The sequence below is a fragment of the Bradyrhizobium australiense genome (assembly GCF_013114825.1).
GTDB lineage: Bacteria > Pseudomonadota > Alphaproteobacteria > Rhizobiales > Xanthobacteraceae > Bradyrhizobium > Bradyrhizobium australiense.
Genome location: NZ_JAAVLX010000005.1, coordinates 1 through 57671 on the forward strand (window position 1 = coordinate 1; position 57671 = coordinate 57671).

45 protein-coding genes and 1 pseudogene (1 of these 46 running past the window's edge) are annotated in these 57671 nt (G+C 63.0%); 26 read left to right on the forward strand and 20 right to left on the reverse strand.

What is annotated here, in order from left to right:
- Positions 1 to 160: pseudogene (locus HCN58_RS35830) on the forward strand (IS701 family transposase); the annotation flags it as partial.
- A 153-nt stretch (positions 161 to 313) separates the two neighbouring features.
- Here HCN58_RS35830 and otnC read toward each other — a convergent pair.
- Positions 314 to 973: a 3-oxo-tetronate 4-phosphate decarboxylase gene (gene otnC, locus HCN58_RS16265; protein ID WP_171580413.1), complete on the reverse strand. Its 660-nt coding sequence runs from the start codon at positions 971 to 973 to the stop codon at positions 314 to 316.
- A 118-nt stretch (positions 974 to 1091) separates the two neighbouring features.
- On the opposite strand from otnC, the gene ltnD reads away from it, so the two are divergent.
- The 8 genes from ltnD (at position 1092) to HCN58_RS16305 (ending at position 13572) form a co-directional block, all read left to right on the forward strand.
- A complete protein-coding gene (gene ltnD, locus HCN58_RS16270) occupies positions 1092 to 2006 on the forward strand; it encodes an L-threonate dehydrogenase (RefSeq protein ID WP_171580414.1) in 915 nt (304 codons plus the stop codon).
- A gap of 26 nt (positions 2007 to 2032) precedes the next feature.
- Positions 2033 to 2815 carry a 2-oxo-tetronate isomerase gene (otnI, locus tag HCN58_RS16275; RefSeq protein WP_171580415.1) on the forward strand — a complete coding sequence of 261 codons (783 nt, stop codon included), beginning with the start codon at positions 2033 to 2035 and terminating at the stop codon, positions 2813 to 2815.
- Positions 2812 to 4089 carry a 3-oxo-tetronate kinase gene (gene otnK / locus HCN58_RS16280; RefSeq protein ID WP_171580416.1) on the forward strand — a complete coding sequence of 426 codons (1278 nt, stop codon included), beginning with the start codon at positions 2812 to 2814 and terminating at the stop codon, positions 4087 to 4089. The genes otnI and otnK overlap by 4 nt, the downstream gene beginning before the upstream one ends.
- A gap of 180 nt (positions 4090 to 4269) precedes the next feature.
- Positions 4270 to 5961, forward strand: coding sequence for a methyl-accepting chemotaxis protein (locus tag HCN58_RS16285; RefSeq protein WP_171580417.1), 1692 nt, complete (start codon positions 4270 to 4272; stop codon positions 5959 to 5961).
- A gap of 247 nt (positions 5962 to 6208) precedes the next feature.
- A complete protein-coding gene (locus HCN58_RS16290) occupies positions 6209 to 8239 on the forward strand; it encodes a methyl-accepting chemotaxis protein (RefSeq protein WP_210266036.1) in 2031 nt (676 codons plus the stop codon).
- Positions 8240 to 8445: 206 nt separating this feature from the next.
- Positions 8446 to 10146 (forward strand): methyl-accepting chemotaxis protein, encoded by a 1701-nt coding sequence (locus tag HCN58_RS16295; RefSeq protein WP_171580418.1) that lies wholly within the window; start codon positions 8446 to 8448, stop codon positions 10144 to 10146.
- Between the two features lie 457 nt (positions 10147 to 10603).
- Positions 10604 to 11572: a helix-turn-helix domain-containing protein gene (locus tag HCN58_RS16300; RefSeq protein WP_171580419.1), complete on the forward strand. Its 969-nt coding sequence runs from the start codon at positions 10604 to 10606 to the stop codon at positions 11570 to 11572.
- A 257-nt stretch (positions 11573 to 11829) separates the two neighbouring features.
- Complete coding sequence (locus HCN58_RS16305) at positions 11830 to 13572, forward strand: methyl-accepting chemotaxis protein (protein WP_171580420.1); 1743 nt, start codon at positions 11830 to 11832, stop codon at positions 13570 to 13572.
- 179 nt (positions 13573 to 13751) lie between these two features.
- Here HCN58_RS16305 and HCN58_RS16310 read toward each other — a convergent pair whose 3' ends face one another.
- Complete coding sequence (locus tag HCN58_RS16310) at positions 13752 to 15266, reverse strand: acetyl-CoA acetyltransferase (protein WP_171580421.1); 1515 nt, start codon at positions 15264 to 15266, stop codon at positions 13752 to 13754.
- A 135-nt stretch (positions 15267 to 15401) separates the two neighbouring features.
- Positions 15402 to 16535, reverse strand: coding sequence for a nitronate monooxygenase (locus tag HCN58_RS16315; protein WP_171580422.1), 1134 nt, complete (start codon positions 16533 to 16535; stop codon positions 15402 to 15404).
- 338 nt (positions 16536 to 16873) lie between these two features.
- Here HCN58_RS16315 and HCN58_RS16320 point away from each other — a divergent pair, with 338 nt between their 5' ends.
- From HCN58_RS16320 to HCN58_RS16330, 3 genes are all read left to right on the forward strand, one after another.
- The gene (locus HCN58_RS16320; protein ID WP_171580423.1) at positions 16874 to 18532 is read left to right on the forward strand and encodes a flavin-containing monooxygenase; all 1659 of its coding nucleotides are present in this window, start codon (positions 16874 to 16876) and stop codon (positions 18530 to 18532) included.
- Between the two features lie 209 nt (positions 18533 to 18741).
- Complete coding sequence (gene yghU / locus HCN58_RS16325) at positions 18742 to 19635, forward strand: glutathione-dependent disulfide-bond oxidoreductase (protein ID WP_171580424.1); 894 nt, start codon at positions 18742 to 18744, stop codon at positions 19633 to 19635.
- A 292-nt stretch (positions 19636 to 19927) separates the two neighbouring features.
- Positions 19928 to 20683, forward strand: coding sequence for an alpha/beta fold hydrolase (locus tag HCN58_RS16330; protein ID WP_171580425.1), 756 nt, complete (start codon positions 19928 to 19930; stop codon positions 20681 to 20683).
- A gap of 80 nt (positions 20684 to 20763) precedes the next feature.
- On the opposite strand, the gene HCN58_RS16335 is transcribed toward HCN58_RS16330, so the two are convergent.
- From HCN58_RS16335 to HCN58_RS16350, 4 genes are all read right to left on the reverse strand, one after another.
- Positions 20764 to 21375 carry a flavin reductase family protein gene (locus HCN58_RS16335; protein WP_171580426.1) on the reverse strand — a complete coding sequence of 204 codons (612 nt, stop codon included), beginning with the start codon at positions 21373 to 21375 and terminating at the stop codon, positions 20764 to 20766.
- A 171-nt stretch (positions 21376 to 21546) separates the two neighbouring features.
- Positions 21547 to 22821 carry an acyl-CoA dehydrogenase family protein gene (locus tag HCN58_RS16340; RefSeq protein WP_171580427.1) on the reverse strand — a complete coding sequence of 425 codons (1275 nt, stop codon included), beginning with the start codon at positions 22819 to 22821 and terminating at the stop codon, positions 21547 to 21549.
- Between the two features lie 259 nt (positions 22822 to 23080).
- Positions 23081 to 23461 carry a VOC family protein gene (locus HCN58_RS16345; protein ID WP_171580428.1) on the reverse strand — a complete coding sequence of 127 codons (381 nt, stop codon included), beginning with the start codon at positions 23459 to 23461 and terminating at the stop codon, positions 23081 to 23083.
- A 158-nt stretch (positions 23462 to 23619) separates the two neighbouring features.
- Positions 23620 to 25374, reverse strand: a complete 1755-nt coding sequence (locus HCN58_RS16350; RefSeq protein WP_171580429.1) for a winged helix-turn-helix domain-containing tetratricopeptide repeat protein — start codon at positions 25372 to 25374, stop codon at positions 23620 to 23622.
- A 156-nt stretch (positions 25375 to 25530) separates the two neighbouring features.
- Between HCN58_RS16350 and HCN58_RS16355 the strand changes: the two genes are divergently transcribed.
- Together HCN58_RS16355 and htpX are read left to right on the forward strand one after the other, a co-directional pair.
- Positions 25531 to 27111, forward strand: a complete 1581-nt coding sequence (locus tag HCN58_RS16355) for an amidase (protein ID WP_235983670.1) — start codon at positions 25531 to 25533, stop codon at positions 27109 to 27111.
- Positions 27112 to 27340: 229 nt separating this feature from the next.
- Positions 27341 to 28282, forward strand: a complete 942-nt coding sequence (gene htpX / locus HCN58_RS16360) for a zinc metalloprotease HtpX (protein WP_171580430.1) — start codon at positions 27341 to 27343, stop codon at positions 28280 to 28282.
- 827 nt (positions 28283 to 29109) lie between these two features.
- On the opposite strand, the gene HCN58_RS16365 is transcribed toward htpX, so the two are convergent.
- Positions 29110 to 29889, reverse strand: coding sequence for an SDR family NAD(P)-dependent oxidoreductase (locus HCN58_RS16365; protein ID WP_171580431.1), 780 nt, complete (start codon positions 29887 to 29889; stop codon positions 29110 to 29112).
- A gap of 161 nt (positions 29890 to 30050) precedes the next feature.
- On the opposite strand from HCN58_RS16365, the gene HCN58_RS16370 reads away from it, so the two are divergent.
- Genes HCN58_RS16370 through HCN58_RS16380 form a run of 3 tightly spaced genes read left to right on the forward strand, consistent with a single transcriptional unit; the run spans position 30051 to position 32201 of the window.
- Positions 30051 to 30842: an enoyl-CoA hydratase/isomerase gene (locus HCN58_RS16370; RefSeq protein WP_171580432.1), complete on the forward strand. Its 792-nt coding sequence runs from the start codon at positions 30051 to 30053 to the stop codon at positions 30840 to 30842.
- Positions 30839 to 31825, forward strand: a complete 987-nt coding sequence (locus HCN58_RS16375; protein WP_171580433.1) for a phosphotransferase family protein — start codon at positions 30839 to 30841, stop codon at positions 31823 to 31825. Before HCN58_RS16370 ends, HCN58_RS16375 begins: the two co-directional genes overlap by 4 nt.
- Position 31826: 1 nt before the next feature.
- Positions 31827 to 32201 (forward strand): DUF6285 domain-containing protein, encoded by a 375-nt coding sequence (locus tag HCN58_RS16380; RefSeq protein ID WP_171580434.1) that lies wholly within the window; start codon positions 31827 to 31829, stop codon positions 32199 to 32201.
- A 138-nt stretch (positions 32202 to 32339) separates the two neighbouring features.
- Here the strand turns inward: HCN58_RS16380 and HCN58_RS16385 are convergent, their stop codons facing one another.
- The gene (locus HCN58_RS16385; protein ID WP_171580435.1) at positions 32340 to 33119 is read right to left on the reverse strand and encodes an enoyl-CoA hydratase-related protein; all 780 of its coding nucleotides are present in this window, start codon (positions 33117 to 33119) and stop codon (positions 32340 to 32342) included.
- Positions 33120 to 33341: 222 nt separating this feature from the next.
- On the opposite strand from HCN58_RS16385, the gene HCN58_RS16390 reads away from it, so the two are divergent.
- Entirely contained in the window at positions 33342 to 34670 is a 1329-nt protein-coding gene (locus tag HCN58_RS16390; RefSeq protein WP_171580436.1) for an acyl-CoA dehydrogenase family protein, read from the forward strand.
- A 121-nt stretch (positions 34671 to 34791) separates the two neighbouring features.
- Here the strand turns inward: HCN58_RS16390 and HCN58_RS16395 are convergent, their stop codons facing one another.
- Both HCN58_RS16395 and HCN58_RS16400 read right to left on the reverse strand, forming a co-directional pair.
- A complete protein-coding gene (locus HCN58_RS16395; protein WP_171580437.1) occupies positions 34792 to 36372 on the reverse strand; it encodes a fatty acid--CoA ligase in 1581 nt (526 codons plus the stop codon).
- Positions 36373 to 36561: 189 nt separating this feature from the next.
- Complete coding sequence (locus tag HCN58_RS16400; RefSeq protein WP_171580438.1) at positions 36562 to 37434, reverse strand: SDR family oxidoreductase; 873 nt, start codon at positions 37432 to 37434, stop codon at positions 36562 to 36564.
- 101 nt (positions 37435 to 37535) lie between these two features.
- Between HCN58_RS16400 and HCN58_RS16405 the strand changes: the two genes are divergently transcribed.
- The 3 genes from HCN58_RS16405 to ppc all read left to right on the forward strand — a co-directional run bounded on the left by HCN58_RS16405 (position 37536) and on the right by ppc (position 43037).
- Positions 37536 to 38348: a crotonase/enoyl-CoA hydratase family protein gene (locus tag HCN58_RS16405; protein WP_171580439.1), complete on the forward strand. Its 813-nt coding sequence runs from the start codon at positions 37536 to 37538 to the stop codon at positions 38346 to 38348.
- A 148-nt stretch (positions 38349 to 38496) separates the two neighbouring features.
- Positions 38497 to 40041, forward strand: a complete 1545-nt coding sequence (locus tag HCN58_RS16410; RefSeq protein WP_171580440.1) for an acyl-CoA synthetase — start codon at positions 38497 to 38499, stop codon at positions 40039 to 40041.
- A gap of 203 nt (positions 40042 to 40244) precedes the next feature.
- Positions 40245 to 43037 carry a phosphoenolpyruvate carboxylase gene (ppc, locus tag HCN58_RS16415; RefSeq protein WP_171580441.1) on the forward strand — a complete coding sequence of 931 codons (2793 nt, stop codon included), beginning with the start codon at positions 40245 to 40247 and terminating at the stop codon, positions 43035 to 43037.
- 118 nt (positions 43038 to 43155) lie between these two features.
- Here the strand turns inward: ppc and HCN58_RS16420 are convergent, their stop codons facing one another.
- The 4 genes from HCN58_RS16420 to HCN58_RS16435 all read right to left on the reverse strand — a co-directional run bounded on the left by HCN58_RS16420 (position 43156) and on the right by HCN58_RS16435 (position 47085).
- Positions 43156 to 44319 carry an SMP-30/gluconolactonase/LRE family protein gene (locus HCN58_RS16420; RefSeq protein ID WP_235983672.1) on the reverse strand — a complete coding sequence of 388 codons (1164 nt, stop codon included), beginning with the start codon at positions 44317 to 44319 and terminating at the stop codon, positions 43156 to 43158.
- 185 nt (positions 44320 to 44504) lie between these two features.
- On the reverse strand, positions 44505 to 45419 hold the full coding sequence (locus HCN58_RS16425; protein WP_171580442.1) for an SDR family oxidoreductase: 915 nt from the start codon (positions 45417 to 45419) through the stop codon (positions 44505 to 44507).
- Positions 45420 to 45526: 107 nt separating this feature from the next.
- Positions 45527 to 46666, reverse strand: a complete 1140-nt coding sequence (locus HCN58_RS16430; protein WP_171580443.1) for a thiolase C-terminal domain-containing protein — start codon at positions 46664 to 46666, stop codon at positions 45527 to 45529.
- 5 nt (positions 46667 to 46671) lie between these two features.
- Entirely contained in the window at positions 46672 to 47085 is a 414-nt protein-coding gene (locus HCN58_RS16435) for a Zn-ribbon domain-containing OB-fold protein (protein WP_171580444.1), read from the reverse strand.
- Between the two features lie 242 nt (positions 47086 to 47327).
- On the opposite strand from HCN58_RS16435, the gene HCN58_RS16440 reads away from it, so the two are divergent.
- The 5 genes from HCN58_RS16440 to HCN58_RS16460 all read left to right on the forward strand — a co-directional run bounded on the left by HCN58_RS16440 (position 47328) and on the right by HCN58_RS16460 (position 52314).
- Positions 47328 to 48680: an amidase gene (locus HCN58_RS16440; RefSeq protein ID WP_171580445.1), complete on the forward strand. Its 1353-nt coding sequence runs from the start codon at positions 47328 to 47330 to the stop codon at positions 48678 to 48680.
- Positions 48673 to 49359, forward strand: coding sequence for a DUF2848 domain-containing protein (locus HCN58_RS16445; RefSeq protein WP_171580446.1), 687 nt, complete (start codon positions 48673 to 48675; stop codon positions 49357 to 49359). Before HCN58_RS16440 ends, HCN58_RS16445 begins: the two co-directional genes overlap by 8 nt.
- A 90-nt stretch (positions 49360 to 49449) precedes the next feature.
- Positions 49450 to 50196: a 2OG-Fe(II) oxygenase gene (locus tag HCN58_RS16450; RefSeq protein ID WP_171580447.1), complete on the forward strand. Its 747-nt coding sequence runs from the start codon at positions 49450 to 49452 to the stop codon at positions 50194 to 50196.
- A 12-nt stretch (positions 50197 to 50208) separates the two neighbouring features.
- Entirely contained in the window at positions 50209 to 50862 is a 654-nt protein-coding gene (alkB, locus tag HCN58_RS16455; RefSeq protein ID WP_171580448.1) for a DNA oxidative demethylase AlkB, read from the forward strand.
- Positions 50863 to 51081: 219 nt separating this feature from the next.
- Positions 51082 to 52314, forward strand: a complete 1233-nt coding sequence (locus tag HCN58_RS16460) for an MFS transporter (protein ID WP_171580449.1) — start codon at positions 51082 to 51084, stop codon at positions 52312 to 52314.
- Here the strand turns inward: HCN58_RS16460 and HCN58_RS16465 are convergent.
- From HCN58_RS16465 to HCN58_RS16485, 5 genes are all read right to left on the reverse strand, one after another.
- Complete coding sequence (locus HCN58_RS16465) at positions 52311 to 53942, reverse strand: thiamine pyrophosphate-dependent enzyme (RefSeq protein ID WP_171580450.1); 1632 nt, start codon at positions 53940 to 53942, stop codon at positions 52311 to 52313. The two genes, HCN58_RS16460 and HCN58_RS16465, sit on opposite strands and share 4 nt — an antisense overlap.
- A gap of 28 nt (positions 53943 to 53970) precedes the next feature.
- Positions 53971 to 54840, reverse strand: coding sequence for a fumarylacetoacetate hydrolase family protein (locus tag HCN58_RS16470; protein WP_171580451.1), 870 nt, complete (start codon positions 54838 to 54840; stop codon positions 53971 to 53973).
- Between the two features lie 4 nt (positions 54841 to 54844).
- Entirely contained in the window at positions 54845 to 55828 is a 984-nt protein-coding gene (hpaD, locus tag HCN58_RS16475) for a 3,4-dihydroxyphenylacetate 2,3-dioxygenase (protein WP_171580452.1), read from the reverse strand.
- Between the two features lie 108 nt (positions 55829 to 55936).
- Positions 55937 to 57472, reverse strand: a complete 1536-nt coding sequence (gene hpaE / locus HCN58_RS16480; RefSeq protein WP_171580453.1) for a 5-carboxymethyl-2-hydroxymuconate semialdehyde dehydrogenase — start codon at positions 57470 to 57472, stop codon at positions 55937 to 55939.
- Positions 57465 to 57671 carry the 3' portion of a 5-carboxymethyl-2-hydroxymuconate Delta-isomerase gene (locus tag HCN58_RS16485; protein ID WP_171580454.1) on the reverse strand. Its footprint extends 192 nt past the window's final position, so the window shows 207 of its 399 coding nt (coding positions 193-399); the start codon falls outside the window, past its right edge; it ends in the stop codon at positions 57465 to 57467. The genes hpaE and HCN58_RS16485 overlap by 8 nt, the downstream gene beginning before the upstream one ends.

A 57671-nucleotide genomic window follows, 5' to 3' on the forward strand; every position in this document is an offset into this window, starting at 1 on the left:
CGGCTTCCATCACCACGCAACCCTGTGCATCGCGGCTTACGGATTCCTCATCGCCGAGCAGGCGACGATTCCCCCCTCAGGACCACGTTCCACCGCGCCGGTCCAGATCCCTCCCTTACCCGACAATTATCGACCCAGAGGATCTGCCCTTGCGGCCTGAACGCCACGTCCCGAACTCGATCGCAACCATGCGTGTGCGGCTGAGCCGGGCCCTCAGCAAAATGATCATACGATGCCCGTGTTGCGGCGCCGTCGCAGCATCACGCACGCGCAGAAAAATCATGACGCAGTAAGACTAGTCCGCGCTACGAATTCAATGCTTGTCGTGCCCCGGCAGCGTCAAGCCGAACACATCAGTTAAATCCTTCACCTGTTCCGGCGCAAGATACCGCGGGTTTAACCCGCGCAGCAGCAGATACAGTTTCGCCGTCTCCTCCAGCTCCTCCATCGCGAACACCGCCGCTTCCAGCGTGTCGCCCGACACCACGGGACCGTGGTTGGCGAGCAGCACGGAAGAATACTTCCCCGCCAGTCCTTTGATGGCGTCGGCTACATCAGGATCTCCGGGTCGATAGTAGGGCACCAGCGCAGTCTGTCCGCATTTCATCAAATAATACGGCGTCATCGGCGGCAGCGCGGCGCGAGGATCGATCTCCGGCAGCATCGACAGCGCCACCGAGTGTGTCGAATGCAGATGCACGACCGCGCGCGCCGCGCTGCGGGTCTGGTACAGCGCGGTATGCAGCGGCACTTCTTTGGTGGGGGCATCGCCCGAAACCAGCCGTCCGCTGGAGTCGAGCCGCGACATCCGGGCCGGGTCGAGGAAGCCAAGCGAGGCGTTGGTCGGCGTCACCAGCCAGCCGCCGTCATCGAGCTTTACGCTGATATTGCCCGAGGAGCCCGGCGTCAGCCCGCGCTCGAACAGCGAGCGGCCGAAGCGGCAGACTTCCTCGCGAATCCTGGTTTCGCTCATGAACTGACCTCTTTTCCGCCTTGTCCCACGCTTTGGCAGCGCGGCCAAGCCGTGATACGCAGGGGTCAAGCCGCTGGCCGAATGGCCGCTGAACAGAAACCATCGAGGAACCGCCGCAATGCCAGAATCCGCCAAACCGCGTGTCGCCGTCGTCGGGCTGGGCTCGATGGGCTACGGCATGGCGACCTCGCTGCGTCGCGCAGGCCTCGAAGTAATCGGCTGCGACGTCTCGGCGGATTCCGTGAAGAGGTTTGTCGCCGACGGCGGCAAGGGGGCCGGCACGCCAGCGGAGGCCGCGAAATCGGCCGATATCGTCGTCAGCGTGGTCGTCAACGCGGCCCAAACCGAGACCATTCTGTTCGGCGCTGGCGGCGTCGCTGAAACGCTGGCACAAGGCGCGGTATTCATTTCCTCCGCGACCATGGATCCCGAGATCGCGCGGCGGCTCGCCAAACAGTTGGAAGCAACCGGCCGTCACTACCTCGACGCGCCGATTTCGGGCGGCGCGCAGCGCGCGGCGCAGGGCGAACTCACCATTCTGGCGTCCGGCAGCCCGGCCGCCTTTGCCAAGGCGCGCCCGGCGCTCGATGCGATGGCGGCAAAGCTCTATGAACTCGGCGATGAAGCCGGGCAGGGAGCCGCGTTCAAGATGATCAACCAATTGCTCGCCGGCGTGCACATCGCCGCGGCTTCCGAAGCGATCGCGTTCGCAGCCAAGCAGGGCCTCGACATCAGAAAAGTCTACGAGGTGATCACGGCGTCTGCCGGTAATTCCTGGATGTTCGAGAACCGCATGCCGCATGTGCTCGACGGCGATTACGCGCCGCGCAGCGCGGTCGATATCTTCGTCAAGGACCTCGGCATCATCCAGGACATGGCGCGCTCGCAGAAGTTTCCAGTACCGGTTTCCGCTGCTGCATTGCAGATGTTCCTAATGACGTCAGCCGCCGGCATGGGCCGCGACGACGATGCGTCGGTGGCGCGGATGTATGCAAAAGTCACCGGCACGCATCTGCCGGGCGAGCCGAACTAAGAGCAAGATCAACAAGGGGACCGTCGATGCCGCGTTTCGCCGCCAATCTTTCCATGATGTTTACCGAGGTGCCGTTCCTCGACCGCTTCGATGCGGCGGCAAGAGCGGGCTTCACCGCGGTCGAATTTCTGTTTCCCTACGACCATCCGGCAGACGCCGTGGGCGACCGGCTTGAAAAGAACGGCCTGACCCAGGCACTATTCAACTTGCCGCCCGGCAATTGGGAGGCCGGCGAAAAAGGCTTTGCCGCACTGCCGGAGCGTTTTGATGATCTGAAGCGAAGCCTTGAGACGGCGCTGCCCTATGCGAAGGCGACCGGGGTCAAGCGGCTGCATCTGATGGCTGGCATCGCCGATCGCAGCAGCACGAAAGCCGTCGAACAGTTCTACAAATCGGTAGCATGGGCCGCCGAGTTCTACGCGCCTCACAGCCTCGACGTCGTGATCGAGCCGATCAACCCGCGCAACGTGCCCGGCTACTTCCTCAACGACTTTGGCTTCGCGCGCGACCTGATCACCGAACTGAAGATTCCCAACCTGAAACTGCAGTTTGACATCTACCACTGCCAGATCATTCACGGCGACGTCACCATGCGGCTGCGCGAGATGATGCCGATAACAGGCCATGTCCAGATCGCCAGCATTCCCTCGCGCAACGAGCCTGACGGCGAAGAGCTGAACTATCCGTTCCTGTTCACTGAACTAGACCGGCTCGGCTATGGCGGCTTCGTCGGCTGCGAATACAATCCGCGCGGCAAAACCAGCGACGGCCTCGGCTGGTTCAAGCCCTATGCCGGAGCAAGATCGTGAAATTGTCTTTGGGCTGCATTGCCGACGATTACACCGGCGCCTCCGATCTCGCCAACACGCTGACGCGTCAGGGGCTGCGCACGGTGCAGACCATCGGCGTGCCATCAGACGATCTTGCGCTGCCTGAAGTCGATGCGGTTGTCGTGTCGCTCAAGAGCCGCTCGATCGAGGCCGGTGTTGCGGTGGACCGTTCGCGCGCCGCGGAAAAATGGCTGCGCGGCCGCGGCGCGGGTCATGTGCTGTTCAAGATCTGCTCGACCTTCGATTCGACCAATGCCGGCAATATCGGCCCAGTCTTGGATGCGTTGCGCGCCGATTCCGGCGACGCAATCGTGCTGGTGACGCCGGCCTTTCCGGAAACCGGCCGCACCGTCTATCAGGGCAATCTGTTCGTGGGTTCCGTGCCGCTGAACGAAAGCCCGTTGAAGGATCATCCGCTTAACCCGATGCATGATTCCAATCTGGTGCGGGTGCTGGCCCGCCAGAGCCGGACCCAGGTCGGGCTGGTCGATCTCGCTACGCTCACGCGCGGCGCGGAGGCGGTTCGCGGACGTCTCGCCGATCTGGCGGGAAAGGGTATCGGCGCGGCCATCATCGACGCGGTCTTTGATCGCGATCTGGAAACCATTGGCGTCGTCGCGCTGGATCACCGCCTGTCGGTCGGCGCATCCGGTATCGGCCTTGGCCTTGCGCGCGCGCTGGTTGCCTCCGGCAAGGTCAAAGCGGCTTCCGCGGGCGCGATATCCGGCGCGGCGGTCGGCGGACCGGCGGCATGCCTCGCCGGGAGTTGTTCGCAGGCGACGTTGACGCAGATCGCCAATGCCGAAAAGACAATGGCCGTGCTGCATCTCGATCCCGAGCAGATCATCGCGGGACCGGCAGAGGCGCGCCGTGCGCTGGCCTGGGTGAGCGACCGAATCAGCAGCGGCCCAATCTTGATCGCCAGCAGCTCGACGCCGGACCAAGTTACAGCCCTGCAATCTCGGCATGGCCGCGATGCAGCCGGACATGCCATCGAGCAGGCGATGGCCGATATCGCCGAAGGCCTGGTGCGCATAGGCGTGCGGCGACTGGTGGTTGCCGGTGGTGAAACTTCAGGCGCCGTCATCGATCGCCTGCGCATTCCCGGCTTTCTCGTGGGCGAAGAAATCGCTGCAGGCGTGCCGGTTCTGCGCGCGGTCGGTGTCAAGGACGGGGAGATGCTGCTTGCACTGAAATCAGGCAATTTCGGCGGCACGGAATTTTTCTCGGATGCACTGAGGCTGATGCGCTGATCGCACCGGCCCCACATTCATTTCCTGGTTAGAACTGTCGCGTAGGTATTTGTACGGACGCGAATTAACTGAACCTGAGGACGCGTCAGGTTGATATCCGCAAGGCATCCTCCTTTTTCAACTCTCTCGCCTTTTCCCATCCGGCGTGTCCCGCGCGCCCAAAACCAAGAGATTCCGCCCATGCTCGCCCGCTATTCGATCCGCACCAAGATCATCACGGTGGTTGCCTTCCTGCTCGTCGCGATGGCGGGCATGGGTCTGCTCGCGGTGAAAAACATGCGCGCCATCAACGCCAATACGGTCGATATCGTGACCAACTGGATGCCGAGCGTCCGCGTGCTGGGCGATCTGCGCGCCGGCGTCATCACCTATCGCAACGTGATCCGCGAGCACATGCTGGCCGAGACGCTGGAAGAGAAGCTTGCGATGGAAAAGACGCTGGCCACCGTCATCGAGAGCAACACCAAGATCCGTGCCGCCTATGAGCCGCTGATCACCTCAGCGGAAGAGCGCGCGATTTATGCCGAATGGTCGGGCCTCTGGGACAAGTACCGGAAATGCACCCAGGAGGTCATGGAACTGTCGCGGAAGTCGGCCGGCAAGACCCCGACCGAAGCGCACGACCTGAACACCACGACCGTCAACAAGATCGGGCTCGATGCCGACGCAGTCCTGAAGAAGAGCATCGATCTGAACAATGCCGGGGCCGACAAGGCGGCGCAGGAGGCTGCCGGCAGCTACACCTCGGCTCTCATGATGCTTGCCCTGATCCTCGGTGCCGCCGTCACGATCGGCCTCGGCATCAGCGCCTATCTGGTTCGCGACGTATCTAGCGGAATTGCCTCCATCGTCACGCCGATGCAGGCGCTGGGTAAAGGCGATCTGAGCGCGGAGGTGCCGCATCGGGGCGAGAAGACCGAAATCGGCGCGATGGCCGATACCTTGCAGGTATTCAAGCAAGCGCTGATTGCCAAGAAGGCGGCCGACGAGGCCGCAGCGCTCGATGCCGAAGCCAAGATCGAGCGCGGCCGCCGGGTCGACGGCATTACGCGCAATTTCGAAAACGTGATCGGCGAGATTGTGCAGACGGTATCATCGGCCTCGACGCAGCTCGAAGCTTCCGCCGGCGTGCTGTCGGCGACCGCCGAACGTTCGCAGACGCTGACCTCAGCGGTGGCCTCGGCTTCCGGCGAAGCCTCCGCCAACGTGCAGTCGGTTGCATCGGCGACCGAAGAGCTTTCCTCCTCGGTCACCGAGATCGGTCGCCAGGTGCAGGCATCGGCGCGAATGGCGACCGATGCGGTCGGTCAGGCCCGGGTCACCAACGACCGAGTCAGCCAATTGTCCAAGGCGGCGGGCCGGATCGGCGACGTCGTCGAACTCATCAACACCATCGCCGGCCAGACCAACCTGCTTGCGCTCAACGCCACCATCGAGGCTGCGCGCGCCGGTGAGGCGGGGCGCGGCTTTGCGGTCGTGGCGTCGGAGGTCAAGGCGCTGGCCGAACAGACGGCGAAAGCCACTGGCGAGATCAGCCAGCAGATATCCGGCATCCAGGGCGCGACCCAGGAGTCTGTGAACGCAATCAAGGAAATCAGCGGCACCATTGAAAGGTTGGCGGAGATCTCCTCGGCAATTGCGGCCGCCGTGGAAGAGCAGGGCGCTGCCACTCAGGAAATCTCCCGCAACGTACAGCAGGCGGCGAGGGGTACCCATCAGGTCTCCGGCAACATCACCGACGTGCAGCGCGGCGCCGGCGAGACCGGTGCGGCCTCCGCGCAGGTGCTCTCGGCGGCGCAGTCGCTGTCGGGCGACAGTCAGCGCCTCAGGCTCGAGGTCGGCAAGTTTCTGGAGTCGGTCCGGGCAGCCTGACAACCGGCCGGCCGCAGACGACGGGCCCGGCTCGCGGAAGCGCGCCGGGCCTTTTTCGCGTCCGGCGCGAAGTCGGGGGCGCCACAACCCGGCTGGACGATCCGTGGTTTCACGCAAGCGGAAATTAACCGGTCCCCGCTAGGCTGCCCCCGCATCTCCGGGATTCGCGCGCGTAGGTTGCCGTATCCTTTGCGTCGCGAATTCCGCCTCCGGAAAAACTGCTTCAGAAGAATTTGGGGTCGTCGACATGATCAAGCTCAACCGTATCGGAAACAAACTGGGCTTGGCCGGAGCGGTCGGCGTCCTGCTGGCGATCGGCATGGTGGCCAACCAGATGGTCACCGAATCGAGAATCGAAGAGTCCAGCGAGCGCGCCGCCCGGTCGCAACAGGTGGCCGACAACTCGCTCTCCGCCCATATCGACCTGCGCAAGATTCAGCTTGCCGCCGGCAATGTCAGGTTGGCGAGAACCTCCGCCGAGGTCGAAAAGGCCGTTGTCGATTTGCAGCGCCACAAGGCGAGCGAGGCGAAGGAACTCGAGGCTGCGCTCGCAACCGCCCAGCGATCGGACGCCAGGGAGCGGCTGCAGAAGATCAAGACCTTGATGGATGGCTTTACCGCCGCCGTGGAAGATCTCGCGAAGGCGCAGGCCACGCTGCTGGCGCAGATCGAGAAGCGCTCGGTCATCTCGGAGGAATGGACTAAGGCCGTCGATGCCCAGTTGACGTCGCCGACCATGGCGAAGCTGGACAACCGCCTCGAGATCGAGCGTTTGCTGTTTCAGGCCGACGCAAAGGTAAACGCGCTGCGGGCAGCCGCCTGGAAACTCGGCGCAACCGGCGACGCCAACCTGGTCACGGCGATGGGCAAGACCGAGGCTTCGCTGAAGGACGTATTCAACAAGCTGCGCGGCGAGGCCGACGACCGGGAATTGCTGGTCGTGGTCAGCAACCTGTCTTCGATCGTCAAGCGCTTTCTGGCCGCCAACGAGGAAGCGGTAAGGACGGAGCAGGTAAAGAACGACATCATCGCCAACCGCACCGTCAAGGCCGCCGCTGACGTTGCCGATCTGATGGAAATAACCGTCGAAGGCGCGCAAAAGGATGCCAGGATCTCCAAGGACGAGGTCATGGACGATACCGAGCGCGCCAACCGCATCAACCTGATCATGGCAATCGTCGTCGTCGCGTCGCTGATCGCCTCGGTGATATTCTCCTTCCTCGGGGTCGCCCGTCCGATGACGCGCCTGAACGGCGCACTGGGTGAGATGGCCGGCGGCAATCTCGACGTCGAGATTCCCGGCGCCAGCCGCGGCGACGAAATCGGCGACCTCGCCAAGACCGTGACCGTCATCCGCGAGAACACTGAACAGAAGGCGCGCGAGGAAGCCGAGGCCAAGATCCAGCAGGACCAGGTCGCGGCGCAGCGGCGCAAGTCTGAAATGATCAAGCTCGCCGACGATTTCGAAGGCGCGGTCGGCAAGATCGTGGAGACGGTGTCGTCGGCATCGACCGAACTCGAAGCTGCCGCCGGCACGCTGACGGCGACCGCCGAACGCGCCCAGGAGCTGACCACGATGGTGGCCGCGGCTTCCGAGGAAGCCTCCACCAACGTGCAGTCGGTGGCCTCTTCCACCGAAGAGATGGCATCGTCGATCACCGAGATCGGTCGCCAGGTTCAGGAATCGGCGCGGATGGCCAATGAGGCCGTCGATCAGGCCCGCACCACCAACGATAGGGTCAGCGAACTGTCGAAGGCGGCGGCCCGCATCGGCGCGGTGGTCGAACTCATCAACACCATCGCCGAACAAACCAATTTGCTGGCGCTCAACGCCACCATCGAAGCGGCCCGCGCCGGCGATGCCGGCCGCGGTTTCGCCGTCGTGGCATCCGAGGTGAAGGCGCTGGCGGAACAAACCTCCAAGGCGACCGGCGAAATCGGCCAGCAGATCACGGGCATCCAGGCCGCAACCGAGGAATCCGTCGGTGCGATCCAGGCGATCAGCTCGACCATCGAGAAGCTGTCGGAGATATCCTCGACCATTGCGGCCGCCGTGGAAGAGCAGGGTGCCGCAACCCAGGAAATCTCGCGCAACGTGCAGCAGGCGGCGCGCGGCACTCAGCAGGTCTCCGCCAACATCACCGATGTGCAGCGCGGTGCCGGCGAGACCGGCACGGCCTCATCGCAGGTGCTTTCCTCGGCCCAGTCGCTGTCATCGGATTCGAGCCGCCTCAAGCTCGAGGTCGGCAAGTTCCTGAAATCGGTGCGGGTGGCATAAGCAACCGATAGATCGCAAGCCTAGCCCGCCCCTCAACAGCGGGCGGGCCTTTTGCCGTTCGGGATCCTGCGAGAGGCGCTGGCCGCGAGGCCGGTTAATAAAACCCGTATATCTACTGAGTACGAAATTAACGGGTAGAAAGCGGCTGATATATACGATTCCGCGTGGAGGGGCGGACGACCGCCATCGTCGAGTGGAGAGCACGCATGCTTGGAATCATTAGTCGGCCCAGGATGACGGTTGGCCGAAAGATCTATGCCCTTATCTGCCTCAGCTTTGCCGGGCTATTGGGCCTGACCTTTCTCGAGTCGCGCGAGCTGGCATCGAGCCTCCATCAGCAAAAGCAGATCGAGCTGCGCCACCTCGGCGAACTCGCGCTCGGCATTGTCAAGGAAGAGCATGCCGCGGCGCAGAAGGGCGACGTTCCGGCCGCCGAGGCGCAGAAGCGGGCGATGGCGCGGATCGCGGCGCTTCGGTACGGCAATAACGATTACTACTGGATCAACGACATGCATCCGAAAATGGTGATGCATCCGATCAAGCCGGAAATGAACGGCAGCGATCTGTCGACCTACAAGGATCCGAACGGCAAGCTGTTGTTCGTCGATTTCGTCACTACCGTCAGGAAGGATGGTTCCGGCTTCGTCCCCTACGAGTGGCCCAAGCCGGGCTTCGACAAGCCGCAACCGAAATTGTCCTATGTGGTGGGTTTTGCGCCGTGGAACTGGGTCATCGGCACCGGCGTCTACATCGACGACCTGAAGGCGCAGACCTGGGTATCGACCCAGCGTTCCCTGATCGTTGCCGGCGTGATCCTGCTGTCCATGCTGATCGTGTCGATCTTCGTGGCGCGGAGCATCACCGCGCCGCTGCAGCGCATGACCGTCACCATGAACGATCTTGCCAGCGGCAAGCTCGACGTCGAGGTGCTCGGCATCGGGCGCGGCGACGAGGTTGGCGAGATGGCCAAGGCCGTCGAGGTGTTCAAGAGCAACGCCGTCGCCCGCCAGTCGCTGGAGGCTGAGCGGCACGCGGCCGAGACCCGCGCCGTAGCAAGCCGCAAGGCGGACATGAACAAGATGGCCGACGATTTCGAGACTGCGGTCGGACGAATTGTCGAGGCCGTGTCGTCGGCATCCAGTCAGCTTGAGGTCTCGGCGGGCACGCTCACGTCGACCGCGGAACGCGCGCAGGAACTGGCGACAACCGTCGCGGCGGCTTCAGAAGAGGCCTCGACCAACGTGCAGTCGGTGGCGTCGGCCACCGAAGAGATGGCGTCGTCCGTTACCGAGATCAGCCGCCAGGTGCAGGAATCGGCGCGAATGGCCAATGATGCTGTGGACCAGGCGCGCGTCACCAATGATCGCGTCAGCGAATTGTCGAAGGCGGCAACCCGCATCGGCGATGTCGTCGAGCTGATCAACACCATCGCCGGCCAGACGAACCTGCTTGCGCTGAACGCCACCATCGAGGCGGCGCGCGCCGGCGAGGCCGGCCGCGGCTTCGCCGTCGTGGCCTCCGAGGTAAAGGCGCTGGCCGAGCAGACCGCAAAGGCCACCGGCGAGATCGGGCAACAGATCACCGGCATCCAGGCCGCCACCCAGGAATCCGTGAACGCCATCCAGGCGATCAGCGGCACAATTGAAAAACTGTCGGAGATTTCGTCGACGATTGCGGCGGCCGTGGAAGAGCAGGGTGCCGCGACACAGGAGATCTCCCGCAACGTACAGCAGGCGGCGATGGGCACCCAGCAGGTGTCCTCCAATATTACCGACGTGCAGCGCGGCGCCAGCGAAACCGGATCGGCGTCCTCGCAGGTGCTTGCGGCGGCGCAATCGCTGTCGGGTGACTCGAACCGACTCAAGCTCGAGGTTGGCCGGTTCCTCGACTCGGTGCGGGCGGCCTGATCGCGTACCGACTATTCGGTCCGAAGCCGGCTCCTCATGCCCGTTTCGCGATCGCCCACGATCCGAATCAGAACGCGAATTGCCATCAGCGATCGACTTTCGGCTGCAAGACGATCAGGAGACATCCTTAGATCGTAAAGTTGTCGATTGCGGCACGCACCGATCAATCGCGCTGAGCGAAACTAGGACAAAGTTTGGCGAACCAACTTCCGAAATCGGGAAAAAGTGGTAAGAGGTAGGGCATTGTGACGATCTGATGTCAGAAGCTCTGATGCCAGAAGATTTGCGATGTGTTCTGCGTCAATGAAGACGAGCCAGGACTAACACGCTTCATCCAAACGGGAGGCGCATCGAGGCACCCATCCGCCATGGTCAGCATACGATCTTTGTCAATCGCAGCTAGCGTTCTTTTTCGTTGTTGCGACGATCGCTACCGACGGTTCGGATGACCGGCCGCGTGTCGTTGCTTGATGAACTAGTTGAGTCCGAGTTCGTAAAGGTTAGCCGGTTTCCGAACGTCGATCGTTTCCGGAGCATCGAAGGAATCGGCGATGCCAAGAGCATTCCGATCGACGCCAAGGACTTCGACGCCGCTTTCGCCACCTTGAAGCTGAAGTCCTGTTCGGTCCATCTGCAGCGGACGTTCCCGCGAATTCTGCAGATGCAGTATTCCACGACCGGCGCGATCGTCGGCTTCACGATGGACGATGCGGCTTCGTTGATCATCGACGGTGTCGAAGCCCGCGCGCCGACCTTGCTCCTGGTCAAGGGGACCGCGACGTGTGAAATCGTGGAGCAGCAGGCCAATCTGGTGGCGCTTGTGAACTTTGCTTCCATCGACAATCGCGGCTGGCCAGGCGAGGTCGATAGCGCCCAGTTGATCGCGACGCTGCCGGACAAATACGAGACGCTGCGCGTGACGGTTGGCGATGTCCTGAGGCTCGCTTCGCATTCACCTGATACGTTCGCACAGCCGAACGTGATCGAGCACGTTGAAGAATCGATCCTGCAGACGGTCGATCTGGCGATGGCTGCGGCGTCGCCTACACCTGAAGCCAAGCGCCTGAGCCTGAGCCACTATCTGGCGCTGGTCCGAAAGCTCGACGAGTTCGTCGCCGAAAGCGCCGGCAGGACGCTGTACAGCGCCGACGTGGCGCGGCAACTCGGGGTCTCGGTGCGGACGTTGCATAACGCCGTGGTTGCCATTCGCGGCATGAGCATGCACCGTTACATGCGGCTGCGGCGGCTATGGAATGTGCGACAACAACTGGTGCGGGGTTCGTCGGTGCAGTCGGTGAAAGCGGTCGCGCTCGTGAACGGCTTCTGGCACATGGGCGAGTTCACAGCGCTGTATCGCGAACTGTTCGGCGAAACGCCGCAGCAGACATTATCGGCAGCTCGCAAGCAGACGGACAACCCGTCGTGACATCGGCCAAACGCGGCGCGCTTCCGTAATACTACCAATTGCTCGACCAGTGTCGGCTTAGTCCCTGATTAACCATCGTATGGAACCTTGAGGACATGAGTGCCGCTCTGTGGCGTGCCACGGGAGCCCATCGTTCGCAACGATCCGGCTCGTCCAGATGTCTGGCCCGGCGCTCCCTCACCGTGATCCCGCCGCGCGGGAGACAGACGGTATCGCTGCGAATTCCCTGGGCTGTCACTTTTTGAAGGACGCAAAGTATGCTCCGATTCATCCTCAACCTGTCGATCGGCGCCAAGCTCGGCATCGCCTCGGGCCTCGGCGTTCTGCTCGTCGCCACGATGGTGATCGTCCAGATCCGGTCCAACGCGGCGATGCGCGATCTCGACGTGCGCATGGCCGCGCAGCAGACCATCGCGCGCGATGCGGTAGATGCGAAAGCGTCGATGCGCGGCATGCAGATCGGCGTTCGTGACCTGCGTCTCGCCGACAACTCGGCGGGTTTGCAGAAGGCGAACGACTATTTGACGGCGCGACTGACGTCGCTGAACAAGTTTGCCGACGAGATGCTGGGACTGTCAAAATCCGCCGAGAACCGCGCGCGCGTCGAGAAGCTCAAGGAGAGGGCAGCAGACTATGCAAAAGCTACCCAACAGATTGTGGCCGTTCGCCGTGAAGCGATCGCGGCGGCAGGCGGCGGCGCCGAGGCCGCAGCGCGGATTGCGAAGCTGAACGAGGAAGCCGTCCGCATCGCCCGGGAGGTAACGCTGCCGATCGTTGCCGAAATCGAGCCGCTGGCCGATCAGATTGCCGATTTCGCCAAGCACAGTGTGGAAGAGCAGGCCGCCCAGGCTGCAATGGAAATGGCCACCGCAGAAAGGGAAGCCATGGCAATCGGCATCGGCACGATGCTGTTGTTGATCGCAACCAGCATCTTCTCCTTCTTCACGATTGCCCGTCCGATGCGCGCATTGAGCGTTTCGATGGAAGAACTTGCCGGCGGCAATTTCGGAGTGGTGTTGCCCGGCCTTGGGCGCAGGGACGAGCTCGGGGCCGTCGCCGGCGCCGTCGAGAAATTCAAGATCGTCTCGGAGCAGAAAGCTCGCGACGAGGCGGAAGCCAAGATCAGGCAGGACCAGATCGCGGCCCAGCAGCGCAAGGCCGAGATGATCAGGCTCGCGGATTCTTTCGAGGCCGCCGTCGGCGAGATCGTCGAAACGGTATCATCGGCCTCGACCGAACTCGAAGCCTCTGCCGGCACGCTGACCGCGACCGCCGAGCGCGCGCAGAAAGTCACGACTATGGTGGCGGCGGCTTCGGAGGAAGCGACCGCCAATGTGCAGTCGGTGGCGTCTGCGACTGAAGAGCTGTCTTCCTCCGTCAACGAGATCAGCCGACAGGTTCAGGAATCGGCGCGGATGGCGGGCGAGGCGGTCGACCAGGCCCGCACCACCAACGACCGCGTCAGCGAATTGTCGAAGGCGGCCGCCCGCATCGGCGACGTGGTCGAACTAATCAACACCATCGCGGGCCAGACCAATTTGCTGGCGCTCAACGCCACCATCGAGGCGGCGCGCGCCGGAGAGGCCGGCCGCGGCTTTGCTGTTGTGGCGTCGGAAGTGAAGGCGCTCGCCGAACAGACTGCGAAGGCAACCGGCGAGATCAGCCAGCAGATATCAGGCATCCAGGGCGCGACTCACGAATCTGTCGGCGCCATTAAGGAGATCAGCGGCACCATCGAACGGCTGGCCGAGATCGCCTCGACGATTGCGGCGGCCGTGGAAGAGCAGGGCGCGGCGACGCAGGAAATCTCCCGAAACGTGCAGCAGGCGGCGCATGGTACCCAGCAGGTCTCCGCCAACATCACCGACGTGCAGCGCGGCGCCGGCGAAACCGGCTCGGCTTCCGCGCAGGTGCTCTCGGCGGCGCAGTCGCTCTCTGCCGACTCGAACCGCCTCAAGCTTGAGGTCGGCAAGTTCCTCGATACGGTGCGGGCGGCGTAAGAGGCGGGAGACGACGATCTCAAGGAGCCACATTTTCGCTCGTGCCCCGGACGCAGCGCAGCACGCGAGTGATGCGCTGCAGAGCCGGGGCCCATCTCACCAGAATGCACGACGTCCGCGATGGGTCCCGGGCTCTGCGGAGCAGCGCTGTCGCGCTGCACCGCGTCCGGGACACGATGCTATCCCACCCGCCACTCCAGCACGCCGTCATCCACCGCGACGATCGCGCCGACCGACCCCACCGGCGTGCGGTCCATGTCCAGCAGATGCTTCAGCGTCACAGCGTCATCGGCGGGCACCCGCGCCAGCGCCCGCGCATCCTGCTCGGTGCGCAGCATCACCACGCCGTGCTCGACCTCGCCGTTGCCCTTGTAGATCACGGTAAAGCTCTCGACTTTGCCCTTGCCTGAGGCCTCCGTGACGAAGTCCGGCACGGTGCGGCGGTTGCGGTCGGCCTCGGCCTGTACGCTGGTGTCCTGCTTGAGCGCCTCTTTCGGCATCTCGCGCGACAACACCAGCCCGTGATGCTTGGTGACAAAGCCGCCCTGGCCGTAGAGCAGGCCGAGCTGGCCGCCCTGGCGGAGCTTGCGCACCATCGCAACGGCTGCGTGCGTCATGTAGGTGTTGAGCGGCGCGCCGAAGAAGGTAAGACCGCCGGTCACCGTCGGCTGCACGTCGGGGCCCAAGCCCAGCGTCCGCCGCGCCATCTTGGGCACGCAGGGAAAGCAGCTATAGAGCTCGATGGCATCGAATTTTTTGCCGTCGCCTTCGACGAGGTCCATTACTGTCTTCAGCACGGCGTTCTGCGGATGGCTTTCGTAGAACTGGTCGCGCACCAAATAATCGCGCGGTTCTTCCGCCGAGGCGCCGCCGACCGGATAGATTAGGCGGTCCGCTGGTACACCGGCCGTGCGCGCTTTTGCCAGCGACGTCAGCAGGACGGCTCCGCCCATGTTCACGGTCGGGTTGGCCACCATCAGCTTTGTATACGGCCAGGCGATCAATCGGTTTTCCGGCGTCGGCGTCGTGATCTCGTCGGGCGTGAACCGTTTCTTCAACCAGGAGTTTGGATTTTCGGACGCGACCTTCGAATAGATCGACCACAGCGCGCCGGACTCCGCCAGCGCCTCGCGCGGCGTCTGGCCCCAATGCGCTGAGGTTGCGGATTCATAGAGCGGATAGACCGTGATGGGGCGGAACACACCGAGCTTCACCGCCATCGGCTTCTGAAACGCCGCACCGCGCTTCGGCTCCTCGACGTCATGCGCGAACGGCGTCCATGGCAAGGAGATGCCGCCGCGCTCGGCCTTGGTCGCCGTGGATTGCGCTTCCGCGCCGCAGATGACGGCGACGCTGCACTCGCCGCGCGCGATGCGCTTTGCGGCTTCGTGAATGTAGCGGATCGGGCTCTCGCCGCCGACCGGGCCGTAATAGCAATGCGCTGGCGCAGCGCCGAGCCGCGCGGCGAGTTGCTCCTCGGGATCGCAGTAGCGCCAGCTCAGGAAATTGACGACGTCGAGCGAGCCGAGTTCGCCGAGTAGTTTTGCTCCGCTGTCCGCCTCCGCCCGCCGCACCGCCTGTTCGAGCAGCGCCAGCGGCTCGAGGCCATCGGCGATGTCCTTGGGCCGGTCGACGATTTCGCCGACCCCGACGATGACGGGAATGCGGTCTTCGGGGAGGGGACTATTCGACATTCTTTTTTACTTTGCTTTCTCAACATACACAGACCTTATCCTGAGGAGCCGCGAAGCGGCGTCTCGAAGGATGGGCCACGGGCCCCATGGTTCGAGACGGCGCTTCGCGCCTCCTCACCATGAGGGGACAAAATCTCAGTCCTCCATCAGCATGTTCATATGCTCCACCGCGTCGGCAAAATCTTCCTTGAATTCCTGCATCACGGCGCCGGCGGATTTCACGCTGTCGATCAGGCCGACGCCCTGGCCGACGAAGTAAGTCACGAGATCGCGTGCCTGCACATTTCCGGCGGCCGCCGCGCGGTCGATCGAGTTGAAGGCGTCGCGGCTGATGATGCTTTGCAGCGGCATCGGCAGCGCGCCGGGACTGTCCGGCCCGCGGTCCCATGCGTCGGTCCACACCGACCGCAACTGCCGCGCCGGCTTTCCGGTGCGGCCCTTCGAACGGACGGCGTCGCGCGAGGATGCCGCGATCATCTTCTCGCGGAAAACTTCCGTGGTCTCCGATTCCAACGTCGCCAGCCACACCGAGCCGGTCCAGGCGCCCGCCGCGCCCATCGCCATGCAGGCCGCCATCTGCCTGCCGGTCATGATGCCGCCCGCGGCCAGCACCGGCACGTCGCGGACCGGCTTGATCGCCTTGATCACCTCGGGCACCAGCACCATGGTCGAGACCTCGCCGCAATGGCCGCCGGCCTCGGTGCCCTGCGCCACCAAAATATCGACGCCGGCTGCGACCTGTCGCAGCGCGTGCTCCTTCGAACCGACAAGCGCGGCGACCGGCACGCCGTGTTTGCGGCCCATGTCGATCATCTGCTTCGGCGGCACACCGAGCGCATTGGCAATCAGCTTGATCGGGTGGCGGAACGAAACCTCGAGCACGTCAAGCGCGCGCTGCGCGTCAAACGGCTGCGGCTGGTTGTCGGCGACGTTGGTCGTCGTCAGATCGACGCCGTATTTCTTCAGCAGGTTGCGGGTGAAGTCGCGATGTTGCGGCGAGATCCGCGCTTCCAGACTCTTCCAGGTAACGTCCTTCTCTCCCGCGGTCGAAATATTTTCGGGGATCAGCACGTCGAGACCATAAGGCTTGCCGTCGGTGTGATCGTCGATCCATTTCAGTTCCTGCTCGATGGTTTCGGGCGAATGCGCCGTCGCCCCCAATACGCCAAACCCGCCGGCGCGGCTGACGGCGGCGACGACGTCGCGGCAATGGCTGAAAGCGAGCAGGGGGAATTCGATCCCCAGCATGTCGCAGATTGGCGATTTCATGGTCTGTCCTCCCGACGGCAGCATTCTTGTTGCTGCTCGACTTTACCCGAGACGCTAGCCCATCGGAGGCTTGCATGCCAAGCGGCGTTAGTTCCTCATCTTAGGAGCCTGCGCAGCAGGCGTCTCGAAGGATGAAGGCCCGTCCAATGGGCCTCATGATTCGCCTGGCGATGCGCAGCATCGTCCGGACGGCGCTGACGCGCCTCCTCACCATGAGGGACAAACATTCCACCTCGCAAAATATGCAAAGCAAGGTCGCTGATTTGCGTCTTGCGCTTTGGCGCTATGGAAGGAATGCTGCCTGGCAAATCAAAGAGAATGTCAGGGAGCCCATCTTCATGTCCGCTACGCCTTCCGCTACCGCCAAATCCGCCGAGCCCTACCACGTCGTCGTGGTCGGCGCGGGCTTTGCCGGCATGTATATGCTGCACCGCTTGCGCGGGCACGGAATGACCGCGCGGGTCTACGAGCAGGGTTCGGGTGTCGGCGGCACCTGGTACTGGAACCGCTATCCCGGCGCGCGCTGCGACGTCGAGAGCATGCAGTATTCCTATTCGTTCTCGGAAGAACTGCAGCAGGAATGGGACTGGAGCGAACGCTACGCGCCGCAGCCCGAGATTTTGAAATACGCCAACCACGTCGCCGACCGCTTCGATCTGCGAAGGGACATCCAGTTCGACACCCGCGTCGATCGTGCCGAGTTCAATGAGGCGACCTCCCTCTGGTCGGTAACGACTTCGGACGGCAAAATGGTGTCAGCAAAATTCGTCGTGCTCGCCACCGGCTGCCTGTCGAACGCGCGGATGCCCGATATCAGAGGTCTCGACCGGTTCAAGGGCAAGGTCTATCACACCGGCCATTGGCCGCATGAGGCGGTCGATTTCACGGGCCAGCGCGTCGGTGTCATCGGAACCGGATCGTCAGGCATCCAATCGGTGCCGGTCATTGCCGAACAGGCCAGCCGTCTCACGGTGTTTCAGCGTACCGCGAATTTCTCGATTCCCGCGCGCAACGCACCGCTGACGGAAGAAGAGCGGCAGAAATTCCGCGCCAACTATCCCGAGATCAGGCGTTTTGCCCGCGAGGTGGCAAAGAACGGCATATATACCGAGCTGCCCGACCGCGGCGCGCTTGACGATGGCGACAACGAGCGCCGCGCCAAATACGAAGCACGCTGGAATCGCGGCGGGCTCACCTTCATGTCAGTTTACAACAACCTTGCACTCGACAAGGCCGCCAACGATACCGCTGCGAATTTCGTCCGCGAGAAGATCGCCGACATCGTCAAGGATCCCGGTACTGCGAAATTGTTGCAGCCGAACAACCATCCGATCGGCTCAAAACGCATCTGCGTCGACACCGATTATTTCGCGACCTTCAACCGTCCCAACGTGACGCTGGTCGACATCAAGTCGAATCCGATTGAAGAGATCACCGAAAACGCTGTGCGGGTGGCCGGCAAAAACTACGAAGTCGACGCGCTGGTGCTGGCGACCGGTTTTGACGCCATGACCGGATCCGTGGCGAAGATCGATATCAAAGGCCGCGATAGCCAGACTCTGAACCAGAAATGGGCGGCCGGTCCGCGCACCTATCTCGGCTTGATGAGCGCGGGCTTTCCAAACCTCTTTATCATCACCGGCCCCGGCAGCCCGTCGGTGCTGTCCAATATGATCGTCTCGATCGAGCAGCATGTCGACTGGATCACGGACTGCATGGCCTATATGCGCGATCGCGGGCTCGACACGATGGAGGCCGCTACCGAGGCCGAGGACAAATGGGTCGCCCATGTCAACGAGGTCGCGGCCACCACGCTCTATCCGCAGGCCAATTCCTGGTACATGGGCGCCAATGTCCCCGGCAAGCCCCGGATTTTCATGCCCTATATCGGCGGCGTCGGGCCGTACCGGCAGATCTGCAATGAGGTCGCGGCCAAGGGCTATGAAGGGTTTGTGATGGAGAGGGCGGAGCAGCCGCGCAGAGTGGCAGCGTCGTAGTCCGCCATTGCGATCGCAAGCGAAGCAATCCATCTCACCAAACAAGGAAAGCATGGATTGCTTCGTCGCTTCGCTCCTCGCAATGACGAAAATTGGGATCTGTAGGGTGGGCAAAGCGCAGCGTGCCCACCATATCCAACACGAATGTTCAATGGTGGGCACGGCGCAAGTGCGCCTTTGCCCACCCTACGATTCTGGAGAGAGACTAAATGACAGATGCCCCCACCGCCGAGCCCGCCGAATACGTCCCGCCAAAGGTCTGGACCTGGGATAAGGAAAGCGGCGGCCGGTTCGCCGCCATCAATCGCCCGATCGCAGGCGCTACGCATGAGGCGGAGCTACCGGTCGGCCGACATCCGTTCCAGCTTTATTCGCTAGCGACGCCGAACGGCGTCAAGGTCACGGTCATGTTCGAGGAGCTTTTGGCCGCCGGTCACAGCGGCGCGGAATATGACGCCTGGCTGATCAAGATTGACGGCAACCAGTTCGGCAGCGGCTTTGTCGCCATCAATCCGAACTCCAAGATTCCGGCACTGATGGACCGCAGCGGGCCGGAGCCGATCCGGGTGTTCGAGTCCGGTGCGATCCTGATGCACCTCGCCGAAAAATTCGGCGCTTTTTTGCCGGCGAGCGGCCCGGCGCGGGCCGAATGCCTGTCATGGCTGTTCTGGCAGATGGGCAGCGCGCCGTTTCTTGGCGGCGGCTTTGGCCATTTTTATGCCTACGCGCCGACCAAGATCGAATACGCCATCGACCGCTATGCCATGGAGGTAAAGCGCCAGCTCGACGTGCTCGATCGGCGTTTAGCCGACAACGAATATCTCGCCGGCCACGAATACACCATCGCCGACATGGCCACCTGGCCATGGTACGGCGCGCTGGCCAAGGGCCTGGTCTACGGCGCCGGCGAATTCCTCTCGGTGCACGAATACAAGAACGTGCAGCGGTGGACCGATGCGATCGCCAAACGCCCGGCCGTGAAGCGCGGGCGTATGGTCAACCGCATCTCGGGCGATCCGGCGAGCCAGTTGCACGAGCGGCACGATGCGAGCGATTTTGATACCAAGACACAGGACAAGATCGGCGAGCTCGGGAAGGGGTGAAGCTTGTTGAGGAGGCCTCTCCACGATCGAATGCGCGGAGGTGGCTCCACCCCAACCCTCTCCCGCAAGCGGGAGAGGGTTGCACCAGCGCCTGTTGAACGACCGATATCAGCATTGGCTATCATGGTTGGTCACATCTATCTTGTCGATTAAGGTACTTGCCACGCAGCGCGCTCGGCTCCCTCTCCGCTTGCGGGGGAGGGCCGGGGTGGGAGCGCCCCGCGGGGACTCTAGTAAGCCCGACAAATCCTGCCGCGCGTACGGAGAGTAAAAAGAAGCAACGGGGAGAGCCATGAGCTTCTTCGAAAAAGGCCCAGTTCGCATCCACTACGAAGAAGCCGGCTCCGGCTTCCCGCTGCTCCTGATCGCAGGGGGCGGATTGAACTCCAACATCTCTGGCATTACCGGCGCCTATCCTCCCTTCAACGCCATCAAGGAATTCGGCAACGAACATCGCTGCATCGCCTACGACCTGCGCAACGCGCCGCCCGGCCAATCCTCCGGCCCGCTAGAAATCGACCGTCCCTGGGATTCCCATACCGACGACCAGCTCGCGCTGATGGATCACCTCGGTTTTGAAAAATTCATGGTGCTGGGTTTTTGCATCGGCGGCCCCTTGATCTGGAATCTAATCAAGCGCGCGCCGGATCGCGTCGTCGCCGCCGTATTGGCGATGCCGTCAGGCTCACGTCCCGAAATGCGCGACCTGTTTTACAATAACAACATGGCCGGCTGGGCGCCGGAACTGACAAAACGCCGGCCCGATATCACGATGGAGCAGGCGGAAAAATTCCTGACCCGGATGTATCGCACTGATCCCGATTTCGTCTTCACCGTGACGCGCGATTTTGTCCGCCAATGTCAGACACCGGTGCTGATCCTGCCCGACGATATCCCGGCACATCCTTACGCTGTCGCCATGGAGAGCGCGCTGCTGGCGCCGAACGCTGAGGTCAGCCTGTTCCCGTGGAAGGAGCCGAAGGAGCGGGTACCGCTCGCGGTGCGGCAGATCCGGTCTTTCCTGCGCGCGCATCGACCGGCGTCATAGTCCGTAGGATGGGTAGAGCGAAAGCGATACCCATCAATACCGCCTGTGACGTCGATGGGTATCGCTTCGCTCCACCCGTCCTACTTCGCCCCCTCGGCCGGCGGAAACACCACGCGATCGTCCGTCCGGCAATAACGGTCCGCGAACATGCGGCCGATCGGGTGATAGCGCTCCATGTGCACGCGCATCGCCGCGTGATCCCACAATTCGTCGCGGATGTGGAAGTGGATGCCTTCGCCCATCACCAACAGCCGGTCGCCATTGACGTCGATCTCCTTCCAGGTTTTGCATTCCATCGCGAACGGCGCATCCGCCAGCCGCGGTACCGCGATTTTCGTCGACGGCGCCAGCTTGAGATCGAGATAGTCCGGCTCGCCGATATCAGGCGGAAAATCGCCGCTGCTTTCATGCATTGCTTTTGCCAACGGCTCGTCGGTCATGTTGACCACGAATTCGGCCGTGCGCCGGATGTTGATTACGGTATCCTTGACGCGGCCGTCGGGCCGCAGATTGGCGGCAAACATGCAGAGCGGCGGATCCTCGCAGAACACGTTGAAGAAACTGAAAGGCGCCGCATTCACCACGCCGGTCGGCCCGATCGTCGTCACCCACGCGATCGGCCGCGGCAGCACGAAGGACGTGAGCACCTTGTAGCGCTCGCGGGGCTTCAGCTCGCTGGGGGCGTATTGCATGCTGTGTCTGCTCCGGGGGGGTCCTTGCCTCGCCCCGCTTGCGGGGAGAGGTTGGCGCGCGCAGCGCGGCGGGTGAGGGGGGACTCTCCACGAGCTCGCTGCCTGTTGCGTTTGCGGAAGCAGCCCCTCACCCCAACCCGCCCCGTAAAGAACGGGGAGAGGGAGAAGCTATTACGGCATGCTCAGTTCATGCCTTCCCACCACCATCCAGTGCACCTCGTCCGGGCCGTCGGCGAAGCGGAGGTGGCGGACGTCCTGGTACATCTCGCCGAGCGGGCTCCACTGCGAGATGCCGGTAGCGCCGTGCATCTGGATCGCCTGATCGATGATCTTGCAGGTGCGCTCCGGCACCATGGCCTTAACCATGCTGACCCAGATCCGGGCCTCCTTGTTGCCGAGCACGTCCATCGCTTTCGCCGCCTTCAGCACCATCAGCCGCATCGCCTCGATTTCGCAGCGCGCTTGGGCAATGATCTGCAGATTGCCGCCGAGATGGGCGATCTTCTTGCCGAAGGCCTCGCGGGTCAGCCCGCGCGACACCATCAGGTCGAGCGCCTTTTCCGCCTTGCCGATGGTGCGCATGCAGTGATGGATGCGCCCCGGCCCCAAGCGGACTTGCGAGATTTCAAAGCCGCGGCCTTCGCCGAGCAAAATGTTCTCCTTCGGCACCCGGCAATTGTTGAAGCGCAGATGCATGTGGCCGCGCGGCGCGTGGTCGTGGCCGAACACGTGCATCGGGCCTAAAATTTCCACACCGGGCGTGTCGATCGGCACCAAAATCTGCGACTGCTGCTTGCTCGGCGGCGCATCAGGATTGGTCTTCACCATTACGATCATGATCTTGCAGCGCGGATCGCCGGCGCCGGAGATGTAATACTTCTCGCCGTTGATCACCCATTCGTCGCCGACGAGTTTTGCCGTCGTCGAAATGTTCTTGGCGTCGGAGGAGGCAACGTTGGGCTCGGTCATCGCGTAGGCAGAGCGGATTTCGCCAGCCAGCAGCGGCTTCAGCCACTTCTCCTTCTGCTCCTTGGTGCCGACGCGTTCCAGCACCTCCATGTTGCCGGTATCGGGCGCCGAACAATTCATGGTCTCCGACGCCAGCGGATTCTTCGCCAGTTCAACCGCGATATAGGCATAGTCCAAATTCTTCAGGCCTTCGCCGGTCTCGGCATCAGGCAAAAAGAAATTCCACAGGCCTTCTTCCTTGGCCTTGTCCTTGGCCTTCTGCAGCACCGCTAGCTGCTCCGGAGTAAAACTCCAGCGGTCCTTCTTGGACTCGCCGAGCCGCATGAACTCGACCGACATCGGATCGACGGTCTCGCGGATGAATTTCTTGACGTGCTCGTAGAGCGGACGGACTTCGTCCGACATTCTGAGATCGTTGAGTTCTTCACCCGGATTGAGGTTGTAAGTCGTGGTTCGCGGGATGTAGGCGTGTTTCATGGATTGTTCCTCCCATTGCGCAGAACCTTCGTCCTGCGGGCGCGCGCTCGGCTCATTGGCCGGCAATGTAGACGGCGGGAAGGGACTTGTACAAGCGCGGGCGGGAGGGACGTGATTTTCCGCCTCATGGTAAGTGGTAACCCTCATGGTGAGAGCGCGTCTTTCGCGCGTCTCGAACCATGAGGCCCCGCCGGTGCCATTCATCCTGCGAGACGCCGCTTCGCGGGTCCTCAGGATCAGGTCTGGCACATTCGTGATGCTACGATGGCATCCGATGCATCGCGCAGATCTTGTTGCCATCTAGATCGCGCAAGTAGGCGAGGTAGAGCTTGCCTGCGCTGCCCTCGCGGATACCCGGCGGATTCTCGCAACTGGTGGCGCCATTGGCGATGCCGGCCGCATGCCACGCATCGGCCTGCTCGGGAGAGTCGGCCGCAAAGCCGATGGTGCCGCCATTGGCGGGCGTTGCGGGCTGGCCGTTGATCGGCTTGGTCACCGAGAATATCCCAGTCTTGGTGATGTAAAAAATGCGGTGGCCGTCGACCCGCGCCGGCCGCACACCGAGCGTGCCGAGCAATGCGTCATAGAACGCCTTGGCCTTGTCGAGGTCGTTGGTGCCGATCATCACGTGCGAAAACATTTCTTCAATTCCTCCCAAACTGGTCTTCGAAACGAACCGCGTGCTTGCCCGCGTTGTGCCGCGGAACAGCCCCACGCGCCGCTCGTTGCCGGGCAATGTAGACGGCGGCTCATATGGTGCACAAGCAGGCGAGGGGCGAGTTATTCCCGATGCAACAACTACGGGGGTAGTCCGGCGTTTTTCAAACCTTCGTAGAACCGATTGCGCTCCCGCCAGAACGCCGGATCGCGCGAGCGCTCGGAGGCTTTCAGGCTGCTGATGGTATGACCGGGACTTCGCTTTTGATACTCGATCAGATGCGTCCTGGCCCGCTCGGTGCGACCATATAGACCGTCGATCGCGGCGAGCCATTGCCAGGCAAAGCCGTTTTGTGGACTGCTGATGGTTGCTTGCCGCATATGCTCGTAGGCGGCATCGTCATGGTGCAGATGGAATTCGGCCATGCCGAGCGTGAAATAACCAAGGCTCACCTGCTCGGCATTCAGCGGGTCGAGGCGGAGCGATAGCATGACCGGCGCAGCGACTTCCTCGGGATGTCCCTGTTGCAGCTTCAGCATGCCCAGCCGCTGCAGCGCCCGCGGCTGGTTCGGGTATAACGAGAGCGCGCGCTGGATGGCTTGTTCGGCCTCGTCGATCCGGCCCTGCGCCGACAATACGAGGCTCCGCACGTAGATGGCGCGGGGGTCGTTGGGTTGCAGCGCCAAGGAACGTTCGATCGCTTGCGACGCTAGTGCGGTCTGGTTGTGGGGATTCTTGCTCCAGCGCGTCAGCACTTCGGTGATGTGGCTCAGCGCCAGTCCCGCCAGAGCGGGCGCGGAATCGGGATCGATCTCCAGCGCTTGCTCGAACAGGGCGCGGGCACGCGGCTCTTCGTGCGTATGTATCCGCTTCAACAGACGCCAGCCCTGCAGCGTCGGATCGATGGCCGCAAAGGTGCGGCCGGCGTAGGGCTTTTCGAGGGAGATCCCGGATTCGTCGACGCGCACTTTCAAGGCGTTGGCGATGCGCGCCGTGATGTCGCGCCGCCAATTCCAACCGGCCTGCTCGGCGTAATCGAACCGCTCCGACCACAACAGCGCGCCGCTGGCGGTCGCCTGCAGTTTCACCGTGATCGAGACGGATTCGCCTTGCCGCTCCAGGCTGCCGCTCACGGCGTAGGCGGCGTCCAGCCGGCGGCCAACGCTCGCCGCATCGCCGTCGGCGCTGGCCGACGCGTTTCCCACCGGATGCGCGATCACGACCGTATCGGGCAGGCGCGATACTTCAATTGTCAGATCGTCGGTGACCGCTTCGGCGAGATCGACGGCATTCGGGCCGCCGACGCCGACCAGCGGCAAAATCGTGATCATGTTCTTGCTGACGAGCGCGCCGCTTTCTCCCCGGTGCGCAAATCCAAACCACAGCGCAATGGCGAGCGCGATCGCGCAAATCGCTGCTACCGATGCGATGAGCCATGATCGCTTGCGCGCGGCGGACTGCGCCGGCACCGCGTGCGGCGCGGCCGCGTTGGCGTTCAGTTCGGCCGGGTCATCGGCATTGGGTGCATCGACCGGCATCGCATCGAGCAGATAACCTCGGCGCGGAACGGTCTTGATCAGGCCCGGGCCGTCGTCTCCGAATGCGGCGCGCAGCTCGCTAATGCATTGCACCAAGGAGTCGTCGGTTACGGTCACATCCGGCCACACCGCTTCGATCAGTTGATCCTTGGTCAGCAACCGGCCGGGTTGGCTGGCCAGGTAGGCCAGCAGCGCAAATGTCTTGGGGCGAAGGGAAGCCGCCGCGCCACGAACGCGCAGCTCGCCGCGACCGAGGTCGACCTCAAAACCCGCGAAGTGCAGCACACCGCGCGGAATCCTGGCCGCCGTGTCGCCGTTCGCCGCAGGCGTCGATTTCGCGTCAATTTCGGCGTTCATTCGGCACTCTTTCGGGTGTCGCGGCGTCAATGCGACCAAGCTCTCCCCACCGAAACAGAACGGCGGCAATGCCGACGCCATGCTCGGCCCCGATCCTAGGCCAGATCGGCGGCAACGGGAATGGCGTTCAGGCCGTCAGGCGAGAGGAGAGCCGTCATGACCATGAACCGACGTTATTTTCTTGGCGCAGCCACCAGCACCCTGGCGACTATGGCGGGCACGTCGCCCAACCGCGCTTTCGCCGAAAAGGCGGCCGTGGCCGCCTCGGCGCAAAGCCTGGATTATCGCAGCGTAAGCGAGCTGCGAGGGCTGCTCGATGCGCGCAAGGTTTCGGCGGTCGAGCTGTTCGAGCATGCCGTCGGCCGCATCGAGGCGCTGGACTTGCACATCAATGCCGTGGTCGTGCGCGACTTCGAACGCGCCCGCGCGGCGGCGACAGCGGCGGATGCCGCGCTGGCGCGCGGCGAGCGCCGGCCGCTGCTCGGCATTCCCATGACCGTGAAGGAATCCTTCAATGTCGGCGGCTTGCCGACCACCTGGGGGCTGACGGCGGGCCGCGACTGGCGGGCTCCGGAAGATGCCGTGCCTGTCGCACGCCTCAAGGCGGCGGGAGCCGTGATCCTGGGCAAGACCAACCTGGCGATTGCCCTCGCCGACTGGCAGAGCTTTAACCCGATCTACGGCACGACCAACAATCCCTGGGATATCAAGCGCACCGTCGGCGGATCATCAGGGGGCTCGGCGGCGGCGCTCGCCGCCGGATATGTGCCGCTCGAGCTCGGTTCTGATCTCAGCTCTTCGATCCGTGCGCCGGCGCATCTCTGCGGCGTGTTTGGCCACAAGCCGACTTCAAATCTCGTGCCGCAACGCGGCCATGCGCCGCCGCGCTCGCCGGCGCTGGCAACCGACCTGACCAGCGGCCTTGGCGTCGCCGGACCAATGGCGCGAACCGCGGCCGATCTCTCTACGGCCCTGGACGTGATCGCCGGACCTGATGAATTCGAAGCCGGTGCCTACCGTCTGAACCTTCCACCGGCGCGTCATAATGCGCTGAAGGACTTTCGCGTCCTGGTGATCGACAGCCATCCTTTGCTGCCGGTGGCCGGTGAAATCAGGACGGCGCTCGATCAACTCGCGAACAAACTCATCTCAACAGGCGCGAAAGTTGCGCGGTCGAGTTCGCTGTTGCCTGATCTCGCCGAGTCGGCACGCCTGCATACCCGCATCGTGCGCAACTTTGGCGCCTTCGGCCGTCCGCCGGAATTCTTCAAGCAAATGCAGGATGCCGTTGCGGCGCTTAAGCCGGATGACGACAGTCTGAAGGCCTGGCGAACGCGTGCGCCGTTTCTCAGTCATCATCAATGGATGGCCGCTGAAATCGCGCGCGCCCGGTTGCGCCTGCAATGGGCCAGCCTGTTCCGCGAATTCGACGTCGTGCTGTGCCCGCCGTTTTCAGTCGTCGCATTTCCCCACGACCAGAAGCCGGATCAGGAGGAGCGCACGATCGATATCGATGGAGAGAGCCACCCTTATCTCTCGTTGATCATCTGGGGGTCGGTTGCGACACCGCCGGGTTTGCCGGCCACCGTGATGCCGATCGGGCGCTCCAAAGCCGGGCTTCCGATCGGCGTGCAGATCATCGGGCCGTTGTTTGAGGATCGCACGCCGCTGGCGTTTGCGGGGATGCTGGAACGGGAGTTCGGCGGCTTCATGCGGCCGCCGGAAATGCAACTTTGATTCATCTTTAACACAATAGCGGCGGGCTAAACTCTTCCCCGGAAAGCTGGGCGCAGAGTGACCCGCAAAGCTGCCGGATTACGGATCGTTAATCCGTCTGAAGCGTCGGTTCCTGGAGCCAAACGCGGCGCCTCGACGCACCCTGGCATCTTGAAGCACTGCCGGATGAGTTCCTACCTCTGGGATGCCTGCCACGGCCGTTTTGACGGCGGGCAGCACGGAGAGGACAATGAGCTATCTGAAGACTGCCATTCTTTTGGCCGGTCTGACCGGCCTGTTCATGGGCGTCGGCTATCTGATCGGCGGCGCCAGCGGTGCCCTGATCGCGCTCGTGATCGCGGCTGCGACCAACCTGTTCGCCTACTGGAATTCCGACCGCATGGTGCTGTCGATGTACGGCGCCCATGAGGTCGATGCGCGCACGGCACCGGACCTCTACAATCTCGTGGCCGAGCTGGCCGGCCGTGCCGGCCTGCCGATGCCGCGTGTTTTCGTGATGGACGAGGCGCAGCCCAACGCGTTCGCCACCGGCCGCAATCCGCAGAACGCGGCGGTCGCCGTCACCACGGGCCTGATGCAGCAGCTCAGCCGCGAAGAACTCGCCGGCGTGATCGCGCACGAGCTCGCCCATATCCGGAATCACGACACGCTCTTGATGACCATCACCGCGACGATTGCCGGTGCGATCTCGATGCTGGCGCAGTTCGGCATGTTCTTCGGCGGTCACCGCGACAACAACAGCGGCCCCGGCATCATCGGCTCGATCGCCATGATGATCCTGGCGCCGCTCGGCGCCATGCTGGTGCAGATGGCGATCAGCCGTACGCGCGAATACGCCGCCGACGATCTCGGCGCGCGCATCTGCGGCCAGCCGATGTGGCTCGCATCCGCTCTGGGCAAAATCGCCAACGCCGCGCATGTGGTTCCGAATCCGGAAGCGGAGCGCAATCCGGCGACGGCGCACATGTTCATCATCAACCCGCTGTCGGGTCACGGCATGGACAATCTGTTCACGACCCACCCCTCGACCGAAAACCGCATCGCGGCGCTGCAGCAGCTCGCGGCGGAGATGGGCGCGCATGGCGGCACATTCTCCACCAGCGCCCGTACCAATTATCCGCGCCGCAGCCCGTGGGGCCGCCCCTCGGCCTCGCGCGGCCCGTGGGGATAACGCGAAATCGAGTAGATCCGTAGGTGGACAAAGGCGCGCTCGCGCCGTGCCCACCATTTATCAGCGAGTGCGCTTCTCGATGGTGGGCACGCTCTCGCTTTACCTACCCTACGGAGCTTTCGCGCTTCCTCAGGGATGAGGTCTGCCATCTGTGATGTCGTATGTGACTGCCCGACGGGCAAATCACCAAAAGTCTGTCCAGTCCTTCCAGCAAAAATATTCCGCTTAACTTCGAGAGCAAATCATCGGCATAACTCCGCCCGTCTCACCCAATTGAGGGGCGGGTCGCGATCGTCACGAACGTGCGGTGAGATGCGATGGACGCTGAATGCGCAAGACGTACGCGCAGGAAGCGTACGGCGAAGTCGTGTGGTCCTGATGTCGCGGTGCTGGCATTAAGTTGCGCAGATTTCATTTTGCGCAGCGACGGTGGCAAAAGAGCCGTTCACCGGGGAGAGCTCGAAGTAAGCCGTAAAGCCATTGCGCAGGGAAGGCCGGGATGCTCCCGCTGTACCTGTATGCTCGTGTGCGTTCTCTTTTGCGCACTTTGCACACGAGACCGCGGGTGCGGCGTGCACCCGGTCTTCCCTGCGCCCTCTGTGTTTCAGGAGGGCAAAATTAGATGCAAAACCTCGGGCGATCAGCGCCGCGAGAATGCTGACGCACATTCGCTGCCGTTACTGCGAACGCAGGGACCCATAGCCACAAATGTTCGTATTCTGCGAAGTTGTAGCTACAGCGTTGCCTACGATTGGCATCGATGGTTGTGGATCCCTGCGTTCGCAGGGACGACACGTTGCGGGAAGATCGCCTACAGCAACCCAACTTCAAAACGCCGTGTACCCGCCATCGATTACAAAACAGTCCGCCGTATGATACGACGATGCCTTGCTCATGATGTATACCGCGATGCCGCCGAAATCGCTCGGCTCGCCGAAGCGGCGCACCGGAATGCGCGGCATTACGTTGGCGACGAATTTGTCGTTTTCCATGATACCGGCGGTCATGTCGCTCTTGATCCAGCCGGGCAGGATCGCGTTCGCGGTGACGCCGTAGCGCGCCAGCTCGACGGCGAGCGCGCGGCACAGCGCGTTCAGCGCCGCCTTGGTGCCGGCGTAGTGCTCGTTGCGGGCGGTGCCGAACAGCGAGGCGAGACTGGAGGTTGCGACCAGCCGGCCAAATTTGTCGCCGGCTTCCGCACGTTCGGTCATATGGCGGGCGGCCGCCTGAAACACATGGAAGACGCCATCAAGATTGGTCGCGAACATTTTTCGCCATTCCTCCTCCGTGCGGTCGATGAAGGCGCGGCGTCCGCCACCGCCGATGCCGGCATTGGCAAAACAGCCGTGGACGCGGCCGAACGTGTCGAGCGTTGCCTGCATCGCGGCCTTGACGGAGGCGGGATCGGATACGTCGCAGACCTGAGTGTGCACCCTGCCGGGCCCGGCGGACATGGTTGCCGCCGCGCTCTTGTTCTTCTCCGCATTGCGGCCCCAGATCGAGACGTTGCAGCCTTGCGCGTTCAAGGCTTGCGCAATGCCAAGGCCGATGCCGCCATTGCCGCCGGTAATGACCGCCGTGCGGCCGGTGAGGTCAAAGATGCTCATTGGGTGTTTCCATTTTGTTTGGCAACAGAGTTGCGCCCTGTGGCGGGCAGATGTTCTGCTGCAAGCATGGACAACGCCGTCAGGAAAATCAAATATGGACGAGACGTCGTCCAATCTTCCGCGCAGCGAAATAGCGCGTAAACACAAATTAAGAGGAAGCAATGCAGTTCAAGCACGTCACGCTCGATTTCGATGGCGCGGTCGCCGTTCTCAAGCTCGACCACCAGGAGGTCATGAACGCGGTCTCGATGGACATGCTGGGCGGGCTTGGCGAGGCGCTCGATGCGATCGATGACAAGCGGGAAGAAGTGCGCTGCGTCGTGCTGACCGGCGCCGGGCGCGCGTTCTGCACCGGCGCCAATCTGCAGGGCCGCAACAGCCAGAAGCCCGGCAAGAGCAATGCCGGGCAATCGCTGGAAACCGGTTTTCATCCGTTCCTGCGGCGCATTCGCCGGCTGCATTGCCCGCTCGTCACCGCCGTCAACGGCCCCGCCGCTGGCGCCGGGATGAGCTTTGCGCTGATGGGCGACATGATCCTCTGCGCGCGCTCGTCCTATTTCTTACAAGCCTTCCGCCGCATCGGCCTGGTGCCGGATTGCGGCTCGACCTGGCTGTTGCCGCGCATGATCGGCAAGGCGCGCTCGGTCGAACTATCGCTGATGGGCGAGCGGATGCCGGCGGAGAAGGCGCTGGAATGGGGTCTTGTCAACCGCGTCCATGACGATGCGGTGTTGATGGAAGAGGCGATGAAGCTCGCGCATGAACTGGCCAATGGGCCGACAATCGCGCTGTCGCTGATCCGAAAACTCTATTGGGATAGCCCGGAAAATTCCTTCGAGGAGCAGCTTAACCTCGAATTCGAATCTCAACGCATCGCCGGCGCGGCGGAAGATTTCAAGGAAGGCGTCACCGCATTCCTCGAAAAACGCCCCGCCAGGTTCAGGGGCAAATGATCGAGGAGCAACTCGGACGCTGTGTTGCTGCCTGGTATCCGGGAGCGACCGGCGTCACCGGCGCCGCAAAACTTTCCGGCGGCGCCAGCCAGGAGACCTGGACGTTCGACATCGTTCACCCTGGCGGAAACGCCGGCGCCATCCTGCGCCGCGCGCCGCCGGGCTATGGCGCGTCGCCGGGCCGAGCTGCCGGCCTTGAGGCCGAGGCGACGCTGATGCAGCTCGCGTATGATGCCGGCTTGCCGTCGCCGCGCGTGATGCACGTGCTGAAGCCGGAGGACGAACTCGGCCGCGGCTTCATCATGCAGCGTATCGAGGGCGAGACCATCGCGCGCAAGATTTTGCGCGACGAGCAGTTCGCCAAGGCACGTCCGATCCTGGCGCGGCAGTTGGGCAAGGTGATCGCCGGCATTCACGGCTTGCCGGCCGCTAAACTGCCGAAATTGCGCGAGATCAGCGCGACCAAGGAAATCGCCGACCTCGAGCGGGAATACCGCAGCTTCAACTGGCCGCGTCCCGTGTTCGAACTCGCCTTGCGCTGGTTGCGCGGGCGCGATCCCGGACCGTCGAAAGAGATAACGTTGGTGCACGGCGATTTCCGCCATGGCAATCTCATCATCGGCCCCGACGGCGTGCGTGCGGTGCTGGACTGGGAGCTCGCGCATCTCGGCGACCCGATGGAAGACCTGGGCTGGATCTGCGTCAACTCCTGGCGCTTCGGCGAGATCGACAAGCCGGTCGGCGGTTTTGGGTCGCGCGAGGAACTGTTCGCCGGATACGAAGAAGCGGGCCGCAAGGTCGATCCCGCGCGTGTGATGTTCTGGGAAGTGATGGGCACGCTGCGCTGGGGCATCATGTGCTGCGGCATGATGCAGCGCTTCCGGCAGGGCCCCGACCATTCGATGGAGCGTGCCATGATCGGCCGGCGTTCCTCGGAGACGGAAATCGATTTGCTGAGACTGCTTGCTCCGAAACGAGGGTGAGATGCAGGACGAACCTACCCCCAACGAACTGATCAAGGCAGTCGCAGATTTCCTCCGCAACGAGATCGCGCCCGAGATCAAGGGCCACAATGCCTTCAAGCTCCGCGTCGGCATCAACGCGCTCGACCTGGTGACTCGGCAACTGGCGCTGGAGCAGGGGAGCGATGCCGCAGAGGCGGCGCGGCTGAAGCAGTTGCTCGGCGTGGACGCCGCGTTGATCGACCTCAACCGCGCGCTGTGCGAGAAGATCGCCAAAGGCGAAATCGATCTGCAGACGCCGGGCTTGGCCGACCATCTCTGGCAGACCACGATGGACAAACTTGCCGTCGATCAGCCGAATTACGCGTCGTACAAGAGGGAGCTGGGGAATAAGTGACGGTGGAGCGCACGCTTCCTCCGCTCGTCATTCCGGGATGGTGCGTCAGCACCAGACCCGGAATCTCGAGATTCTCAGGTGCGCAATCGCGCACCATAGTTCGTCGCTTCGCGCCGCGCCGGAATGACGATTACGTCGTCACCGCCCCAGCCATTTCGGCGGGCGCTTCTCCGCAAAGGCTTTCGGGCCTTCGATGTAATCCTGCGAGGCCGCCATCGCCTTCACCGCGGGGTACTCGCGCTGTTCGACGATCGCCCGTTCCAGCGACACTTCAAGTCCGCGCTGGATTGCCTGCTTGGAAGCGCGGATCGACATCGGCGAGTTCTTGCAGATGGTTTCGGCCCAGCGCTCGGCGGCGGCAAGCGCCTCACCTGTTGGAACCACCTCGTTGACGAAGCCGAGCTCAAGACCCTCCTTGGCCGAGACGTGGCGCGCGGTGAGGATCATGCCCATCGCGCGTTTCAGGCCGATCTGGCGCGGCAGCCGGTGCACGCCGCCGGCAAGCGCAGCAAGGCCGACGCGCGGCTCGGGCAGGGCGAAGGTCGCATTCTCCGAGGCGATGATGAGGTCGCAGGCCAGCGCGATCTCAAAACCGCCGCCCATGGCGACGCCGTTGACGGCGGCGATGATCGGCTTGTCGCAGTCGAAGCGCGAGGTGAGGCCGGCGAAGCCGCCCTTGTCCCAGCCGCGTTTTCCGCCGGCCGCCTGCCACTTCAGATCGTTGCCGGCGCAGAACGCCTTGTCGCCGGCACCGGTGACGATCGCCACCCATTGCTCGGGATCGGCGGAAAAATCGTCGAACACCTTGTCGAGTTCGAAATGCGCATCGATATGCAACGCATTGTACACTTCCGGCCGCGACAGCGTGATAATCGTAATCGGCCCCTTGCGCGTCACCTTGGAGAATTTCAGGTCCATGCTTGCTCCCGTTTCTATTTTCTGCGGCGAAGAATATTCGCTGCGATCATAGCGCCAGCCCGGTGTCCGAAACCATCCAATTACGCAACGCCCCCGCGCGTGCCAAGGTCCATTCCGTTGCTTGACTTGGGCGTGGTCTTCCAACCTAAATCGATCCGAGCAGGAGCGCCGCGTAGCGCCTAAACGCAAAAGCAATAAACGACATTTCCGGGAGAGAACGCCTTGGATTTCAACCTGCCTGCCGACCTCGTTGCTTATCTCGACGAACTCGATCGCTTCATCGCGCGCGAGATCAAGCCGCTGGAGGAAGCCGACGACAACATCCGCTTCTTCGATCATCGCCGCGAATGGGCGCGTACCGATTTCGAAAACGGCGGCCTGCCCCGGCATGAATGGGAAGCGCTGCTGCGCAAGGCCAAGAACCTCGCGGACGCCGCCGGGCATTTGCGGTTCGCGATCCCGAAGCGCTATGGCGGCAAGGACGGTTCCAACCTCTGGATGGCCGTCATCCGCGAGCATTTCGCCTCAAAGGGCCTTGGCCTGCACAATGATCTGCAGAACGAGCATTCGATCGTTGGCAATCTGCCGCTCGTGACCATGCTCGACCGCTACGGCACCGACGAGCAGAAGGCGATGATCGAAGGCTCGATCACCGGAAAATACCGCATCACCTTCGGCCTGACCGAGCCTGATCACGGTTCCGACGCGACGCATATGGAAACCAGGGCCGTGCAGGCGACCCGTGACGACGTTAAGGGCTGGATCATCAACGGCCAGAAGATGTGGACGACCGGCATGCATGTCGCGACCCATTGCGCGCTGTTCGCCCGGACATCCGGCAATGACGGCGACGCGCGCGGCATCACCTGCTTCCTGGTGCCGGCCAAGAGCGAGGGCGTGAAGGTCGAGGAATACATGTGGACCTTCAACATGCCGACGGACCACCCGCGCGTCAGCTTCACCAATGTGTTCGTGCCTGAGGATGCGCTGTTCGGCGAAATCGGCCGCGGCCTATCGCTGGCGCAGTGTTTTGTGCACGAGAATCGCATCCGCCAGGCGGCAAGCTCGCTCGGCGCTGCCGTTTACTGTATCAACGAAAGCGTCAAATACGCGCGCGAGCGAAAACCGTTCGGCAAGGCGCTGGCGGAGAACCAGGCGATCCAGTGGCCGTTGGTGGAACTAGCCACGCAGGCGGAAATGCTCAGGCTATTGATCCGCAAGACGGCGTGGGAGATGGACCAGCTCACCCAAGCCCAGGTCGAGCACACGCTCTCCGATCGCGTCTCGATGTGCAACTACTGGGCAAACCGTCTGTGCTGCGAAGCCGCCGACCGCGCCATGCAGGTCCATGGCGGCATGGGCTATTCGCGTCACAAGCCGTTCGAACACATCTACCGCCACCACCGCCGCTACCGCATCACCGAGGGCAGCGAGGAAATCCAGAAACGCAAGGTGGCGGGATTCCTGTTCGGCTATATGGGGGCTGGGAAGCATAGAGGCGAAGCCGTCAATCCCTCTCCACGTCGTCCCCGCGAACGCGGGGACCCATAACCACAGGGCGCAGTTCAGGGCACACCGATCAAGCGAAGGTAACTCACACTTCCAACATCACTGACGACACGGAGTATGGGTCCCTGCGTTCGCAGGGACGACAACGTTGAGAGACGACGGATCAATTCACCTGGCGATCTTTCCCCGCCCAATACGGATCACGCAAATTCCGCCGCAAGATTTTCCCCGACGGATTGCGCGGCAGCGCTTCCATGAAGTCGACCGACTTCGGCGTCTTGAAGCCCGCGATGCGTTCGCGCGCAAAATTGATGATGTCGGTGGCGGTCGCCGGCTTGCCCGGCTTCATCACCACGATCGCCTTGACCGCTTCGCCCCATTTGTCATCGGGAATGCCGATCACGGCGGCTTCGGCCACATCAGGATGATCGCAGATCGCGCTCTCGACTTCGGCCGGATAGATGTTCTCGCCGCCGGAGATGATCATGTCCTTGATGCGGTCATGGATATAGAGATAGCCGTCCTCGTCCATGTAGCCGGCGTCGCCGGTGCGCAGCCAGCCGTCGCTGCCGAGCGTTTTGGCGGTTGCATTCGGCAGGTTCCAGTAGCCGACCATGTTGGAGCCGGAGCGGGTTGCGATCTCGCCGACCTGGCGCGGCGGCAGCCGGTTGCCGTCAGGATCGAGGATCGCAAGCTCAACCCCGGGCAGCGCCTTGCCGGCGGAGCGCATGCGCTCCAGTCCCTCGATATGATCCTCCGGCGGAAGGGCTACGATGGTGCCCGTGGTCTCGGTCATGCCGTAGAGTTGCACGAAGCCGCACTTGAACACCTCGATGCACTCCTTCAGAAGCGCTGCCGGAATCGGCGAGGCACCGTAGAGCATGTATTTCAGGCGCGAAAAATCCACCTGCCGCGCGCGCCGCTGCCGCACCACGAACTGCATTGCGGCCGGCACCATGAACAGTTTGGTAATTCCGGATTGCTCGAAGAAATCCAGCACTTTGGTCGGATCGAATTCGCGGGCGATCACGCCCTTGGCGCCGTGGTAGAGGCCCATGACGCCCCAGCCGGAGCCGCCGATATGGAAGATCGGCATCGCCACCAGCGAGACGTCGTCGCTCGACCACTTGTTCCATTCGGGCTTCTCGGCCTCGTTGCCGGCCTGCACCAGATTGAGGAAGTTGGCGTGCGAGAGCATCGCGCCCTTGGGCTTGCCCGTGGTGCCCGACGTATAAAGCTGGATCGCAATGTCCTTCGGACTGATCGGCACCTTCGGATCATCGCCGCTGACGGCGTCGCGGCAGGTGATAAAATCCTGCCATTCCGGCGCGCCGCCTTCGGTGGTGATCACGTGGCGCACATCAGGCAGTTGCGCCTTGATGTTACGAACCTGCGTGATGAATTCCGGTCCTACGAACAGCACTGGTGCCTTGCAGTCGCTGACGATGAAAGCGACCTCGGGGCCGGCGAGGCGCCAGTTGACCGGCGCCATCACCACTTTGGCCTTCATCGCACCCAGCAGCAGCTCGAAATAGATGTCGCTGTTCTTACCGAGATAGGCGATCCGCTCGCCCGGCTTGACGCCGAGTGCGATCAGCGCGTTGGCAACGTGGTTGGTTTTGACGTCGAATTCGGCAAAGCTGGTCTGGCGTCCCTCGAATTCATAGGCGATCGCGTTGCCGCGCGTTCTGGCGCGCTCCCGCACCATGTCGGCAAGGTTCGTCAGTTGCTCTGGCGCGGACATGTCACTCCCGTAGTGTCTTATCGTTGCGCTGAGTTTGGCGTCATCGCGCGACAAAGACAATACGGCTCGGTTGTCCCTGCGAAAGCAGGGACCCATACGCTGCGGCTTATCGGTAAGACGATGCGGCTAGCTGCCTTCGTATCAACTGGCGCTGGTGGTTATGGATCCCTGCGTTCGCAGGGACGACAATCATCCCCTTGCCGCGCGGTCCTTCTCGTTCTGAGTCTTGATCGATTCGCGCGCCTTGTTCCAGTCGTCGTCGCTCCAGTCGCGCAACTGGTAGAAATTGCCGCCCATCGCCAGCGCCTGCGCGCCGTCCATGGCGATAGTTTCGCCGTTGATCCAGTCACAGCCGCCGGAGATCAGGAATACCGCAAGGTTCTGCAATTCCTCCATGGTGCCGACCCGGCCCATCGGATTCTGCGCCCGTGTACGCGCGCCGGCTTCGTCGCCGGGCTTGATGCGCTTGCTCATGCCTTCGGTCGGGATTTCGCCGGGCGCAATGGTGTTGAGGCGGATGCCGTATTTGCCCCATTCGACCGCGAGCGACATCGTCATGGCATGGATCGCCGATTTGCTCATCGCGGACGGCACCACATAGGGCGAACCGTTGCGCACCCAGGTCACCGTGATCGACACCACATTGCCGCGTTGCTTGGCAGCGATCCAGCGCCGCCCCACCGCGTGCGTTACATAGAAGGTGCCGTGCATCACGATGTTGGCGACCGCGTCGAAACCGCGCGGCGAGAGTTCTTCCGAACGCGAGATGAAATTGCCGGCGGCATTATTGATGAGATCGGTAAGAGGCCCCGAGGTCCAGATCTGTTCGATCATTTCGTCGACGGCCATCGCATTGCGGATGTCGACGCCGTGGCTGACCACGCGCCCGCCATGCAGATCCATCAATTCGGTTGCGGTCTCGTCGCAGACGATCTTGCGGCGGCCGCAGATGTGGACCTCGGCGCCGAGCTGGAGAAACCGCGCGGCCATGGATTTGCCGAGGCCGGTGCCGCCTCCGGTCACGAGAATGCGTCGCCCGACGAGAAGCTGATCGTTGAACATCGTTTCCACCCAAGGGGATTGTCTGTTAATTGGTCGATTGACTAAAACCGGACAACGCCGTTCTGTAAAGCAGCAACTGAGGCACCAGCGAGGAGATTTTCATGGAGCAACGCGTCTCGATCTCGATTTCGGACGGCATCGCCGACGTCCGGCTGGTACGGGCCGACAAGATGAACGCGCTCGATGCAGCGATGTTTGAGGCGCTGGTGGCTGCAACCGAACGGCTTGCCCATGAAAAAGGCGTCCGGGTGGTAGTATTGTCCGGTGAGGGACGGGCGTTCTGCGCTGGCCTCGATATGGGACGCTTTCAGGCCATGAAGGAAAGCGGCGGTAACGGGATCGCTGGCGGCGAGAAGCGCGACCTCGCTGCACGCACGCACGGCATTGCGAATTTTCCGCAGCAGGCGGTGTGGGGCTGGCGTCAGCTTCCGGTGCCTGTGATCGCCGCGATCCAGGGCGTGGCGTTCGGCGGTGGCTTCCAGCTCGCGCTCGGCGCCGACATGCGATTCCTTACGCCGGATGCGCGGATGTCGATTATGGAGATCAAATGGGGCCTGGTGCCCGACATGGCCGGGACGCCCATTCTCGCAAGCCTTGTGCGCGATGATGTCCTGCGCGAACTCACCTATACCGGCCGCATCTTCTCGGCGCAGGAAGCCATGAGCTACGGCCTTGCGACGCGGATCTGTGATGACCCGCGCGCCGCGGCTTTCGATGTCGCGCGCGAAATCACCGGCAAGAGCCCCGATGCGATCCGCGCCGCCAAGCGTATGCTCAACAAACTTTCCGTTGATCCGGCTCCGGCGCTGCTGGCCGAATCCGTCGAGCAGCAGAAGCTGCTCGGCAGCCCCAACCAGACCGAAGCCGTGCGTGCCAATATGGAAAAGCGCGCGCCGCGGTTTGCGGACGCCTAGCAGCTCGGCGCCGTCACTCCGGGACGGTGCGTTAGCACCAGACCCGGAACTCGAGATTCTCAGGTGCGCAATTGCGCACCATAGTTCGCGCTTCGCGCGCCCCGGAATGACTGCTCACTCAAACCCGGCACCAGATCGGAAAGAGATAATGTCAGCCTCCCAACTTTTCCTCGGCATCATCAGCGGCGAGCGCCGACGCGACCACGGCGAGGTCGCCGAATGGACTGAGCGCATCGCCAGCGGGCTGCAAAAGCTCGGCGTGAGACAGGGCGACAGCGTCGCCATGCTGATGCGCAACGACATCGCCTTCATCGAGGCGGCCTATGCGGCAATGCGGCTCGGCGCCTATGGCGTGCCGGTCAACTGGCACTTCAAGCCGGAAGAAATCAATTACGTGCTGAAGGATTCGGGCACCTCGGTGCTGATCGCGCATGCCGACATGCTGCATCAGTTGCGCGAGGCGATTCCGTCAGGAGTCACCGCGCTCAGCGTGCCGACGCCGCCCGAGATTCTTGCCCGCTACAAGACCAATCCGGATCATCTGGCGACCCCCGACTTCGCGATCGATTTTGATTCCTGGCTCAAAAAGCACCCGCGCTATGACGGGCCGGCGGTGCCGCAGCCGCAGAACATGATCTACACCTCGGGCACGACAGGCCATCCCAAGGGCGTGCGCCGCTTTGCGCCGACGCCGGAGCAGAGCGCCAACGCCGAACGCATGCGCGCGCTGATTTACGGCCTCAAGCCGGGTGCCCGCGCGCTGCTTCCGGGTCCGCTGTATCATTCCGCACCGAACTCGTTCGGCTTGCGCGCCGGTCGTCTCGGCGGTGCACTAGTGATTATGCCGCGCTTCGACGCGGAAGAATTTTTGCGCGTGGTCGAAATCGAGAAGATCGACACCATCTTCATGGTGCCGACCATGTTCATTCGACTGATGAAGTTGCCGGAGGAGGTGCGCAAGAAGTACGATATGTCGTCCCTGCGCCACGTTATACACGCCGCCGCGCCATGTCCCGCCGAGGTCAAGCGCGCCATGATCGAGTGGTGGGGCCCAGTCATCTACGAATTCTACGGCTCGACCGAGTCAGGTGCGGTTACCTTTGCGACATCCGAGGATGCGCTGAAGAAGCCCGGCACCGTCGGCAAGATCGCGCCGGGCGCGGAACTACGGTTCATCGGCGACGATGGCAGGGAACTGCCGCAGGGCGAGATCGGCGAAATCTATTCGCGCATCGCCGGCAACCCGGACTTTACCTATCACAACAAGCCGGAAAAGCGCATCGAGATCGATCGCGACGGGTTCATCACCTCGGGCGACGTCGGCTACATCGACGCCGACGGCTATGTCTTCATCTGCGACCGCAAGCGCGACATGGTGATCTCGGGCGGCGTCAACATCTATCCGGCCGAAATCGAGGCCGCGTTGCACGCAATTCCTGGGGTGCATGATTGCGCGGTGTTCGGCATTCCCGACACGGAGTTTGGTGAGGCGCTGATGGCTGTTGTCGAACCGCAGCCGGCGGTGACGCTCGATCCGGCTTCCATCCGCAGCCAGCTCAAGGTCTCGCTGGCCGACTACAAGGTGCCAAAACACATCGAAATCCAGGCCAACCTGCCGCGGGAAGATTCCGGCAAGATCTTCAAGCGTCGCCTCCGCGATCCCTATTGGGAACGAGCAGGGCGGAGGATTTAGCTGGCGCGGGGCACGTAGCTAATCCCTCATGGTGAGGAGCGCGAAAGCGCGTCTCGAACCGGGAGGCCCAAACTCATCCTTCGAGACGCGGCCAAGAGGCCGCTCCTCAGGATGAGGACGCTGCATCACCTCCATCTTTATCTTGCACTGCGGCAAAAAAATTGCACACTCGGAGGAGCCGGGCAGTTTGAGGTGGCCAGCCAATGTCGTCCCAGACCATGCCTTCCGAGATCGAAGTCCGGACCAACCGCAGCGATGAAGCGCTGGCGTTGGAGGAGGATGCGCGGCTGCGGACCGACATTCGCCTGCTCGGGCGGATTCTCGGTGATACCGTTCGTGACCAGGAGGGCGCCGACGTATTCGACCTGGTCGAACGCATACGTCAGACCTCGATCCGGTTCCACCGCGACGAGGACAAGCTGGCGCGGCGGGAGCTCGAAACCATCCTCGACAGCATGTCGACTGCCGACACGGTACGCATCGTTCGCGCCTTCAGCTATTTTTCGCATCTCGCCAACATCGCCGAGGACCAGAGCAATATCCGCCAGATGCGTGGCCGCGGTTCCGGCGGGCCGCGGCCGAGCGCGCTGACCCAGACGCTGGCTCACGCAAAGACCGCCGGGATCAGCGCGGCCGAACTGCGCCGCTTCTTCAAGGGCGCCCAGATAAGTCCGGTGCTGACCGCGCACCCCACCGAAGTTCGCCGCAAGAGCACGATCGACCGCGAGATGGAAATCGCCGGGTTGCTCGAGCGGCGCGAACGTGTCCAGCTCACGGCCGAGGAAGCCGAGGCCTGCGATGAGCAGTTGCGCCGCGCCGTGCTGACGCTGTGGCAGACCAACCTGCTGCGCCGGACCAAACTGACCGTACTCGACGAAGTCGCCAACGGCCTGTCATTCTACGACTACACATTCCTGCACGAGGTGCCGCGGCTGCATTGCGCGCTGGAAGACCGGCTGAACCAGGAGGAGGGCGGCGCGCCCGGCGAACTGGCCTCCTTCCTGAATATGGGAAGCTGGATCGGCGGCGACCGCGACGGCAATCCGTTCGTCACGGCTGAGGTCATGCGAGGCACGCTGCGCCTGCAATCGAGCCGGGTGATGAGCTTCTATCTGGAGGAGTTGCACGTCCTCGGCTCGGAACTGTCGCTGGCGGCGCACCTTGCCGACGTTTCCGACGAATTGCGCGCGCTGGCCGAGCGCTCGCCGGATACTTCGCCGCACAGGAGCGGCGAACCCTATCGCCTTGCGGTATCCGGCATCTATGCAAGGCTGACCGCCACCGCTGCAAAGCTCGAGGTCGAGACGACACGTCGTCCGGTCGGCGAGGCCGCGCCTTATGCAAACGTGAAGGAGTTCAAGGCCGATCTCGACGTGCTGGATCGATCGCTGATCGCGAACAATTCAGGCGTGATCGCGCGCGGACGATTGCGCTTGCTACGCCGTGCCGTGGATTGCTTCGGCTTTCATCTCGCCCGGCTCGACATCAGGCAGAACTCCGCGGTGCATGAGCGCACGGTTGCGGAACTGTTCGATGCCGCGATTCCCGGCATGTCCTATCTGGCACTGAACGAGGAGGCCCGCGTCCATCTGTTGCTGCGCGAGCTGCGCAGTGCAAGGCCGCTGAGCTCGGCGTTCGTCAAGTACAGCGAAGAAACGGTTAGCGAACTCGCGGTATTCCGCGCCGCCGCCGAGGCCCATGCCCGCTTCGGTCCCGACGTGATCCAGCAATGCATCATCTCCATGTGCAAGGGGATGTCGGACATGCTGGAAGTGGCGGTGCTGTTGAAGGAGGTCGGCCTCGTCAACCCGTCCGGCCGCAGCGCCATCAATATTGTGCCGCTGTTCGAGACGATCGAGGATCTGCAGGCCTCATCCGGCATCATGGACCGGATGCTGGCGCTGCACGACTACCGCCGGCTGGTCGACAGCCGCGGCGGCATTCAGGAAGTGATGCTGGGCTATTCCGACAGCAACAAGGACGGCGGCTTCGTTACCTCGGGCTGGGAGCTCTACAAGGCCGAAATCGAACTGGTCGACGTGTTCGAGCGACATGGCGTGCGGTTGCGGCTGTTTCACGGCCGCGGCGGGTCGGTCGGCCGCGGCGGCGGCCCGAGCTATGACGCGATCATCGCGCAGCCGGGAGGTGCGGTAAACGGCCAGATCCGCATCACCGAGCAGGGCGAAATCATCTCCAGCAAATATTCCAATCCGGAAGTCGGCCGCAACAATCTGGAGATTCTTGCTGCCGCGACGCTGGAGGCTAGCCTGCTGCATCCCCGGCAGAGCGCGCCGCGGAAAGAGTATCTGACCGCGATGGAGCAATTGTCGGCCCTGGCATTCAAGGCCTATCGCGGGCTGGTCTACGAGACCGAAGGCTTTGCCGATTACTTCTGGGGCTCGACGGTCATCACCGAAATCTCGACGCTCAACATCGGCAGCCGCCCGGCGTCGCGCAAGAAGACCAGAGAGATCGAGGACCTGCGCGCCATTCCCTGGGTGTTCAGTTGGGCGCAATGCCGGCTGATGCTGCCGGGATGGTACGGTTTTGGCTCTGCGGTCGAGACCTGGATCGCAGAGCACCGGGAGCAGGGCATGCCGTTCCTGCAGGAACTCTACCGCGAATGGCCGTTCTTCCGCACGCTATTGTCGAATATGGACATGGTGCTGGCCAAGAGCTCGATCGCGATCGCCTCGCGCTACGCCGAGCTGGTGCCTGACGTGACGCTGCGTGAGAGCATTTTTGGTCGCATCCGGCGCGAGTGGCATTCCTCGATCGAGACCCTGCTCGACATCATGGGCCACGAGCGCCTGTTGCAGGGCAACCCGCTGCTGGAGCGCTCGATCCGCAATCGCTTCCCCTACCTCGATCCGCTCAACCACGTGCAGGTCGAGCTGTTGAAGGAGCATCGTTCCCACAGCCCGGACGAGCAGGTGCTGCGCGGGATTCAGCTCACCATCAACGGCATTTCGGCGGGGTTGAGGAATAGTGGGTGAGGGGTGCAGCTCGCCCGCCGTCATTGCGAGCGCAGCGAAGCAATCCATCTCTCAGCACACGCGGATGGATGGATTGCTTCGTCGCTTCGCTCCTCGCAATGACGGATGGGGGAGCCTCTCACGGCTTCATCGCGCCCTGCACACTCGTATAGACCGCGTAGAGCGACGTCGAGCCGCAGATATAAAGTCTGTTCCGCTGCTGACCGCCAAAGCATAGATTAGCCACGGTCTCCGGAATGTGGATCTTGCCGAGCAGATCGCCCTCCGCCGTGTAGCAACGCACGCCATCCTCGTTCGGATCGCCCCAGCCCACGGAGCACCAGACCCGCCCGTCGGTATCGCAGCGGACGCCATCGGTAATGCTGGGCTTCGGCATATCCGCAAAGACCTTGCTGTTCGAAGCCTTTCCACCCGCCACATCGAGGTCGAACACGCGGATATGCGAGGGATTGTCCGGTCCGTCGGTGAATCCGGTGTCGCAGACGTAGAGCTTCTTCTCGTCGGGCGAGAGCGCAAGTCCGTTCGGCTCGACGAAATCATCGACGACGACCTTGACCTCACCGGATTTCGGATCAACGCGATAAACGTTGCGCTTATCCTGCTCGGGCGCGGCCTTGATGCCCTCATAATAGCCGCCGATGCCATAGACGGGATCGGTGAACCAGATCGCGCCGTCCGCCGTGACAACCGCGTCGTTCGGCGAGTTCAGTCGCTTGCCGTTGTACTTGTCGGCGATGATGGTGATCGAGCCGTCGAGCTCGGTCCGCGTGACGCGCCGGCCGGAATGTTCGCATGTGATCAGGCGTCCTTCCCGATCGATCGTATTGCCGTTCGAGTTCATCGATGGCTGCCGATAGACGCTGAGATGACCATCGTCCTCGGAAAAGCGCATGATGCGGTTGTTGGGAATGTCGGAGAACAGCACGTAGCGCCCGGCTGCGAAATAAACCGGGCCTTCAGCCCAGCGGAACCCGGTCGCGACGCGCTCCACCGCCATCGTGCCCGCGAAGGCTGGAAAACCCGCAGGCCCGAACGAAACTTTGGGTTTGGCGGACTCCAGATGGGAATCCGGATAGCGGCTTCCCGGGAGCGGGCCCAAGGGCAACGGCTCGGTTGCCGTGGTTGGAGCGCCGGTTTGGCCGAGTGGCGCTACGGTGGCCGCGGAGGCGGCTTTCATCGTCATGGCTGAGCCGGCAAGCGCGGCTGCGCCAGTCAGGAGCTTGCGGCGGTTGAAGCCGCCGTCCTGCTGCTGTGGATCGGGAAAGGTCAGCGAGGCTGTCATGATTTTCCTCCCATATTTTCGTTGGAAAGAAAACATCGGCCCGCATTCCGGCATAAAGCGGGCGGACTGTGGTGAAAAAGCGGTGCGGCTGTAGCCCGATGGAGCGAAGCGCAATCCGGGGCAGTTTCTCTCCGCGCGAGAGCGCCCCCGGGTTTAGCTGCGCTCCCACCCGCGCTACGAGATCCTCAGATCGGATCCCACGTAAAAATGTCCGCCGAGCGATCGAGCTTGTAGAACGATCCCGCAAGCGCAGGCATGCCGTGCTCGGCGATGGTTTGCGGCGTCCAGCCTTCGCCGCGGTGCACTGAGCGAATCGGGCGCGACTGGCCCATCAGGAAGATCTCGTTCATGCGCACGCCGAAGATCTGCCCGGTCACGTCCTTGGCGGCGTCGCTGAGCAGATAGGCGCAGAGCGGCGCGATCTTCTCCGGTCCCATTTGCTGGATTTTCGCCACGCGCGCTTTCTCGGCCTCGGTCTCGGTCGGGATGGTGCCGATCATGCGGGTCCAGGCGAAGGGCGAGACGCAGTTCGAGCGCACGTTGAAGCGCCCCATGTCGAGCGCGATCGACTTCGACAGGCCGACAATGCCGAGCTTGGCGGCGGCGTAGTTGGCTTGGCCGAAATTGCCGATCAGGCCCGAAGTCGAGGTGAAGTGCACGAAGGAGCCGCTCTCCTGCTCGCGGTACAGCCGTGCCGCGGCGTGGCTGACATAAAACGAGCCCATCAGGTGCACCTTGATGACGGCCTCGAACGCTTCCACGCTCATCTTGTGGAAGATCATGTCGCGCAGAATGCCAGCATTGTTGACGACGCCGTCAAGCCGACCGAAATGATCGGTCGCCGCCTTGACGATCTTGCTCGCGGGGATCGCTTCCGCCACCGACTCGAAGTTGGCGACCGCAGTGCCGCCGCGCTTCTTGATTTCCTCGACCACTTCCTCGGCGGGCGCCGCGTTCGAACCGGCGCCGTCAGCGGCGACGCCGGGATCGTTGACAACGACTTTTGCGCCTTCTGCGGCGCAGAGCAGCGCGATCTCGCGGCCTATGCCGCGGCCTGCGCCCGTGACAATGATGACTTTGTCTTGCAGTGATTTTGTCATTGGTATCTCTCCTGTTCTGTCCGTCATTCCGGGATGGTGCGCAGCACCAGACCCGGAATCTCGAGATTCCGGGTCTGGTGCTGCGCGAGCCCCGGAATGACGGGCTGTTACTTCTCGTTCGTAAAGATGATCGTGCCTGATGCCGCGAACATGCCGCCGACGCCATGGCAGACCGAAATCTTCGCGTCCTTGACCTGCGCCGGCGCGATGCCGCGCATTTGTCGCACACTTTCCTGCAGCGCGTACATGCCGTACATCCCGGAATGCATGTAGCTCAGTCCGCCGCCATTGGTGTTGAGCGGCAGCTTGCCGCCGGGGCGGGTGTGGCCGTCGGCGATGAACTTGCCGGTCTCTTCATGCGGCATAAAGCCGAGATCGCCGAGGCCGTAGAGCGGCAGATGCGCAAAGGCGTCGTAGATCATCAGATGATCGACGTCCTTGTGAGTGATGCCGGCTTCCCTGAAGGCCGTGGGGCCTGCGATCTTGAAGGCGCGGGAGGAGTTGAACGTCTCCATCTGGCTGACCATCGGCGTTTCCACGCTCTCGCCAGTGCCGAGAATGTAGACCGACTTCTTCGGGAAATCCCTCGCGCGGTCGGCCGAGGTGAGGATCAGCGCGCCGCCGCCGTCAGTGACAAGGCAACATTGCAGCAGGCGGAACGGGTAGGCGATCATCCGCGAGTTGAGGACGTCGGCTACCGTGATCGGGTCCTTCATCATGGCGCGCGGATTCTTAGCGGCCCACTCACGCTGCACGACGGCGACCATGGCGATCTGCTCATGGGTGATGCCGTAGGTTTTCATGTAGCGCAGCACCGGAATCGGGAACATGCTGGGCGGGCCGTAGACGCCGAACGGCGCCTCGAATTGGCCCTGCAGGCTGTCGGCCGGGATCGAGCGCGGCAACTTGCCGATCATCGATTTTCCGCTCTCGGCGTGGGTGATCAGCACGGTCTTGCAGAGACCGGCCTCGATCGCGGCCGCCGCGTGCCGAACATGCAGCATGAACGAGCAGCCGCCGACGGAAGTGCCGTCGACCCAGGTCGGCGTGATGCCGAGATAGTGGGCGATCTGCTGCGGCGTTTCGACTGCAGTGGCGATGCCGTCGATGTCGGACAGCTTTAGCCCGGCATCGGCGACGGCGTTCAGCGCCGCGTCCGCATGCAACTGGATCTGCGACATGTTCGGGATGACGCCGAGTTCGGTGGTCTCTGCAGCGCCGACGACGGCGACCTGGTTTCTGCGCATGGTGCTTAACCCTTCGCCGGACGGAACATGGGAAGGGTGATCTTGTCGTCGAGCTTTTCGAAGGCGACTTCGAGCTTCATGTCGAGCTCGAGCGCTTCCGGCGTCTGCGGACAATCGATGATGTTGCTCATCATGCGCGGACCTTCGTCGAGTTCGACGACCGCGATCGCGTAAGGCGGGGTGAAGCCCGGCGCCGCCGGGCGGTGGTTGATGACGTAACTATAGAGCTTGCCCTTGCCGCTGGCCTTGAAGACGGAAATCTTGCGCGAGGCACAGGAGGGGCAGAACGGGCGAGGCGGGAAATAGACATTGCCGCAGGCGTCGCAGCGCTGCAGGCGCAGTTCGCCGGCCTGCGTTCCATCCCAGAAATGCTGGGTCTCCGGTGTGGGCTTCGGTCGTGCGCGGGCGGGCTCGGCCATGTCGGCAATTTCTCCTTGGGAAGTCGGGCGTCGCCCGCTTGTTACGATCTTGATGCGACATCGACTGTGGGCCGTCAACGGTCCAGCAACAGCGGTGATTGCATGGCTGCATTCCTGCGCATGAGAGCGCTTGTATGCCAAGCCGTCATCGGAGATAGTCCGCGCCACGGTAAATTGCCGGCACACTTCTCAATGGGATGTTTCCGATCCGGAAGCGATCCAGAGCATAGAACAAGAGAGCCATGCCTGACCATCCGACGCTTGCCAGCCTCGCCGCCGATCTCGATGCCGGACGCACCACCGCGCGAAAACTGGTCGAGGAGTGTCTTGCAAGGATTGCCGATCCCGCCGGCGAGGGGGCGCGGACCTTTATCCACGTTGATAAGGACGCTGCAATTGCCGCGGCGGATGCGATGGATCATCTGCGCAACGCGCACGCCGCGCCATCGCCCTATGCCGGCATTCCTGTGTCGATCAAGGACCTGTTCGATATCAAGGGGCAAGTGACCCGCGCCGGCTCGCGCGCGCTGGAGGACTCCGCTCCCGCCGAATCCGATGCGCCGGTGGTCGCGCGGTTGCGCCGGGCCGGCTTCATCGTGATCGGCCGCACCAACATGACCGAATTCGCCTATTCCGGAATCGGCATCAATCCGCATTACGGTACGCCAAAAAGTGTCTTCAATCGCAGTGTCGGCCACGTGCCGGGCGGCTCGTCCTCGGGTGCGGCGGTATCGATCGCCGATCGGATGGCGTACGGCGCGCTCGGCACCGATACCGGCGGCTCCTGCCGGATTCCGGCGGCCTTTAACGGCATTGTCGGCTACAAGCCGACCCAATGCCGCGTGCCGCTCGATGGCGGCGTTCCACTGTCGTCCTCGCTCGACAGCTTTGGGCCGCTGGCGCGCAGCGTGGCTTGCTGCGCGGTGCTGGATGCCGTGCTCGCTGATGAGGACGTGCAGCCGTTACGGCCGCGCCCGGTCAAGGGCATGCGGCTCGCGGTGCCGACCACGGTCGCGCTCGATGACCTTGACGATGTCGTCGCGAAAACCTTTGAGCGCGCCCTTGCCACGCTGTCGCGCGAGGGGGCGCTGATCGAGCGGATCGCGGTTCCGGAATTCGACGATGTCGCCGTCATGAACAGCAAGGGCGGATTTGCCGCGGCGGAAAGCTATGCCTGGCATCGTTATCTGATCGCGAGCAAGGGAAGCATCTACGATCCCCGCGTACAGGTCCGCATCCTCCGAGGCGAAGCCATCAGCGCGGCCGACTATATCGATATCCTGAGCGCGCGCCGCGCGTTCATCGCGCGCACCGAACAGCGCATCGCGCCCTATGACGCGCTGGTATTGCCGACCACCGCCAACGCGCCGCCTGTCATCGCCGACCTCGTCGCCGATGACAAGCTGTTCGCCACGCAGAATCTGCGCGCCCTGCGCAACTGCACGCTGATCAACATGCTCGACGGCTGTGCGATCTCGCTGCCGGCGCATCGCGAAGGCGAGATGCCGGTCGGGCTGATGCTCGCAGCCGCCGGCGGATCGGACTGCCGCATCTTCGAACTCGCGGCCGGAATGGAGGACATCATCCGTGTTTGATCTGACCTTCAACGTCGACGACAAGGGCATGCTGACGCCGCTGACGCTTGCGATCGATCAGGCCGTCATCGCCGGCTGGACCGGACGCGACCCAGTGGCACGCGACAAGCACATCGCCGAACTCGAAGCGCTCGGCATCGCGCCCCCCGCGACGACGCCGATCTACTACCGCTGCTCGGCGCGGCGGATTACGCAAGACGACCGCATTGAGGTCTCGGGCAGCGATTCCAGCGGCGAGGTCGAGTTCGTTCTGATCGGCTGGCAGGGCCGCATCTTCGTCGGCTGCGGCTCCGATCACACCGACCGCAAGGTCGAAAGCTACAGCGTCACGGTCTCGAAGCAGATGTGCGATAAGCCGGTTGCCTCGGTGCTGTGGGAACTCGAGGACGTCATTGCCCACTGGGACCGGCTGATCCTGCGCTCCTGGGCCACGATCGGCGGGGCGCGCGTGCTGTACCAGGAGGGCACGCTCGATGCGATGTTGCCGGTCAAGGACCTGATCGAGCGCGGCTTCGGCGGCAAAGGCCTGCCCGATGGCTGCGCGATGTTCGGCGGCACGTTTGCGGCCAAAGGCGGCATCCGGCCCGCCAGCCGCTTCGAGTTCGAACTGGAGGATCCCGTGCTGAATCGCAAGATCAGCCACGGCTATGATGTGATCCCGCTGCCGGTGCTGGGCTAGCCGTCGTCCCTGCGTTCGCAGGGACGACGTGGCGAGGGTTCGTCGGAAATCGGGTGGCGAAGAGCGCAATGGCTTGCGAGACTAGCCGTCATGAAAGCAACCGCAAAAATTCTCAAGCATCCCGCGTCCTCTGACATCGCCACCCGCGTCGATACCGTCGACTGGGCGCAGGCAACCGCCGACCTCGATGCGCAGGGCTGCGCCGTGCTGAAGGGACTGCTGACGCCGGACGAATGCGCCGCGCTGGCCGCGCTTTATCCCGACGACAAGAATTTCCGCAGCCGGATCGTGATGGGGAGCCACGGGTTCGGCCGCGGCGAATACAAGTATTTCGCCTATCCGTTGCCCGAGCTGATCGCCCAATTGCGGCCGGCGCTGTATGCACGGCTCTGCGGTGTCGCCAATCGCTGGAACGAGACGATGGGAATCGGCATCCGCTATCCCGACCGGCATGAGGCGTTCCTGAAGCGCTGCCACGACGCCGGGCAGACGCGGCCGACGCCGCTGCTGCTGCAATACGGCGAGGGCGACTACAATTGCCTGCATCAGGACCTCTATGGCGAGCACGTGTTCCCGCTGCAGGTTGCGATCCTACTGTCGGAGCCGGGGCGCGATTTCGAAGGCGGCGAGTTCGTGCTGACGGAACAGCGGCCGCGGATGCAGTCGCGGCCAGAGGTGGTTCCGCTCAGGCAGGGTGATGCGGTCGCCTTTGCTGTGCATCATCGGCCGGTGCAGGGGACGCGAGGGCCCTATCGCGTTAACCTCCGCCATGGCGTCAGCCGGATCCGTTCCGGCCACCGCCACACCGTCGGCGTGATCTTCCACGATGCCAAGTGAGTGCGAACTGAGTTGACTGCTGATTTGTTCGAGGCCGTGCCGGATGAGCGGCCGTCACGCGAAGCGATGGCGGAGGGTGCGGTATTGCTGCGCCGATATGCAAAGCCCTTCGAAAACGAAGTGGTCGCGGCGCTCCGCGAGATTATCGCGCAAGCGCCGTTCCGGCGCATGTTCACCCCCGGCGGTCACCAGATGTCGGTCGCGATGACCAACTGCGGCACCGCGGGCTGGGTCACCGATCACAGCGGTTACCGCTACGATGGTTTTGATCCCAATTCAGGCCAGCCATGGCCGGCGATGCCAACTGTCTTCCGTGAATTCGCAGGACAAGCGGCCGCCGCGGGAGGGTTCGATCGTTTCGGGCCCGATGCCTGCCTGATCAACCGCTATGCCCCCGGGGCGCGGATGTCGCTGCATCAGGACAGGGACGAGCAGGATTTTGCCGCGCCGATCGTGTCGGTGTCGCTGGGATTGCCTGCGATCTTCTTGTTCGGCGGCCCAAAGCGCGCCGACAAACCGAAGCGCTACCGGCTCGAGCATGGCGACGTCGTGGTCTGGGGCGGCCCGTCGCGGCTGTTCTTCCACGGTGTGGCGCCGCTCGCCGACGGCGAGCATGCCCTGATGGGCCGCCAGCGCATCAATCTGACCTTTCGCAAAGCGCGGTGATCTTTGCTTCTCGCCTTGTGGGAGAAGGCGGATTAGGGGTTCTCTCCGCGGAGACAGACCCCCATCTGTCTCGCTGCCGCTTCGCGTCCATAGCCGATGCAAAGCATCGGCGTCCTACGGCGGCCGACGGCCGCCTATGCCACCTTCTCCCACAAGGGGAGAAGGGAAGAGGCGTTTCATCGCGGGTTCTCATGGTTTAAGGTTCATGCCGGGGCCGACATGAGCACGACAGAAGCAACGTCCAAAACCACCGCCAACCGCACCGGCGCCTATCTTGCCGTGCTGCAGCTCGTGTTCACGCTGGGCTGGACCACTTACGTCATCTACCTGCCAAAACTCTGCGCCGATGTCGGCATCGCGCCATCAGCCGTCATTCTGATCCTGATGCTGGATCAGGCGATCTTCACCATCACCGACACCGCGATGGGGATTGCCGCCGACAAGATCGCACCGTTCGTCGGCAGGCTCGGCGTGTTCGTGGGCGTGCTCACCGCGATCTCCTGCGCGGCCTTTGTCGCGCTGCCATTCGTGGCCGGCACCGGGCCAGGTGCGCAGGTCTGGCTTATCGCCCTGATTCTGATCTGGGTCGTGACGTCATCGGCCCTGCGCGCGCCGCCGCTGACGCTACTCGGCAAATACGCCGCGCGGCCGGCGATTCCGTTTCTCGCGGCATTGACGATGCTCGGCTATGGTTTGGCGGGCGCGGTCTCGCCCTATCTCGGCGTGGTGCTGCGCAGTCACGACCCGCGGCTGCCCTTCGTGATCTCGGGCGTGATATTGCTGCTCACGACGCTGGCGCTCTCGAAGGTCGAACGCGATCTGGCGCAGGCGCCACCGGTCGCGAAACAACCGGCCGCTCCGGCAAAATCGCTGGGGCCAGTGCCGATGTTCTTCATCGCCTCGATGGTGATCCTGTCGCTTGGCTATCAATTGCATTTTTCCATTAACAGCACGCCGTTCTTCCTCCGGTTTGCCAAGCCGGACGAATTGCCATGGCTGATGCCGGTGTTCTGGATCGGCTTCAACATCGCCATGTTTCCGGCAAGCGCCGTGGTCAAGCACCGCGGCGGACTGGTCGTGATGGGCGCGGCCGGCCTGCTCGGCGCGTTGGCGGTGCTGGGTGCGGAAATGGCCGGCAATCTCAACATGCTGATCGCGGCACAGTTCATCGCGGGTGCTGCGTGGGGCTGCATGCTGATGGCCGCGGTTTCGGCGGCGCTGGCGATAGGCGAGACCGGCGCCGAGGGCAAGGTGGTCGGGCTGGTGTTCTCAGCGCTGGCGCTCGCGACCTTTGCGCGGATGGCGGCGGTGGCCGGCGGCCTGCAGAAGCTGCCGGAATATGCGCCGCTGTTGCATTGGGCGCCGGTGGCGTGCTGGTCGGTTGCAGGTGCGGGGTTGCTGGTGATCGCAGCCTCGCGGATGCAACGCGGTAGGGCGGCGAAGCAGGCCTAAGCGTTCTTCGCCGGATGGATGAACATCCAGGGCGAGACTTCCGAATCCGTCGGCACCTCCACCGAAATCACGTAAGGCCCCCCGTCGGCCAAAGCCTTTTCCAGCGCGGGCCGGAACTGATCGGGCGAAGTTACCCGCGCAGCACCCGCGCCGAACGATTCGGCGAGCTTCACGAAATCCGGATTGACCAGGTCGGACGCCACCACGCGGCCGTCAAAATGCTGGCGCTGGTCGCGGCGCACATTGCCATAGGCATTATTGTTGAACACCAGCGTGACCACGCCGATCTTGAACTGCACGGCGGTCGATAGTTCCTGCACGCCAAACATGAAGCCGCCGTCGCCCGTGATCGCGACCACCGGGCGTTCCGGGTTGGCGACCTTGGCACCCAGCGCGGTGGGGAAGCCGGAGCCGAGCGTGCCTTGATAGCCCGAAGTGATAAAGGTGCGCGGCTCATAGACCGGAAAGCCGTACCAGGAGGCGAAGCCGACCTGGGACAGTTCGTCGGTCACGATCGCATTAGCCGGCAGCACCCCGCGCAAAATGTTGAGATAAGCCATTTGCGGCTGAACCTTCTGGATCTCCTGTTGCGCCGCCGCAGTCGCCTCGCGGATTTCGGCGCGCCGACCGCTGGTCCTGCTATAGCCGGCCTTCTTCACGGCGGCGACCAGATCGGCCGTGCCGGCTTTCGCATCCGCGACCACGGCGGTATCGGATACAAGCCGGCGCATCTCGGCCGGGTCGATATCGATGCGAACGGATTTCAATCCCTTCGGCTGATAGGGCCAGCGGAATCCCGACGCCGGTAACTCCATGCGCGTGCCGATCCCGATCATCAGATCGGTGTTCGGCCACAGTTTGTAGGCCGCAGCCATGTTGAGCCCGAGCTCGTGCGCATTGGAGACGATGCCGCGGCCGCTGCGGAAAGCCACCACAGGTGCATCGATCATTTCGGCGAGTTCGAGAATTTCCTCGCGCGCATGGATCGCGCCGCCGCCGACAAAGATCATCGGCCGCTTGCTATCCTTGATCAGCGCGGCCGCCGCCTTGATCCGGTCGGGATCGGGCTGCGGCGCCGGGAACGGATCGAACACGGATGAGGCGCCGACCTGCGCGCGCTGCGTAAAAATGTCCCACGGCATTTCCAGTGACACCGGACCGCGGCGGCCCGACAGCATCTCCTGAAACGCACGCGACACCGCGGCGGGCGCTGCATCGGGATATTCGATCCGCTCGGCCCATTTCACGAAGGTGCGCAGCGTTGCGAGCTGGTCCGGCATCTCGTGCAGATGGCCGCGGCCCTTGCCGAGAAACGCCGTCGGCACCTGTCCGGTCAGGCACAGCACCGGCTCGTTGCAGCCGAACGCGGTGAGTAGCGCCGCGCTGGCATTGAGCACGCCCGGGCCGGGCACCACGCTGAATACACCAGGTTTGCCCGATGAACGCGCATAGCCAAAGGCCATGTAGCCGCAGGCTTGTTCGTGCCGTGCCCCGATCACCTTCAACTGTGCCTGATGAAAGGCGTCGAACAGACCATAGATCTGCGCGCCGGGTAGCCCGAACACCGTGTCGACGCCATGCGCGACGAGGCTGTTGACGATCGCTTCGCCGCCGGAAGTTGATTTCATGGTTCTGTCCACTCGCTAACGGAATTTGTTAGGCTTCATCGATGACGCCATTTTTGAGCACACCGACGCCCTCGGCTTCAACCTCGACGACATCGCCGGGCTTCAGATAGCGCGGTGGGTCGAACCGCGCGCCGGCGCCGGTCGGCGTTCCCGTCACGATCACGTCGCCGGGCACCAGCGTGGTGAAGGTCGAGAGATAGTTGATCAGATAACGGAAGCCGAAAATCAGCCGCCCGGTGCGGTCGTCCTGCCGCGTCTCGCTGTTGACCTTCGTGGTCAAACGGATGTCCGCGATCTGGCTTTCATCGGTAAAGGGCACGAGCCACGGGCCGAGGCTGCCGGTGGAATCGAAGTTCTTGCCCTGCGTGACGTTGAACTTGGCGTGACGTACCCAGTCGCGGATGGTGCCCTCGTTGCAGAGTGTGACGGCTGCGATGTGGTCCAGCGCATCGCTCTCCCTGATATGCCGGCCGGACTTGCCGATGACCAGCACCAGTTCGCCCTCGTAATCGAGCTGTGCCGAGGCGCGCGGGCGGACCAGCGGCGTGTTGTGACCGACGAAGGAGCGCAGCGTGCGCATGAACATGCTCGGATATTTCGGCGCATCCTGGCCGTCCTTGTATTCGGCGTTGCGGTCCGGGTAGTTGACGCCGATGCAGATGATCTTTTCCGGCGAGGCGATCGGCGGCTGCCATTTGATCGCGTCGAGCGCATAGTCCGGCGGGTGCCGCGCGCCTTCGTCGGCGAGCTTCGTCAGGGCGCCGGCGGCGATGACTTCGCGAAGCGTCGGATATTCCTTTGCGAAGCGCGCCGAGAGATCAACGATGCCGGCATCAGTCACGGCGCCGTATTTTGGCGCGCCGTTGACGATGAAGGTCGCGAGACCGGGAAGGCCCATCCGATCAATCCGCAATTGTGACGTCGGCGACGAAGAGCGGGTCGCGGACCTCCTGGCCTGTAAAAGGCGAACCCTCCTCGAACCAGGAACGCGGCGCCGGTGCACCCCACAGCGTTTGCCGGCGGGGGTCCTTCAGCGACCAGCGCAATGGCTCGTGATCGTGGTCGCCAGTAAAGTAATCACTGGTATAGAGCTCTAGGCGATGGCCGTCCGGGTCCCGGACATAGAGGAAGAACGCATTCGAGATGCCGTGGCGGCCCGGACCGCGCTCGATGTTCTTCAAATAACCGCTGGAAGCCATCACGTCGCAGAGATGCAGGACGTTCATCGCCGTCGGCACCCAATAGGCAAAATGGTGCAGGCGAGGACCGCGGCCGTTGGTGATGGCAAGGTCGTGGACATTGCCCTTGCGGTGCATCCAGGCCGCCGCGATCCGCCCGCTCGGGCCGTCCTCCTCGCCATATTCGGTCAGCCGGAAGCCGAGCCGCGCATAGAAATCGATGGTGCCCTGAACCTCAGGCGCGAAGACGTTGAAATGATCGAGCCGCTGCGGATGGCAACCCTTGTAAAGATCATAGCGCCGCAACAGATGCGGGCGCTTTTCCATCGACGCATAGAGTTCGATCTGGAAACCGGCGGGATCGCTGAACTGCAAGGTGCGGCCCTGGAACGGCTGCTCGGCGAAAGCATAAGCGATGCCGTTCTCGGCAAAGAACGTCGCCGCCTTGTCGAGATCGCCGTCATTGCCGACCTTGAAGCCGAGCCGGTTGCAGGCCGCGTGAGGGGCCTTCCGCAGCACCAGCGAGTGATGCTGATGCTCCTCGCTGCCGCGAAGGTACACCGTCTTGTCGTCACTATCCTCGACATGGAGGCCGACGGTATTTTCGTAGAAGGCGCGGCTCTTGCCGAGATCGACCACATCGAGCACGGCGTGACTGCAGCGGATGATGTTGAAGGGTGGGGTGAAAGTGTGTGTCGGAACGGGCATGTGGTTTCCCTTGATTCGGTTCGTCATTCCGGGATGATGCGAAGCACCAGACCCGGAATCTCAAGGTTCCGGGTTCGATGCTTCGCATCGTCCCGGAACGGCGGTGTCTCAAATCCCCAGTCTCTGAATTTTGTGCGTCCCTCGCGCGAGCGAGACGTGTTTGGTTTCCATGTAGAAGTCGAACGAATAATCGCCGCCGTCGCGGCCGATGCCTGAGGCTTTCATGCCGCCGAACGGCGTCGGCAGATGGCGAACGTTTTCGGAATTGAGCCAGATCATGCCGGCCTCCAGCGCATCCGCGACGCGGAGCGCGCGGCCCATGTCGCCGGTCCAGACATAGCCGGTCAGTCCATACTGCACGCCGTTCGCGATCTCGATCGCGTCCTGCTCGTCCTTGAACGGGATCACGGTCAGGAACGGCCCGAACACTTCCTCCTGCGCCACCCGCATCTTTGAGTGCGCGCCGGTAACGAGCGTCGGCTGCACGTAGTGACCGCCGCCCGGACCGTCATGAGGCTTTCCGCCCACCGCAATGATGGCGCCGTCGTTCCTGGCGACCTCGAAATAGCTGCAGACTTTTGCCAGATGCCGCTCATGGATCAGGGGACCGATCTCGGTGGCGGGATCGAGGGGGTGCCCGACCTTCAGTGCCTTCACCCTTGCGGTCAGCTTTTCGATGAATTTATCGACGATACCTTGCTGGACCAGCAGCCGGCTCGACGAGGTGCAGCGCTCGCCGTTGAGCGAGTAGATCATGAAGACGACGGCGTCGAGCGCGCGGTCGAGATCGGCATCGTCGAACACGATCACCGGGTTCTTTCCGCCGAGCTCGAAATGCACGCGCTTAAGGGTAGGAGCACCCTGCGCCATGATCGCCGAGCCGGTCGCGCTCTCGCCGACGAAACCGATCGCCTTGATGGCGGGATGCTCGGTCAGCGCTTTGCCGGCTTCCTCGCCCATGCCGTGGACCGTGTTTAGCACCCCGTCAGGGAGGCCGGCCTGTTTTGCAAGTTTTGCCAGCAGGTCCGCCGTGACCGGCGACCATTCCGCCGGCTTATGCACGACCGTGCAGCCGGCGGCCAGGGCGGGGGCGATCTTCCAGGTCGACAGCATGAACGGCGTGTTCCACGGCGTTATCACGCCGACGGGACCGATCGGCACCCGGGTCGAGATGTTCCAGTGCTCCTCGCTCGGCATGTTCAGACCATCGCGAGCCTCGGCGCACTTGTCGGCAAAGAAACGGAAATTCTCCGCTGCCCGGATCGCGGCCTTGGCCATGAAGCGATGCGCTTGCCCGGTATCGATGCATTCCAACACCGCAATGTCGTCGGCGTGGTCCTCAATGGCATCGGCGATGCGGTGCAGCAGTTTCTTTCGCGCGGCCGCCGTCATCTCGCGCCAGGACTTGAAGGCGCGGGTTGCCGCGCCCGCGGCGCGTTCGATGTCTTCTGCATTTCCGCGCGCCACCGACGCCAACACTGCGCCATCAACCGGCGACTTCGTCTCAAACGTCTGGCCCGAGACCGACGGTACGTTCTTGCCGCCGATCATGTGCCCGATGCCTTCGCTCTTTAGCTTGGCGAGCAGGGGACCTGCACGGTCGCGGTTGGCCTGAAACATGTCCTTGGGTGTCGCCTTATCCATTGATAGCCTCCACCTTCAGGGCTTCGTGGATGTTGTTGCGTTTCCAGCTTGTTTCCTTGTCGTTGATTTGCATGTCGAACGACAGCGCGAACTTGTTGCTCGCAAACACCGGATCAAGATAGACCGACAACGCCTTGAAAATACGTTCGCCGGCGTTCTTGCGGGTAGCGAGATCGCGGCCCTCGCCAAGCCGCAGCAC

Bases quoted from the DNA above. Each gene is read 5' to 3' on its own strand.
- HCN58_RS16465 (WP_171580450.1), bottom strand. From the start codon at position 53,942: ATGAAATCAACTTCCGGCGGCGAAGCGATCGTCAACAGCCTCGTCGCG.
- otnI (WP_171580415.1), top strand. From the start codon at position 2,033: ATGCCGCGTTTCGCCGCCAATCTTTCCATGATGTTTACCGAGGTGCCG.
- HCN58_RS16440 (WP_171580445.1), top strand. From the start codon at position 47,328: ATGCCTGACCATCCGACGCTTGCCAGCCTCGCCGCCGATCTCGATGCC.
- HCN58_RS16425 (WP_171580442.1), bottom strand. From the start codon at position 45,419: ATGACAAAATCACTGCAAGACAAAGTCATCATTGTCACGGGCGCAGGC.
- HCN58_RS16380 (WP_171580434.1), top strand. From the start codon at position 31,827: ATGCAGGACGAACCTACCCCCAACGAACTGATCAAGGCAGTCGCAGAT.
- HCN58_RS16320 (WP_171580423.1), top strand. From the start codon at position 16,874: ATGTCCGCTACGCCTTCCGCTACCGCCAAATCCGCCGAGCCCTACCAC.
- HCN58_RS16310 (WP_171580421.1), bottom strand. From the start codon at position 15,266: ATGTCGAATAGTCCCCTCCCCGAAGACCGCATTCCCGTCATCGTCGGG.
- HCN58_RS16435 (WP_171580444.1), bottom strand. From the start codon at position 47,085: ATGGCCGAGCCCGCCCGCGCACGACCGAAGCCCACACCGGAGACCCAG.
- HCN58_RS16290 (WP_210266036.1), top strand. From the start codon at position 6,209: ATGATCAAGCTCAACCGTATCGGAAACAAACTGGGCTTGGCCGGAGCG.
- HCN58_RS16355 (WP_235983670.1), top strand. From the start codon at position 25,531: ATGACCATGAACCGACGTTATTTTCTTGGCGCAGCCACCAGCACCCTG.
- yghU (WP_171580424.1), top strand. From the start codon at position 18,742: ATGACAGATGCCCCCACCGCCGAGCCCGCCGAATACGTCCCGCCAAAG.
- HCN58_RS16405 (WP_171580439.1), top strand. From the start codon at position 37,536: ATGGAGCAACGCGTCTCGATCTCGATTTCGGACGGCATCGCCGACGTC.
- HCN58_RS16375 (WP_171580433.1), top strand. From the start codon at position 30,839: ATGATCGAGGAGCAACTCGGACGCTGTGTTGCTGCCTGGTATCCGGGA.
- otnC (WP_171580413.1), bottom strand. From the start codon at position 973: ATGAGCGAAACCAGGATTCGCGAGGAAGTCTGCCGCTTCGGCCGCTCG.
- HCN58_RS16315 (WP_171580422.1), bottom strand. From the start codon at position 16,535: ATGAAATCGCCAATCTGCGACATGCTGGGGATCGAATTCCCCCTGCTC.
- HCN58_RS16305 (WP_171580420.1), top strand. From the start codon at position 11,830: ATGCTCCGATTCATCCTCAACCTGTCGATCGGCGCCAAGCTCGGCATC.
- HCN58_RS16430 (WP_171580443.1), bottom strand. From the start codon at position 46,666: ATGCGCAGAAACCAGGTCGCCGTCGTCGGCGCTGCAGAGACCACCGAA.
- HCN58_RS16330 (WP_171580425.1), top strand. From the start codon at position 19,928: ATGAGCTTCTTCGAAAAAGGCCCAGTTCGCATCCACTACGAAGAAGCC.
- HCN58_RS16400 (WP_171580438.1), bottom strand. From the start codon at position 37,434: ATGTTCAACGATCAGCTTCTCGTCGGGCGACGCATTCTCGTGACCGGA.
- HCN58_RS16450 (WP_171580447.1), top strand. From the start codon at position 49,450: ATGAAAGCAACCGCAAAAATTCTCAAGCATCCCGCGTCCTCTGACATC.
- HCN58_RS16365 (WP_171580431.1), bottom strand. From the start codon at position 29,889: ATGAGCATCTTTGACCTCACCGGCCGCACGGCGGTCATTACCGGCGGC.
- HCN58_RS16335 (WP_171580426.1), bottom strand. From the start codon at position 21,375: ATGCAATACGCCCCCAGCGAGCTGAAGCCCCGCGAGCGCTACAAGGTG.
- hpaD (WP_171580452.1), bottom strand. From the start codon at position 55,828: ATGCCCGTTCCGACACACACTTTCACCCCACCCTTCAACATCATCCGC.
- HCN58_RS16470 (WP_171580451.1), bottom strand. From the start codon at position 54,840: ATGGGCCTTCCCGGTCTCGCGACCTTCATCGTCAACGGCGCGCCAAAA.
- HCN58_RS16340 (WP_171580427.1), bottom strand. From the start codon at position 22,821: ATGAAACACGCCTACATCCCGCGAACCACGACTTACAACCTCAATCCG.
- HCN58_RS16395 (WP_171580437.1), bottom strand. From the start codon at position 36,372: ATGTCCGCGCCAGAGCAACTGACGAACCTTGCCGACATGGTGCGGGAG.
- HCN58_RS16420 (WP_235983672.1), bottom strand. From the start codon at position 44,319: ATGACAGCCTCGCTGACCTTTCCCGATCCACAGCAGCAGGACGGCGGC.
- hpaE (WP_171580453.1), bottom strand. From the start codon at position 57,472: ATGGATAAGGCGACACCCAAGGACATGTTTCAGGCCAACCGCGACCGT.
- ppc (WP_171580441.1), top strand. From the start codon at position 40,245: ATGTCGTCCCAGACCATGCCTTCCGAGATCGAAGTCCGGACCAACCGC.
- htpX (WP_171580430.1), top strand. From the start codon at position 27,341: ATGAGCTATCTGAAGACTGCCATTCTTTTGGCCGGTCTGACCGGCCTG.
- HCN58_RS16370 (WP_171580432.1), top strand. From the start codon at position 30,051: ATGCAGTTCAAGCACGTCACGCTCGATTTCGATGGCGCGGTCGCCGTT.
- HCN58_RS16460 (WP_171580449.1), top strand. From the start codon at position 51,082: ATGAGCACGACAGAAGCAACGTCCAAAACCACCGCCAACCGCACCGGC.
- HCN58_RS16410 (WP_171580440.1), top strand. From the start codon at position 38,497: ATGTCAGCCTCCCAACTTTTCCTCGGCATCATCAGCGGCGAGCGCCGA.
- HCN58_RS16285 (WP_171580417.1), top strand. From the start codon at position 4,270: ATGCTCGCCCGCTATTCGATCCGCACCAAGATCATCACGGTGGTTGCC.
- HCN58_RS16385 (WP_171580435.1), bottom strand. From the start codon at position 33,119: ATGGACCTGAAATTCTCCAAGGTGACGCGCAAGGGGCCGATTACGATT.
- HCN58_RS16295 (WP_171580418.1), top strand. From the start codon at position 8,446: ATGCTTGGAATCATTAGTCGGCCCAGGATGACGGTTGGCCGAAAGATC.
- HCN58_RS16350 (WP_171580429.1), bottom strand. From the start codon at position 25,374: ATGAACGCCGAAATTGACGCGAAATCGACGCCTGCGGCGAACGGCGAC.
- ltnD (WP_171580414.1), top strand. From the start codon at position 1,092: ATGCCAGAATCCGCCAAACCGCGTGTCGCCGTCGTCGGGCTGGGCTCG.
- HCN58_RS16345 (WP_171580428.1), bottom strand. From the start codon at position 23,461: ATGTTTTCGCACGTGATGATCGGCACCAACGACCTCGACAAGGCCAAG.